The 54,969-nt window shown below is 63.5% G+C and carries 57 protein-coding genes, 1 tRNA gene and 2 pseudogenes (1 of these 60 cut by a window edge); 28 read left to right on the top strand and 32 right to left on the bottom strand.

The genetic code is table 11. The features are described from left to right. Window positions 1-185: 185 nt before the first annotated feature. The 5 genes from AC1DYW_RS28545 (at window position 186) to AC1DYW_RS28565 (ending at window position 5,490) form a co-directional block, all read left to right on the top strand. On the top strand, window positions 186-1,538 hold the full coding sequence (locus AC1DYW_RS28545; protein ID WP_477228404.1) for an extracellular solute-binding protein: 1,353 nt from the start codon (window positions 186-188) through the stop codon (window positions 1,536-1,538). 158 nt (window positions 1,539-1,696) lie between these two features. Next, window positions 1,697-2,581 carry a carbohydrate ABC transporter permease gene (locus tag AC1DYW_RS28550; protein ID WP_095084869.1) on the top strand — a complete coding sequence of 295 codons (885 nt, stop codon included), beginning with the start codon at window positions 1,697-1,699 and terminating at the stop codon, window positions 2,579-2,581. A gap of 7 nt (window positions 2,582-2,588) precedes the next feature. Next, on the top strand, window positions 2,589-3,503 hold the full coding sequence (locus AC1DYW_RS28555; protein ID WP_477228405.1) for an ABC transporter permease subunit: 915 nt from the start codon (window positions 2,589-2,591) through the stop codon (window positions 3,501-3,503). 14 nt (window positions 3,504-3,517) lie between these two features. Then, complete coding sequence (locus AC1DYW_RS28560) at window positions 3,518-4,618, top strand: sn-glycerol-3-phosphate import ATP-binding protein UgpC (protein WP_477228406.1); 1,101 nt, start codon at window positions 3,518-3,520, stop codon at window positions 4,616-4,618. 62 nt (window positions 4,619-4,680) lie between these two features. Continuing rightward, window positions 4,681-5,490, top strand: a complete 810-nt coding sequence (locus AC1DYW_RS28565; protein ID WP_477228407.1) for a phosphodiesterase — start codon at window positions 4,681-4,683, stop codon at window positions 5,488-5,490. A gap of 45 nt (window positions 5,491-5,535) precedes the next feature. On the opposite strand, the gene AC1DYW_RS28570 is transcribed toward AC1DYW_RS28565, so the two are convergent. From AC1DYW_RS28570 to AC1DYW_RS28580, 3 genes are all read right to left on the bottom strand, one after another. Further along, on the bottom strand, window positions 5,536-6,618 hold the full coding sequence (locus tag AC1DYW_RS28570; protein WP_477228408.1) for an ABC transporter ATP-binding protein: 1,083 nt from the start codon (window positions 6,616-6,618) through the stop codon (window positions 5,536-5,538). Beyond that, window positions 6,615-8,195 carry an ABC transporter permease gene (locus AC1DYW_RS28575; protein WP_477228459.1) on the bottom strand — a complete coding sequence of 527 codons (1,581 nt, stop codon included), beginning with the start codon at window positions 8,193-8,195 and terminating at the stop codon, window positions 6,615-6,617. Before AC1DYW_RS28575 ends, AC1DYW_RS28570 begins: the two co-directional genes overlap by 4 nt. 173 nt (window positions 8,196-8,368) lie before the next feature. After that, window positions 8,369-9,376, bottom strand: coding sequence for an iron ABC transporter substrate-binding protein (locus AC1DYW_RS28580; protein WP_477228409.1), 1,008 nt, complete (start codon window positions 9,374-9,376; stop codon window positions 8,369-8,371). Window positions 9,377-9,581: 205 nt separating this feature from the next. On the opposite strand from AC1DYW_RS28580, the gene AC1DYW_RS28585 reads away from it, so the two are divergent. The 3 genes from AC1DYW_RS28585 (at window position 9,582) to AC1DYW_RS28595 (ending at window position 13,009) form a co-directional block, all read left to right on the top strand. After that, on the top strand, window positions 9,582-10,133 hold the full coding sequence (locus AC1DYW_RS28585; protein ID WP_477228410.1) for a sigma-70 family RNA polymerase sigma factor: 552 nt from the start codon (window positions 9,582-9,584) through the stop codon (window positions 10,131-10,133). A 1-nt stretch (window position 10,134) separates the two neighbouring features. Continuing rightward, a complete protein-coding gene (locus AC1DYW_RS28590) occupies window positions 10,135-10,773 on the top strand; it encodes an NrsF family protein (protein ID WP_477228411.1) in 639 nt (212 codons plus the stop codon). 256 nt (window positions 10,774-11,029) lie between these two features. After that, the gene (locus AC1DYW_RS28595; RefSeq protein ID WP_477228460.1) at window positions 11,030-13,009 is read left to right on the top strand and encodes a PAS domain S-box protein; all 1,980 of its coding nucleotides are present in this window, start codon (window positions 11,030-11,032) and stop codon (window positions 13,007-13,009) included. A 27-nt stretch (window positions 13,010-13,036) separates the two neighbouring features. Here the strand turns inward: AC1DYW_RS28595 and AC1DYW_RS28600 are convergent, their stop codons facing one another. The 7 genes from AC1DYW_RS28600 to AC1DYW_RS28630 all read right to left on the bottom strand — a co-directional run bounded on the left by AC1DYW_RS28600 (window position 13,037) and on the right by AC1DYW_RS28630 (window position 18,431). Further along, window positions 13,037-13,915: a 3-hydroxybutyryl-CoA dehydrogenase gene (locus AC1DYW_RS28600; protein WP_095084859.1), complete on the bottom strand. Its 879-nt coding sequence runs from the start codon at window positions 13,913-13,915 to the stop codon at window positions 13,037-13,039. A gap of 117 nt (window positions 13,916-14,032) precedes the next feature. Then, entirely contained in the window at window positions 14,033-14,962 is a 930-nt protein-coding gene (locus tag AC1DYW_RS28605; protein ID WP_477228412.1) for an electron transfer flavoprotein subunit alpha/FixB family protein, read from the bottom strand. A gap of 23 nt (window positions 14,963-14,985) precedes the next feature. Continuing rightward, entirely contained in the window at window positions 14,986-15,735 is a 750-nt protein-coding gene (locus AC1DYW_RS28610; RefSeq protein WP_095084857.1) for an electron transfer flavoprotein subunit beta/FixA family protein, read from the bottom strand. 180 nt (window positions 15,736-15,915) lie between these two features. Further along, complete coding sequence (locus tag AC1DYW_RS28615; protein WP_477228413.1) at window positions 15,916-16,716, bottom strand: rhomboid family intramembrane serine protease; 801 nt, start codon at window positions 16,714-16,716, stop codon at window positions 15,916-15,918. Between the two features lie 33 nt (window positions 16,717-16,749). Beyond that, complete coding sequence (locus AC1DYW_RS28620) at window positions 16,750-17,331, bottom strand: cob(I)yrinic acid a,c-diamide adenosyltransferase (RefSeq protein WP_477228414.1); 582 nt, start codon at window positions 17,329-17,331, stop codon at window positions 16,750-16,752. An 18-nt stretch (window positions 17,332-17,349) separates the two neighbouring features. Beyond that, window positions 17,350-17,541, bottom strand: coding sequence for a twin transmembrane helix small protein (locus tag AC1DYW_RS28625; RefSeq protein ID WP_095084854.1), 192 nt, complete (start codon window positions 17,539-17,541; stop codon window positions 17,350-17,352). Window positions 17,542-17,564: 23 nt separating this feature from the next. Beyond that, complete coding sequence (locus tag AC1DYW_RS28630) at window positions 17,565-18,431, bottom strand: SDR family oxidoreductase (protein WP_477228415.1); 867 nt, start codon at window positions 18,429-18,431, stop codon at window positions 17,565-17,567. A gap of 58 nt (window positions 18,432-18,489) precedes the next feature. Between AC1DYW_RS28630 and AC1DYW_RS28635 the strand changes: the two genes are divergently transcribed. After that, window positions 18,490-19,341, top strand: coding sequence for a YihY/virulence factor BrkB family protein (locus AC1DYW_RS28635; RefSeq protein ID WP_477228416.1), 852 nt, complete (start codon window positions 18,490-18,492; stop codon window positions 19,339-19,341). Here the strand turns inward: AC1DYW_RS28635 and AC1DYW_RS28640 are convergent. The 3 genes from AC1DYW_RS28640 to gluQRS form a co-directional block, all read right to left on the bottom strand. Further along, window positions 19,311-20,225, bottom strand: a complete 915-nt coding sequence (locus AC1DYW_RS28640; protein ID WP_477228417.1) for a DMT family transporter — start codon at window positions 20,223-20,225, stop codon at window positions 19,311-19,313. The genes AC1DYW_RS28635 and AC1DYW_RS28640 overlap by 31 nt on opposite strands. Before the next feature lie 154 nt (window positions 20,226-20,379). Further along, window positions 20,380-20,598: a hypothetical protein gene (locus AC1DYW_RS28645; protein ID WP_095084850.1), complete on the bottom strand. Its 219-nt coding sequence runs from the start codon at window positions 20,596-20,598 to the stop codon at window positions 20,380-20,382. A gap of 139 nt (window positions 20,599-20,737) precedes the next feature. After that, window positions 20,738-21,613, bottom strand: a complete 876-nt coding sequence (gluQRS, locus tag AC1DYW_RS28650) for a tRNA glutamyl-Q(34) synthetase GluQRS (protein WP_477228418.1) — start codon at window positions 21,611-21,613, stop codon at window positions 20,738-20,740. A 72-nt stretch (window positions 21,614-21,685) separates the two neighbouring features. On the opposite strand from gluQRS, the gene AC1DYW_RS28655 reads away from it, so the two are divergent. Both AC1DYW_RS28655 and AC1DYW_RS28660 read left to right on the top strand, forming a co-directional pair. Beyond that, window positions 21,686-22,327, top strand: a complete 642-nt coding sequence (locus AC1DYW_RS28655; protein ID WP_477228419.1) for a DNA-3-methyladenine glycosylase family protein — start codon at window positions 21,686-21,688, stop codon at window positions 22,325-22,327. Window positions 22,328-22,454: 127 nt separating this feature from the next. After that, the gene (locus tag AC1DYW_RS28660) at window positions 22,455-23,012 is read left to right on the top strand and encodes an HNH endonuclease (protein WP_006328497.1); all 558 of its coding nucleotides are present in this window, start codon (window positions 22,455-22,457) and stop codon (window positions 23,010-23,012) included. Between the two features lie 165 nt (window positions 23,013-23,177). Here AC1DYW_RS28660 and AC1DYW_RS28665 read toward each other — a convergent pair whose 3' ends face one another. Continuing rightward, window positions 23,178-23,696: a disulfide bond formation protein B gene (locus AC1DYW_RS28665; RefSeq protein ID WP_477228420.1), complete on the bottom strand. Its 519-nt coding sequence runs from the start codon at window positions 23,694-23,696 to the stop codon at window positions 23,178-23,180. A gap of 81 nt (window positions 23,697-23,777) precedes the next feature. Continuing rightward, window positions 23,778-24,362 carry a YqaA family protein gene (locus AC1DYW_RS28670; RefSeq protein ID WP_477228421.1) on the bottom strand — a complete coding sequence of 195 codons (585 nt, stop codon included), beginning with the start codon at window positions 24,360-24,362 and terminating at the stop codon, window positions 23,778-23,780. A 292-nt stretch (window positions 24,363-24,654) separates the two neighbouring features. On the opposite strand from AC1DYW_RS28670, the gene AC1DYW_RS28675 reads away from it, so the two are divergent. Next, a tRNA-Leu gene (locus tag AC1DYW_RS28675) sits at window positions 24,655-24,739 on the top strand. A 66-nt stretch (window positions 24,740-24,805) separates the two neighbouring features. Then, on the top strand, window positions 24,806-25,123 hold the full coding sequence (locus tag AC1DYW_RS28680) for a helix-turn-helix domain-containing protein (RefSeq protein ID WP_477228422.1): 318 nt from the start codon (window positions 24,806-24,808) through the stop codon (window positions 25,121-25,123). A gap of 32 nt (window positions 25,124-25,155) precedes the next feature. Here the strand turns inward: AC1DYW_RS28680 and AC1DYW_RS28685 are convergent. From AC1DYW_RS28685 to AC1DYW_RS28710, 6 genes and pseudogenes are all read right to left on the bottom strand, one after another. Beyond that, window positions 25,156-26,789: pseudogene (locus tag AC1DYW_RS28685) on the bottom strand (arylsulfatase). 320 nt (window positions 26,790-27,109) lie between these two features. Next, window positions 27,110-28,045: an HlyD family secretion protein gene (locus AC1DYW_RS28690; RefSeq protein ID WP_477228423.1), complete on the bottom strand. Its 936-nt coding sequence runs from the start codon at window positions 28,043-28,045 to the stop codon at window positions 27,110-27,112. Next, on the bottom strand, window positions 28,042-28,281 hold the full coding sequence (locus AC1DYW_RS28695; protein WP_095084844.1) for a DUF3302 domain-containing protein: 240 nt from the start codon (window positions 28,279-28,281) through the stop codon (window positions 28,042-28,044). Before AC1DYW_RS28695 ends, AC1DYW_RS28690 begins: the two co-directional genes overlap by 4 nt. 830 nt (window positions 28,282-29,111) lie before the next feature. Then, window positions 29,112-29,318: a hypothetical protein gene (locus tag AC1DYW_RS28700; protein ID WP_143748743.1), complete on the bottom strand. Its 207-nt coding sequence runs from the start codon at window positions 29,316-29,318 to the stop codon at window positions 29,112-29,114. 246 nt (window positions 29,319-29,564) lie between these two features. After that, on the bottom strand, window positions 29,565-29,933 hold the full coding sequence (locus tag AC1DYW_RS28705) for a cupin domain-containing protein (protein WP_477228424.1): 369 nt from the start codon (window positions 29,931-29,933) through the stop codon (window positions 29,565-29,567). 120 nt (window positions 29,934-30,053) lie between these two features. Next, window positions 30,054-30,138: pseudogene (locus tag AC1DYW_RS28710) on the bottom strand (IS1-like element ISOpb1 family transposase); the annotation flags it as partial. 233 nt (window positions 30,139-30,371) lie between these two features. On the opposite strand from AC1DYW_RS28710, the gene AC1DYW_RS28715 reads away from it, so the two are divergent. Beyond that, window positions 30,372-30,608, top strand: coding sequence for a hypothetical protein (locus tag AC1DYW_RS28715; RefSeq protein ID WP_477228425.1), 237 nt, complete (start codon window positions 30,372-30,374; stop codon window positions 30,606-30,608). 227 nt (window positions 30,609-30,835) lie between these two features. Here AC1DYW_RS28715 and AC1DYW_RS28720 read toward each other — a convergent pair whose 3' ends face one another. The 5 genes from AC1DYW_RS28720 to secA form a co-directional block, all read right to left on the bottom strand. Next, entirely contained in the window at window positions 30,836-31,144 is a 309-nt protein-coding gene (locus AC1DYW_RS28720) for a KOW domain-containing RNA-binding protein (RefSeq protein WP_095084841.1), read from the bottom strand. Between the two features lie 254 nt (window positions 31,145-31,398). Then, on the bottom strand, window positions 31,399-33,054 hold the full coding sequence (locus AC1DYW_RS28725; protein ID WP_477228426.1) for an arylsulfatase: 1,656 nt from the start codon (window positions 33,052-33,054) through the stop codon (window positions 31,399-31,401). Between the two features lie 368 nt (window positions 33,055-33,422). After that, window positions 33,423-34,703 carry a GNAT family N-acetyltransferase gene (locus AC1DYW_RS28730; protein ID WP_477228427.1) on the bottom strand — a complete coding sequence of 427 codons (1,281 nt, stop codon included), beginning with the start codon at window positions 34,701-34,703 and terminating at the stop codon, window positions 33,423-33,425. Continuing rightward, entirely contained in the window at window positions 34,703-36,103 is a 1,401-nt protein-coding gene (locus tag AC1DYW_RS28735; RefSeq protein ID WP_095084838.1) for an oligosaccharide flippase family protein, read from the bottom strand. The genes AC1DYW_RS28730 and AC1DYW_RS28735 overlap by 1 nt, the downstream gene beginning before the upstream one ends. Window positions 36,104-36,472: 369 nt before the next feature. Beyond that, entirely contained in the window at window positions 36,473-39,205 is a 2,733-nt protein-coding gene (secA, locus tag AC1DYW_RS28740) for a preprotein translocase subunit SecA (RefSeq protein WP_477228428.1), read from the bottom strand. Between the two features lie 261 nt (window positions 39,206-39,466). On the opposite strand from secA, the gene AC1DYW_RS28745 reads away from it, so the two are divergent. Next, window positions 39,467-40,396: a peptidylprolyl isomerase gene (locus tag AC1DYW_RS28745; RefSeq protein ID WP_477228429.1), complete on the top strand. Its 930-nt coding sequence runs from the start codon at window positions 39,467-39,469 to the stop codon at window positions 40,394-40,396. A gap of 72 nt (window positions 40,397-40,468) precedes the next feature. On the opposite strand, the gene AC1DYW_RS28750 is transcribed toward AC1DYW_RS28745, so the two are convergent. From AC1DYW_RS28750 to AC1DYW_RS28760, 3 genes are all read right to left on the bottom strand, one after another. Continuing rightward, window positions 40,469-41,068: a TetR/AcrR family transcriptional regulator gene (locus AC1DYW_RS28750; protein WP_477228430.1), complete on the bottom strand. Its 600-nt coding sequence runs from the start codon at window positions 41,066-41,068 to the stop codon at window positions 40,469-40,471. A 298-nt stretch (window positions 41,069-41,366) separates the two neighbouring features. Next, a complete protein-coding gene (locus tag AC1DYW_RS28755; protein ID WP_477228431.1) occupies window positions 41,367-41,633 on the bottom strand; it encodes a hypothetical protein in 267 nt (88 codons plus the stop codon). A 356-nt stretch (window positions 41,634-41,989) separates the two neighbouring features. Then, window positions 41,990-43,219, bottom strand: coding sequence for a caspase family protein (locus tag AC1DYW_RS28760; protein WP_477228432.1), 1,230 nt, complete (start codon window positions 43,217-43,219; stop codon window positions 41,990-41,992). Window positions 43,220-43,385: 166 nt separating this feature from the next. Here AC1DYW_RS28760 and argJ point away from each other — a divergent pair, with 166 nt between their 5' ends. From argJ to AC1DYW_RS28785, 5 genes are all read left to right on the top strand, one after another. Next, window positions 43,386-44,627 (top strand): bifunctional glutamate N-acetyltransferase/amino-acid acetyltransferase ArgJ, encoded by a 1,242-nt coding sequence (argJ, locus tag AC1DYW_RS28765; protein WP_477228433.1) that lies wholly within the window; start codon window positions 43,386-43,388, stop codon window positions 44,625-44,627. 29 nt (window positions 44,628-44,656) lie between these two features. After that, window positions 44,657-45,409, top strand: a complete 753-nt coding sequence (locus AC1DYW_RS28770; protein WP_477228434.1) for a GNAT family N-acetyltransferase — start codon at window positions 44,657-44,659, stop codon at window positions 45,407-45,409. Between the two features lie 8 nt (window positions 45,410-45,417). Further along, window positions 45,418-45,840, top strand: a complete 423-nt coding sequence (locus AC1DYW_RS28775; protein ID WP_378983720.1) for a (deoxy)nucleoside triphosphate pyrophosphohydrolase — start codon at window positions 45,418-45,420, stop codon at window positions 45,838-45,840. Window positions 45,841-45,967: 127 nt separating this feature from the next. Next, window positions 45,968-46,285 carry a hypothetical protein gene (locus AC1DYW_RS28780; RefSeq protein ID WP_477228435.1) on the top strand — a complete coding sequence of 106 codons (318 nt, stop codon included), beginning with the start codon at window positions 45,968-45,970 and terminating at the stop codon, window positions 46,283-46,285. Between the two features lie 109 nt (window positions 46,286-46,394). Continuing rightward, window positions 46,395-46,574 carry a Flp family type IVb pilin gene (locus AC1DYW_RS28785; RefSeq protein ID WP_095084830.1) on the top strand — a complete coding sequence of 60 codons (180 nt, stop codon included), beginning with the start codon at window positions 46,395-46,397 and terminating at the stop codon, window positions 46,572-46,574. 27 nt (window positions 46,575-46,601) lie between these two features. On the opposite strand, the gene AC1DYW_RS28790 is transcribed toward AC1DYW_RS28785, so the two are convergent. Further along, window positions 46,602-47,474: a methyltransferase domain-containing protein gene (locus tag AC1DYW_RS28790; RefSeq protein WP_477228436.1), complete on the bottom strand. Its 873-nt coding sequence runs from the start codon at window positions 47,472-47,474 to the stop codon at window positions 46,602-46,604. 64 nt (window positions 47,475-47,538) lie between these two features. On the opposite strand from AC1DYW_RS28790, the gene AC1DYW_RS28795 reads away from it, so the two are divergent. Genes AC1DYW_RS28795 through AC1DYW_RS28810 form a run of 4 tightly spaced genes read left to right on the top strand, consistent with a single transcriptional unit; the run spans window position 47,539 to window position 49,937 of the window. Next, a complete protein-coding gene (locus AC1DYW_RS28795; protein ID WP_477228437.1) occupies window positions 47,539-48,339 on the top strand; it encodes a ComF family protein in 801 nt (266 codons plus the stop codon). Window positions 48,340-48,366: 27 nt separating this feature from the next. After that, window positions 48,367-48,636, top strand: a complete 270-nt coding sequence (grxC, locus tag AC1DYW_RS28800) for a glutaredoxin 3 (protein ID WP_457150483.1) — start codon at window positions 48,367-48,369, stop codon at window positions 48,634-48,636. Window positions 48,637-48,648: 12 nt separating this feature from the next. After that, the gene (locus AC1DYW_RS28805) at window positions 48,649-49,515 is read left to right on the top strand and encodes a carbon-nitrogen hydrolase family protein (protein WP_477228438.1); all 867 of its coding nucleotides are present in this window, start codon (window positions 48,649-48,651) and stop codon (window positions 49,513-49,515) included. Beyond that, window positions 49,512-49,937, top strand: coding sequence for a DUF1178 family protein (locus tag AC1DYW_RS28810; RefSeq protein WP_477228439.1), 426 nt, complete (start codon window positions 49,512-49,514; stop codon window positions 49,935-49,937). Before AC1DYW_RS28805 ends, AC1DYW_RS28810 begins: the two co-directional genes overlap by 4 nt. A 4-nt stretch (window positions 49,938-49,941) precedes the next feature. Here AC1DYW_RS28810 and AC1DYW_RS28815 read toward each other — a convergent pair whose 3' ends face one another. Next, window positions 49,942-50,427 (bottom strand): MarR family winged helix-turn-helix transcriptional regulator, encoded by a 486-nt coding sequence (locus AC1DYW_RS28815; RefSeq protein ID WP_477228461.1) that lies wholly within the window; start codon window positions 50,425-50,427, stop codon window positions 49,942-49,944. Window positions 50,428-50,524: 97 nt separating this feature from the next. Between AC1DYW_RS28815 and AC1DYW_RS28820 the strand changes: the two genes are divergently transcribed. Both AC1DYW_RS28820 and AC1DYW_RS28825 read left to right on the top strand, forming a co-directional pair. Next, window positions 50,525-51,415: a DMT family transporter gene (locus tag AC1DYW_RS28820; RefSeq protein WP_477228462.1), complete on the top strand. Its 891-nt coding sequence runs from the start codon at window positions 50,525-50,527 to the stop codon at window positions 51,413-51,415. Window positions 51,416-51,567: 152 nt separating this feature from the next. Next, the gene (locus tag AC1DYW_RS28825) at window positions 51,568-52,083 is read left to right on the top strand and encodes a flavin reductase family protein (protein WP_477228440.1); all 516 of its coding nucleotides are present in this window, start codon (window positions 51,568-51,570) and stop codon (window positions 52,081-52,083) included. Between the two features lie 61 nt (window positions 52,084-52,144). Here the strand turns inward: AC1DYW_RS28825 and ubiG are convergent, their stop codons facing one another. Then, window positions 52,145-52,894 carry a bifunctional 2-polyprenyl-6-hydroxyphenol methylase/3-demethylubiquinol 3-O-methyltransferase UbiG gene (ubiG, locus tag AC1DYW_RS28830; RefSeq protein WP_111548894.1) on the bottom strand — a complete coding sequence of 250 codons (750 nt, stop codon included), beginning with the start codon at window positions 52,892-52,894 and terminating at the stop codon, window positions 52,145-52,147. Between the two features lie 182 nt (window positions 52,895-53,076). Between ubiG and AC1DYW_RS28835 the strand changes: the two genes are divergently transcribed. Both AC1DYW_RS28835 and AC1DYW_RS28840 read left to right on the top strand, forming a co-directional pair. Then, window positions 53,077-53,646: a putative glycolipid-binding domain-containing protein gene (locus AC1DYW_RS28835; RefSeq protein ID WP_477228441.1), complete on the top strand. Its 570-nt coding sequence runs from the start codon at window positions 53,077-53,079 to the stop codon at window positions 53,644-53,646. A 145-nt stretch (window positions 53,647-53,791) separates the two neighbouring features. Next, window positions 53,792-54,969, top strand: partial view of a diguanylate cyclase gene (locus AC1DYW_RS28840; RefSeq protein WP_477228442.1) — the 5' portion only. It continues 1,054 nt past the right edge of the window; 1,178 of the gene's 2,232 nt are visible here — the first part of the coding sequence; it begins with the start codon at window positions 53,792-53,794; its stop codon lies off the right edge, out of view.

Here is a 54,969-nt window from a genome sequence, read left to right on the forward strand (position 1 = left end):
CTAGGTACCTGGGGCGCCGATATGACGGTTTCATTTCATGCCGGTGCAAGCCGTCGAGGGAGGAGAGATTGGCTGTCCACAGGCCTGAAAAGGCACAGCAGAACTGTCACATACTTTCTCTATGAGACGGCCCGGGACCTGCGCAACGATCCTTGAAACGAGCCACTCAACAGGGAATGAGATTCATGTCGATGATCAAAAATGGCCTGGCGGCTCTTGCCGCCGGTGCAATCAGCGTTTCCATGGCGCTGCCAGCGGCCGCCGCGCCCACCAAGTTCGATTTCTGGTTCGGCCTTTCGGGCGACCTCGCACGTGTCGTCGACACGCTGTGCAAGAACTTCAACGCCTCGCAGTCCGACTATGAAGTCGTCTGCACCAGCCAGGGCAACTACGACGCCACGCTGCAGAACACCATCGCCGCCTTCCGCGCCGGCAAACAGCCCGCCATCGTCCAGGTCTATGATGTCGGTACCGCTACGATGATGCTTTCGGGCGCCTACAAGCCGGCCGACAAGCTGATGGAAGAAAACGGCTACAAGATCGACTACGCCGATTATTTCCCCGGTATCGCGCGCTACTACGCGACGTCGAAGGGCGAGATGCTGTCGTTCCCGTTCAATTCCTCTACGGCGCTGCTGTACTGGAACAAGGACGCCTTCGCCAAGATCGGCAAGACCGAAGCGCCGAAGACCTGGGAAGATGTCGGCGCCGACCTGCAGGCCATGAAGGACGCCGGCTACGAATGCCCGATGGCGATCAACATCTCGGCCAATGAAAGCTGGCAGTTGATGGAGCAGTTCTCGGCCATCCACAACCAGCCGATCGCCACCAAGAACAACGGCTATGACGGCCTCGACGCCCGCCTGGAAGTCAACAAGACCAAGTTCGTCCAGTACGTCACCGACCTCAAGAAGTGGTATGACGCCGGCCTGATCAAGATCAAGTCGAAGGACCTCGGCCAGGACATGGTCCAGGCTTTCGCGTCGGGCACCTGCCAGGTCATCATGACCTCGGTCGGCGACCACGGCACCGTCGGCAAGACCCAGAAGGAAGGCATGAACTGGGATGTCGCCGAACTGCCGGCCTACGCCGGTACCGAGCGCAAGAATTCGCTGGTCGGCGGCGCTTCGTTGTGGGTACTCTCGGGCAAGTCGGACGCGGAATACAAGGGCGCGGCCGCGTTCCTCAATTTCATCCACGATCCCAAGACCGCACTGTTCTGGTCGACCAACACCGGCTACATCCCGGTGACCAAGTCGGGCTTCGACTACATGAAGTCCAGTGGTTTCTACGACAAGGCGCCCTTCAAGGGCCGTGAAACCGCGATCGCCAGCCTGACCGCGTCCGAGCCGACCGAAATCACCCGCGGTATCCGGTTGGGCAATTTCACCCAGATCCGCGCCGAGTTCGGCACGCAGATGCAGGCGATCTTCGCCAACAAGGTCAGCGTCCAGGAAGGCCTCGACACGCTGGTCAAGAATGGCGATGCCATCCTCGACCGCTTCCAGCAGACCTATCCGGGCAAGACCCTGCCCTGATCTCGGATCTACGCGGCCGCCCGCCGGTCTTGTCCAAGCATGATCTCTTCCGAAAACCGGTTTCCACTTTCGGGATCATGCTTGGGTCGACGGGCGGCCATTTCGTAGATTAGTCTCCCTTTGCTCTAGGCCAGCTGTTAAGCGGCGTCGGCGGACCGATGGAAAAACGCGTTACCTTCAGCAGTTGGACAATCGGCATCCTTTTCGCGGTGCCGCAGCTCCTCTTGATCTTCACGTTCTTCTACTGGCCGGCCGGTCAGGCGGTCTACTGGTCGCTGACGCTGCAACAGCCTTGGGGCGGCGGCAACATCTGGGTCGGGCTCGACAATTTCCGCTCGATCCTGTCCAACGCCGATTACTGGAACTCGATCACCGCCAGCCTGGTCTTTGCCGGGATCAGCACCGGGCTTGCGATGTTCATCGCGCTGGTGCTCGCGGCGCTGACCGACCGGCAGCTTGCCGGCTCGCGCTTCTATCGCGTGGTGCTGATCTGGCCCTACGGCATCGCCGCTCCGGCGCTGGCAATGGCGTTCCGGTTCATCCTGGCGCCGGAAGCGGGCTTCATGGCCGTCGTCAACCAGGTCTGGCCCGGCTTCTGGGACCCTGGCCTTGATGGCGCCGACGCCATGGCCTCGATCATCATCGCCTTCTCCTGGAAATATGTCGGCTATAATTTCATCTTCTTCCTCGCCGCGTTTCAAGCCATTCCGCGTTCGCTGATCGAGGCGGCGGCGATGGACGGCTCGGGCGTCATGAGGCGTTTCCGGGACATCCAGTTCCCGTTGATCACGCCGACGATCTTCTTCCTGCTGGTCATCAACATCACCGAAAGCTTCCAGGATTCCTTCGGCATCGTCGACATCATGACCTCGGGCGGGCCGGCCAACGCCACCAACCTGATGGTCTACAAGATCTATTCCGACGGCTTCAAAGGGCTCGATTACTCGGGTGCCGCCGCGCAGAGCATCATCCTGATGCTGCTCATCATCGTGCTGACCATTTTCCAGTTCCGCTTCATCGAGCGGCGCGTGCACTACAGGTGAGGCCGATATGGTAGAGCGCACCCCTTTCCTCAATTTCTTCACGCATGTGATCTTGTTCGTCGGCTTCGTGCTTTGCATCGCGCCGTTCGTGGTCGTCACCATTGCCGCGTCGCATAATCTCAAGGATGTCAACGATGTGCCGATGTCGCTGCTGCCGGGCAGCGACTTCTGGCTCAACATCAAGACGGCCTGGACGACCGCCGACCTTGGCCCCAAGCTTCTGAACAGCTTGATCATGGCCGCCGGCGTCGCGGCGGGCAAAGTGATGATCTCGGCGCTCACCGCCTTTTCGATCGTCTATTTCCGCTACCCCGGCCGCACCTTCATTTTCTGGCTGATCTTCGTCACGCTGATGCTGCCGCTGGAAGTGCGCATCGTGCCCACCTATGCAGTGGTCGCCAACGTTCTGTCGCCCTATCAGACCATCCTGGATTTGACTGGTCTGAGCTGGCTCATCGAGAAAGTCTCGGGCGTGCAGGTTTCGCTCAGCCTCGGGCTGCTCAACTCCTATTCCGGACTTATCCTGCCGCTGATCGCGACGGCAACCGGCACCTTCCTCTACCGGCAGTTCTTCCTGACGGTTCCCGATGAGCTGACCGAGGCCGCACGCATGGACGGCGCCGGTGCGCTCCGCTTTTTCATCGACATCCTGCTGCCGCTGTCGCGCAACAACATGGCGGCGCTTGGAACCATCATGTTCCTATGGGCATGGAACCAGTATCTGTGGCCGCTGCTCATCACCACCGACCAGTCGCATGCGACAGCGGTCACCGAGTTGAAGCAGCTTATCCCCAATGTCGGCGGCATCCCGGAATGGAACATCGCCATGGCCGGAACGCTTATCGTCATGCTGCCGCCGCTGATTGTCGTGGTCGCCATGCAGCGCTGGTTCGTGCGCGGCCTGATCGCCACCGAAAAGTAACAAGGAGACGGCCAATGGCCTCCATTACCATTCGCGACGTCAAGAAGAGCTACGCCAAGTCGCAGGTCGTGCACGGCGTCGACCTTGATATCGCGTCGGGCGAGTTCGTCGTCATCCTCGGGCCGTCCGGCTGCGGCAAGTCCACTTTGCTTCGCATGATCGCCGGGCTGGAGGATATCTCCGGCGGCACGATCGCGATCGACGGCACCGTCGTCAACAAGCTGGAACCGCGCGAGCGCGGTTGCGCCATGGTGTTCCAGAATTACGCGCTCTATCCGCATATGAGCGTGGCGCAGAACATCGGCTATTCGCTCAAGGTGGCTGGTGTTCCGGCCGCCGAGCGTACGCAGCGCATCCAGGCGGTTGCCCGTACGCTGGAGCTCGAACATCTGCTCGACCGCAAGCCGATGGCGCTTTCCGGCGGCCAGAGGCAGCGCGTCGCCATGGGCCGCGCGATGATCCGCGAACCCAAGGTGTTCCTGTTCGACGAGCCGCTGTCCAACCTCGACGCCAAACTGCGCGTCCAGATGCGCTCGGAGATCCGCAAATTGCATCGCCGCTTGAACGCCACCTCCGTGTTCGTCACGCATGACCAGGTCGAGGCGATGACACTGGCCGACCGGTTGGTGGTGATGAATGGCGGACGTGTCGAACAGGTCGGCACGCCCGGTGAGGTCTACAGCCGTCCGGCCAGCCGTTTCGTCGCCACCTTCGTTGGTGCGCCGGCGATGAACATGCTCGAAGGCACGGTCGAGCTCGACGGGCTTTCGCTGCTGGGCGGCAGCCGGCGCCTTGCCGTTCAACGCGCCGGTCTGGCTGTCGGCACGCAGGTGGCCGTCGGCATCCGGCCGGAAGCCGTCCGTCTGGCGGCGCCCGGCACGGCAGGCGCGCTCGACGCGACGGTCGACCTCGTCGAGGAACTGGGCGCTGGACGGGTCATCTATGTCGATCTCGATGGCGCGTCGTTCTCCGTCATGACATCGGAGGCCGTCCACCCCGAGCCGGGCAGCACTGTCGGTCTGCGGTTTTCGCCGGATGACTTGCATTTCTTCTCGTCGGACACGGGAACCCGTCTCGAGGTCTTCAAGGCCTCGGTGCCGGAGCCAGCACTCTGATTTTTGAAGGCAGTCACTGTCGCCGATGACGGGGCAGGCGGTGCTGGCAAAACGGTCGTGCGATGAAAATAATCCAGGTCACCGATGTCCATCTTGGCCGGCAGGGCGAGCGCCGCTATGGCGTGGACCTGCATCAGCGATTGGCTTCATGCATCGCGCACATCAATGCGCATCACGCCGACGCGGCGCTTTGCGTCTTCACTGGCGACCTGACCGAGACCGGAGCGCCCCAGAGCTATGCCGATCTCAGGACAGCCCTGAATGCGCTGTCGGTGCCCTGGCGATTGCTGCCGGGGAATCACGACCGGCGAGCCAATCTTGCCGCGGCGTTTCCTGAAGTTCCGGTCGATGAGAACGGCTTCGTGCAGTCGGCTCATCAAATGGCTGACGAGGTGCTGCTGTTCCTCGACTGCCTGGCGGAAGGACGCATCGAAGGCGAATTGTGCGAAAGGCGGCTTGCCTGGCTCGACGCCCGGCTCGAGGAGACAGCCGGCAGGCCCGCCTATGTCTTCATGCACCATCCGCCGGTCGCGCTCGGCCTGCCGCAGCTCGATCCGCTGGCGCTCGAGCAGCCCGAACGATTCCTCGGCCTACTGCGGCGCCACGGCAATGTCCGCCACATCTTCTTCGGTCACGTCCATCGCGACATCGCCGGCACGGTCGCCGGCATTCCGTTCTCGGCGCAGCGCGGCCTGCATGCAAGGTTCGCGCTCGCCCTCGACAGATCGAGCGAGATCGTCGAGCAGGCGCCACCCTCCTACGCGGTCATCCTCGTCGACAGCGCCAACGGGCGCGTGGTCGTGCATGGTTGCGATTTTCTCGAACAATGGCCGATCTATTCCGGCGAAACCGGCGAACGCATCATGGCGTGAGCCTGCTCGCCGCGTTGAGGCACTACGTCGCCAGCCTTCGACCGTTCAGGCGAACACGTGCGCCGTTCCCGATACGGTCAGCCGGACGATCTCGCCGACCGCCGGCGCGTCCATGCCCGATTTGCGCAGGATCAGCGGCGTGTTGCCGATCGCGGCGGCGTCGGGCGGATCGGCGCTGTTCAGAAGCCGTACCGCGACCGTGCACATCGAGCCGGCGAATTCGGATTCCGTCACTTCGCCGAACAGCATGTCAGGGGTGCCCGACATGCCCTCGCGCGATGTGCGCTTCAAGGCAATCTGCTCCGGCCGCAGCATGATGCGGACAACATCGCGGCTGTCCGACGTATCGACGGCGATGCGCCCGAGCGGAGAATTGGCGAAGCCGCCCGATATCTTGGCCGGCAGGATGATGGCGTCGCCGAGGAACTCGGCGATCATCCTGTCCTTCGGCTTGAGGTAGAGCTCGCGCGGCGTACCGACCTGCGAGAACTTGCCGTCGCGCATCACCGCCACCTGGCTGGCGAAGGACAGCGCCTCGGCCTGGTCGTGCGTCACCAGGATGGTGGTGATGCCGGCTGCCTCCAGGAGTTCGGCGACGGCCTTGCGCATGGAGGCGCGCAGGCCGGTATCCAGGGCCGAGAACGGCTCGTCGAGAAGCATCAGCCGTGGCTTCATCGCCATGGCGCGGGCCAGCGCCACGCGCTGCTGTTGGCCGCCGGAGAGTTGATGGGGGCGGCGTTTGAGGATCGCCTTGTCGAGGCCGACAATGTAGGCGAGTTCGGCGATGCGCTCGGCGCGCTTGTCCTCGCCGCGACCCATGCCGAAACCAATATTGTCGCCAATGGTCAGGTGGGGGAACAGCGCGCCGTCCTGCGCCACCACGCCGATGCCTCGACGATGCGCCGGCACCGCGCTGCCGTCCTTGGCCAGCACCTCGCCATCGAGCGTGATGCGACCCTGGTCCGGCGCCTCGAAGCCGGCGATCAGCCGCAGCAAGGTCGTCTTGCCGCAACCGGATGGGCCGACGATCGCCGTGCGGCTGCCGCTGACGACGCTCAGGTCGACGCCGGCAAGTGCCGCCACCGGGCCGTAATGCTTGTGCAGGCCGCTGATTTCGAGAAAGCTCATCGTCCGGCCATCCGTTTCGACTGGACATAGAGCAGCCAGGTCAAGGGGAGCGACATCGCCACCATGATGAAGGCGTAAGGGGCGGCCGAGGCATAATCAATCTCGCCGCTGTAGGACCAGAACGCCATCGCCAGCGTGCGGGTGCCGTTCGGCGCCAGCATCTGGGTGGCGGTCAGTTCGTTCATGATGCCCAGCGCCACCAGCGCCATGCCGGCCGCGGCACCTGGCGCCGACAGGCGGATCGTCGTCGACCACAGCGCCTGCAGCGGCGGTCGGCCGAGACTGGAAGCGGCGCGCTCGAGTTCGACCGGCGCCTGCGCGATCGACGCGCGCAGGCTGACCAGCGCGCGCGGCAGGAACATCAGCGCGTAGGCCACCAGGATGGTGAACAGTGTCTGGTAGAGGGGCATGGCGATGCGCACCGTTATGGTGACCAGCGCCAGCGCGATGACGACCCCGGGCAACGAGCCGACGATGTAGTTGCAGCCCTCCAGCAGGCGCTGCAATGGCCCGGGCGCGCGGATCGAGATCCAGGCCATCGGCATGGCGGCGACAGTGGCGAGCAAAGCGCCGGCGAGCGCCAGGAACAGCGTCTGGCCGAGCGCCAGCCCGATCTCGTCGAAGCGCCATACAGCGGTGCCGCCGGCGGCAAGCCAGCCGCCGATGGTGACGAAAGGCACGCCAAGCGCCAGCAGCGTGGTGGCGACAAGCAAGGCCAGGCACGGGATGGTGGCGCGGCCGAGAGGCGCGCGCTGCTGGTGTCGTGCGGCGCCGGCGCCAACACGCGCATAGCGCTCTTCGCCGCGCACCAGCACTTCGAGGCCCAGAAGCACGAAACAGCAGCTCACCAGCACGCCGGCCAGCATGTTGGCCGCCGGTCCGTTGAAGGTCGACTGGAACTGGTCGACGATCGCCGTGGTGAAGGTGTCGAAGCGGATGAAGACATAGAGCCCGTACTCGGCCAGCAGATGCAACCCGACCAGCAGCGAGCCGCCGCAGATGGCAAGCCTGAGTTGCGGCAGCACGACGCGCCAGAATACGCGCCATGGCCCAAGGCCGAGCGCTGCCGCGGCGTCCTCGAGGGCGGGATCGAGACGGCGCAATGCCGCCGACACCGGCAGATAGAGGAACGGGAAATAGGCGATGACGGAAACCAGCACGCCGGCTCCCAGGCCGTGCAGCCTGGGCACCATGGTGATCCAGGCGTAGCTGTGCACAAAAGCCGGAATGGCGAGCGGCGCCACGCACAGCCAGGCCCAGAGCCGGGCGCCAGGCAGGTCGCTGCGCTCGGTCAGCCAGGCCAGCGCCACCGACAACACGACAGCGATCGGCACGGCCAGCAAGACCAGCAGGACCGTGTTGACCAGAAGTTCGCCGACACGCGGCCGGAAGACCAGCGCCGAGACGGTTTCCCAGCCGGTCTGCACCGCGATCCAGATGATGAAGGCCAGCGGCAGCAGCGCCAGCAGCGAAACGAAGAGGGCGGCGATGACCAGCCAGGGTGCCGCGCGTCGCCGAGCCCTACGGCCTGTGCCCGCAGGCAGGCCCGAGCGCGCGAGATCGACCGCAGACTGCATCAGGTCAGACGCCGTGCCGGTGCCGTCCAGCGGCAGCAGTTGAAGGACCGCAATTGCGGTCGGGAACACAGCGTGTCGTCATCGACGAATGCCATCTCGAAAAACAAAATCACTCCCGCGGAAAGTGAATTCCCGCGGGAGCGTGGTCGGTGTCCTTTTAGGAGGAATGGCAACTAAAGCAAGCCGGCTGCCGTCATCAGGTCGGTGACCTTCTTGGAGTTCAGCGTCGTGGCATCGACCTTGGGTGCCTGCAGATCGGCCAGCGGCACCAGCTTCGGGTTGGACTCTGCACCCTTGCCGACAGCGTATTCGAAGGAATCACCAGTCTTCAGGATCTCCTGGCCGCCCTTGCCTGTCACCCACTTCAGGAACGCCTGGGCGTCCTTCGGATGCTTGCTCGAGGCCAGCACGCCGCCGCCGGAGATCGAAACGAAAGCGCCCGGATCCTGGTTCTTGAAATAATGGAGTTCGACATTCTTGCTGTTTTCGCCGGTCTTGGCCTGATCGCCGAAATAGTAATAGTGGTAGATCACGCCGCCTTCGATCTCACCGGCATTGACCGCCTTCATCACCGTGCTGTTGCCCTTGTAGGCGGTGAAATTCGTCTTCATCGCCTTCAGCCAGTCCGCCGTGGCGGCTTCGCCCTTGAGCTGCAGCAGCGCACTGACGATGGCCTGGAAATCGGCGCCCGACGGCGAGGCGGCCCAGCGGCCCTTCCAGCTCGGATCGGCGAGATCAAGCATCGACTTGGGCAGCTGGTCGGCCGTCAGCTTGGTCTTGTTGTAGGCAAAGACGGTGCTGCGTGCCGCGACGCCGACCCATTTGCCGCTGGCCGCCTGATAGTCGTTGGGAACCTGGGCCAGCGTGTCGGCGTCGACCGGCGCGAACAGGCCGGCACTTTCGACCAGCGCCATGGCCGGCGAGTTTTCGGTCAGGAACACGTCGGCCGGCGAGGCCGTGCCTTCGGCGACGATCTGGTTGGAGAAGTCGCTGTCGCCGCCATTGCGGACTGTGACCTTGATGCCGGTTTCCTTTGTGAAGCCTTCGGCCCACGCCTTGGTCAGGTTCTCGTGCTGGGCGTTGTAGACAATGATGCCATCATCTTCCGCCATCGCTGGTCCGGCGATCAGGTTGATTGCCAGCGCGGCGGCGCCGACGAGGGTGGAAAGAGCATACTTCATGGCATTGTCCTCGGATTTCGGAGTCTTGCGTCTGTGACGGCTGCACCTATAAATACCTGACAGGGATAGTCAACATTGACTTGCCGATTTTGATCGAACGCCGAGGCGCAAACTTTCGTGATTTGCCGGTAATTTGGCTTGGACATTATTTCGCCGGCCACGTAACAAATCACCGCCGAGACGCGAAAATCGGGGAGTAACTCTTGTGACCGGCAAGGATGAGGCCGAGCTTTCCCGGCTGATGCGGGCCGCGATCGCGGGAGATGAAAAGGCCTACGCCGACTTTCTGCGCCGGACTGCCGCGCTGGTTCGCGGTTTTGTCAGGCGCAAGATCGTGCAGGGCGGGGTCGATCCCGAGGATGTCGTGCAGGAAACCTTGCTGGCCATTCATGTGAAACGACATACCTGGCGCCAGGATGCGCCGGTGTTGCCGTGGGTCTATGCGATCGCCCGCTTCAAGCTGATCGACGCGTTCCGGCGGCGCGGACGACGCATCGAGATCGATGTCGACGATATCGCCGAGACCTTCGCCGAACCGGAACAGGAGAGCGTCAGCGAACGCGATATCAACCGGGCATTGGACGGCCTGTCGCCGGCACAGCGCTCCGTGGTTTCGGCGGTGTCGGTGGAGGGGCGGTCAATCGGCGAGACGGCGGCCAAGTTCGGCATCAGCGAGACGGCGGTACGCGTGTCGCTGCATCGGGGACTTGCCGCGATAGCCAAGCGATTCGGGCAGGGGCGATTCGGGCGGGAATGACATGAGGACGGACGATCTCATCAAAGCGCTGGACGCCGATGCCCGCAGCAAGGCGATGCCGCTGCAATCGGCCTGGTGGATGGCCGCCGGTGCGGCAGCAGTCATCGCGGCTATCGTTTTCCTCCTGACGATCGGCCCGCGCCCCGACTTCATGGCCGCCGCGCACACCATGCGCTTTCTCTCCAAATTCGTCTTTACAATCGTGCTTGCCGTCAGCGCCTTTGCCCTGATCCGCGCCTTGTCGACACCCGGTGCGCCGACCAGCAGGGCAATGGCCGGGATGATCGCCGCGCCGCTGTTGGTAGCCTTGGCCGTGGTTCTTGAGCTGCTTGCCGTGCCCGAGGCCGACTGGGGCACAAGGATGGTCGGCTCCAACATGATGATCTGCATGGGCTTCATTCCGCTGATCGGCATTGGCCCGCTTGCCATCTTCCTGTGGATGCTGCGCTACGGCGCGCCGACACGGCCGGTGCTTGCCGGTGCAGTCGCGGGCCTGCTTGCGGGCGGGCTGGCGGCAACCTTCTACGCCGCTCACTGCTTCGACGATTCGCCGCTTTTCGTCGCCACCTGGTACACGATAGCGATTGCGTTCCTCGCGCTGCTTGGCGCGCTCGGCGGGCGTTTTTTCGTGCGCTGGTAGTGCGGCGCCGGAGCAGTTCACGGAAACGCCGAACCGCTCCCTCTTTTTGTTTGACGCAATTCCGGACGGAAAAGCGTCTCACACTTTTCCTGGAATTGCTCAGTCGCGCCCCATGCACACCGATCCTTAATCATGCCGGCAATTGTTTGTCGCGTACCGAACGCGCCGGCATGCCGGGCGCAACCATTCCTTAAAATCGATCCGCCAAGGTCGGCGCAACAACATGCGTTTGCGCACGGGGGTGGCACGTATCGTGATGGGGCGAGGATTGACTGGCCGAAGACCTTTTGGGCACGCAGGGTTGGCGGTGCTCGTGGCCGGCCTCTGCGTCGTGGCGGCCTCGATCCTGCTGTCGCGACTGGATCCCGGCACCGAGGCGCTGAAGCTCTGCATGCAGGTTTCGGTGGCGGTGGCGGCGGGTGCGCTTTTCCTTGCCGCCCTGTGCATCCGCCGGATCAGCGAGGATCGCGGGCAGATAGCGGAGAGCGAGCAGCGCTTCCGCCGCGCCATGGAGGATTCGGCGATCGGTATCGCCGTTGTCGGCCTCGACGGGCGCATTCTCCAGACCAATCCGGCCTTCGCCGCCATGCTTGGCTACAGCCGCGCGGAGATCGAGGCGCTGACCTTCTTCCAGATCACGCATCCCGACGATATCCAGATCGGCCGGGACACGATGGCCGGTCTGAAAGCGGGCACGGTCAATTCCTTCCACTTCGAGAAACGCTATCTCAGGAAGGATGGCAAACCTGTCTGGGCGCATCTTGCCGGCTCCGTCATCCGTGACGAAAGGAGCGGCCGTCCGCTCTATCTCGTCTCGCAGATCGAGGACATCGACGCCCGCAAGCAGGCCGAGGCGCGCATTGCCGAAGCCGAAACGCGCTGGAATTTCGCGCTTGCCGGTGCCGGCCAAGGCGTCTGGGATCTCGACATGCGCAAGGGCGGGACGACGTACTCCGAGACCTGGGGCAAGATGCTGGGCTTTGACGAAGGCGAGCTCGACGGTGATCCCAACTGCTGGCTGACGATGATCCATCCCGACGATCGCGAGACCGTCGCCGAGGCGGATCGCGCCCATCTCGACGGCAAGACACCCTACTTCGAAGCCGAATTCAGGATGCGCCACAGGGATGGCCACTGGATATGGATACTCGACCGCGGCAAGGCCATCGAGCGTGACGAGGAGGGGCGGCTGGTCAGGGCCATCGGCAGCCTGACCGACATTACCCAGCGCAAGGAGGCGGAAGCACGCCTCACCGTATCGGCGGCGATGCTGGCCGATGAGAAGGAGCGGCTGAGGGTGACGCTGCAGTCGATCGGCGATGCCGTCATCTGCACCGATGCCGCAAACCGCGTCACCTTCATGAACCCGGTCGCCGAAAAGCTGACCGGGGTTGCCGGTGGCGAGGCCCTCGGCAAGATGCTTGGCCATGTCTACTGGGCGGTCGATGAGGAGACGGGGCACCGGATCGGCGTCACCCGGCCGACCATCGGCGGCCAGGCGCCCGCCGACCAGAACAGCCGCGCCGTCCTGATCCGGCGCGACGATACGCGCTGCAGCATCCGCCAGGTGGTGTCGCCGATCATCAACGAGCGAAACGAATTCTGCGGACTGGTCATCGTCTTCCAGGACTTCACCGACGCGCGCGCGCTGCAGCGCCAGCTCGCCCACGCGGCCGCGCATGATGCCCTGACCGGCCTTGCCAATCGCTCGAGCTTCATCCGCGCCATGGAGGACCTGGTCGATCAGGCGCGCAAGGGCGGCATCTCGGGCACAGGCAGCGGATATCAGTTCATGTTCATTGACCTCGACCACTTCAAACTGGTCAACGACACGGGCGGCCATGCAGCCGGCGATGCCTTGCTCAAGCGGGTTGCCGAGGCGGTTCGCGGTGTGCTTGGTCCCGAAGACATGGTCGCGCGCCTGGGCGGCGACGAATTCGCGGTCGTCCTGAAATCGGGTTCGGCTGCCGGCGCCAAGATCGCGGCGCGATCTATCATCGATGCGATACGCGGCCTGGACTTCGCCTGGGATGGCCGTCCTCACGTGATCGGCGCCAGCATCGGCCTGGCTGCGATCGGCGCCAGTTGCGGCGAAGTCGACGAGATCATCGCCAGGGCCGACGCCGCTTGCTATGCGGCCAAGGCGGCCGGCCGCGGCTGCGTTTGCGTGGCGCCGGACGGCGAGGTCATGGACGACAGGATGGAACCGCCCGAGCCGCTTGCCGCGGCCTCCTGATCTCGGCCTATCAGCCCCCAGACCTGATTAGCGCGTCGGAACGGGATGCTCGCCGCGATAGTCGTAGAAACCGCGTCCGGTCTTGCGGCCGAGCCAGCCGGCCTCGACGTATTTGACCAGCAGCGGGCAGGGGCGGTATTTCGAATCCGACAGGCCGTCGTGCAGCACCTGCATGATCGACAGGCAGGTATCCAGCCCGATGAAATCGGCCAGCTGCAGCGGGCCCATTGGGTGGTTGGCGCCGAGCCGCATGGCGGTGTCGATGGCGTCGACCGAGCCGACACCCTCATAGAGCGTGTAGATCGCCTCGTTGATCATCGGCAGCAGGATGCGGTTGACGATAAAGGCCGGGAAATCCTCCGAGACCGTGATCGTCTTGTCGAGCTGCTTCACATAGGTCTTCGCCGCCTCGAAGGTCTGGTCCTCGGTGGCGATGCCGCGCACCAGTTCGACCAGCTTCATCAGCGGCACCGGGTTCATGAAATGGATGCCGATGAATCGCTCCGGCCGGTCGGTCTGCGCGGCAAGCCGCGTGATCGAGATCGACGAGGTGTTGGTCGCCAGGATGGCTTCGGGATTGAGCTGCGGACAGAGCTGCGCATAGATCTTGCGCTTGACCGTCTCGTCCTCGGTCGCTGCCTCGATCACCAGATCGGCGCCGGCAAGATCGGCCATCGCCGGGGCGGAGGCTATACGCGCCATCGCCTCGTTGCGCACCTTCTCGTCGAGCTTGCCTGACCCTACCTGGCGGGCCATGTTGCCGCTGATGGTGGCGATGCCCTTCTCGATACGGTCGGGCGATATGTCGTAGATCAGCACCTTGTAGCCCGAAAGCGCGGAGACATGGGCGATGCCGCCGCCCATCTGGCCCGCGCCGATGATGCCGATCGTCTCGATCTTGCTCATTACACCGATCCCGTCAAAAGGCCTTTGCGGCCTGCTTTTTGTGCGGTGCAAACTAAAAGGGCGGGGCGACTTCGTCTACCCCACCCTTCACTATTTAATACGCTTTGGCAGAGAGCGTCAAAGCGCCTTTTGCAGTTCCGGCAGGATGACGAAGAGGTCGCCGACGAGGCCGTAGTCGGCGACCTGGAAAATCGGCGCCTCCTCGTCCTTGTTGATGGCGACGATGACCTTCGAATCCTTCATGCCGGCGAGGTGCTGGATGGCGCCGGAAATGCCCACCGCGATGTAGAGATCGGGGGCGACGACCTTGCCGGTCTGGCCGACCTGCCAGTCGTTCGGCGCATAGCCGGCATCCACCGCGGCGCGCGAAGCGCCGACGGCGGCACCAAGCTTGTCGGCGACCGGCAGGATGACTTCCTGGAACTTCTCCGAGGAGCCCAGCGCGCGACCACCCGAGATGATGATCTTGGCCGAAGTCAGTTCCGGGCGGTCGGTCTCCGAGAGCTTGTTCTCGACGAAGGTGGAGAGGCCGGGATTGGCTGCCGCCTTGACGGTCTCGACCGCGGCCGATCCGCCCTCGGGGGCTGCCTGGAAGGAGGCGGTGCGGACAGTGATAACCTTCTTGGCGTCGGTCGACTGCACCGTCTGGATGGCGTTGCCGGCGTAGATCGGCCGCTTGAACGTATCGGGCGAGACGACTTCGATGATCTCGGAAACCTGCGCGACATCGAGCAGGGCCGCCACGCGCGGCGCGACATTCTTGCCCGACGAGGTCGCCGGCGCGATGATGGTGTCGTAACCGCCCGCGAGCGACACAACGAGTGCTGCGGTCGGTTCGGCGAGGCGCTCGGCAAGCTCTTCGGCCTCGGCCAGCAGCACCTTGCTCACGCCCTTCAGCCTAGCTGCGGCGTCGGCTGCACCCTTGGCGCCCTTGCCGGCAACCAGCACATGCACGTCCGAACCGATCTGCAGGGCTGCGGAGAGCGCCTTGGCGGTCTGGTCGGAAAGGGTGGCGTTGTCGTGTTCAGCAATCAGAAGAATAGCCATTTTCGTGTTCCTTTCCCGATCGCTTACAAAACGCCGGCTTCGTTCTTGAGCTTGTCGACCAGTTCGGCGACGCTCTTGACCTTGACGCCTGCCTTGCGGCCGCTCGGCTCCTCGGTCTTGATGACCTTCAGCCGTGGCTTGACGTCGGCGCCGTAGTCGGCCGGGCTCTTCTCGTCGAGCTGCTTCTTCTTGGCCTTCATGATGTTGGGCAGCGAGGCATAGCGCGGCTGGTTGAGGCGAAGGTCGGCGGTCACGATCGCCGGCATCTTCAGCTCCACCGTCTGCAGGCCGCCATCGACCTCGCGCGTCACCTTGGCCTTGTCGCCGTCGATCACCACCTTGGAGGCGAAGGTGCCCTGCGCCCAGCCAAGCAGGGCCGCCAGCATCTGGCCGGTCTGGTTGGAATCGTCGTCGATCGCCTGCTTGCCGAGGATGACGAGGCCGGGCTGCTCGGCGTCGACGACGCCCTTCAGCACCTTGGCGACGCCGAGCGGCTCGGTCTGTTCGTCGGTCTTGACCAGGATGGCGCGGTCGGCACCCATGGCAAGCGCGGTGCGCAAGGTTTCCTGCGCCTGCTGCGGACCGATCGAAACAACGATGATCTCTTCGGCCTTGCCGGCCTCCTTCAGCCGGATCGCCTCTTCAACCGCGATCTCGTCGAACGGGTTCATCGCCATCTTGACGTTGGCGAGTTCCACCGCTGAACCATCAGCCTTCACGCGAACCTTGACGTTCGCATCCACAACCCGCTTTACGGGCACAAGGATCTTCATTGCCTGTCACCTCTTCAAGATAATTAGGCGCGCTATAACAGCCTGCGCCCTTTCTGAGTTGTCGAAAGCCGACATTCCGGATGGAAATTCTGGTCTTTGACCGCCTTAGGCTGCGACGGAGACGTTTCCGTAGTTGCGGTAACCCTGCACGTCAATACGCCGCAAGGCGCTCAAATCGGTTCAATCCGAGCCGGAAGCGTTTCCTCGCCCCCAGCGCGGCGTCGCGGCAGGCGGGTCGGGGGTCACCGGTTCGGCGGCGACGGCAGGCTGGTCGGCGGGAGCGACAGGGACATCCTCGTCGGGGCCGGCAAACAGCGGCACGCCGCGGCTGCGCAAGACAAGCACCAGAATGGCGCCGGCGATGATGCCGCCGATGTGGCAGGCCCATGAAATCCGGTCCTCGCCGCCTGCGGCAAACATCACCACCTGGAACGCCACCCACAGGACCAGCGGGATGAAGGCCGGAATGCGCAGCGGGATGCGGGCAAAGGCCAGCACCCACACCTTCACGCGCGGATAAAGGATCAGATAGGCGACAACCACGCCGGCGATGGCGCCGGACGCACCGATCAGCGGCACCTGCGAATCCCAGGCGATGAGGCCCTGGAAGGCGGCTCCGGCGATCGCGCACAACAGATAGAAGATGAGGTAGCGGACGTGGCCGAGGGCGTCCTCGACATTGTCGCCGAACACCCACAGGAACAACATGTTGCCACCGAGGTGGAAGATGTCGGCATGCAGGAAGGAATAGGTGAGGTAGCTCAGGCTTTCGGGGACGACGACAAAGCGAGGATCGAGCTCAGCGGTGTCATGGACGACGGCCGGGATGAAGCCGAGGCCGAGCACGGCGGCATTGGAGAAATTCTCGCCGCCGAGCGCGGTGGCGAAGTAGACCAGGGCGTTGACCACGATCAACCCGATCGTCACATATTGCAGGCGGATGTGCCGCAGCCTGTTGGTGTCGTAAAGCGGGATGAACATCGGTCCCCTGGCCCCCTCGCGCTTTCGGACAGTTCAGCGGTTCTTGCCGGGAACCCATAGCACGTCGGCATTTCCATTGTCATTGACCGCCCGGGCGGCGACAAACAGGAAATCCGAGACGCGGTTGATGTATTTCAGCCCGTCGGGGTTGACGTGCTCGCGGGGGTCCTGGGCCAGGGCCACCATCAGCCGTTCGGCCCGCCGCGCCACGGTGCGGGCGAGATGCAGGGCGGCGGCGGCCGGCGTGCCGCCGTTCAGCACGAAGGATCTGAGCGGCTGAAGATGCTTGTTGAGCAGGTCGATATCCTTTTCGACCCGGTCGGTCTGCGTGGCAATGATGCGCAGCGGCTCATAGCCGAGCGGCTTGCCGTCATCGGGCACGGCGAGATCGGCGCCGAGGTCGAAGAGATCGTTCTGGATGCGGGAAAGCATGGCGTCGATCACCGGGTGGGTGACTGCCGTGTGGACCCGGGCGATGCCGATGCAGGCATTGGCTTCGTCGACCGTGCCGTAGGCGTCCACCCGCAGGTCCGATTTCAGCCGCCGTTCGCCGGTGCCGAGGCCGGTGGTGCCATCATCGCCGGTGCGGGTGTAGATCTTGTTTAGCTTGACCACATCACCTCCCGAACGGCCTCACTTGCGGGTGAAATACACCGCCAGCAGGATCAGCGCCAGCGCCACGGCCTGCAGCAGAACACGCGCCTGCATCAGCTTGTTCGAGGTGACGCCGGACCCGCCACGCATCATGTTGATGAGACCGCGAACGAGCACGATCACCACGGCGACCATGACCAGAATGGCGAGGATGTTGAAGACGGTTGCCATGGTGTGTTCCCAGTTCGGTTGGTTCAGGCGCGTTTGGCAAGGAAGCGGTAGAGTATCGATGCGGGCAGGATGCGTTTGAGCGCCGCACCGATCTTAGCCGACACAGTTACCACATAGTGCGGGCGCGGGCGCCGCGACAGAAGCGCATGGCGCAGCGCCGCATGTACCACTTCCGGCCCCGGCTTCAATGCCGATTGGCTGCCGCCGGCCCGCAACCTTGCCAGTTGCGCCTCATAGTCGAGGCGGTGGACCGAATTCTCGTGATCGATGTTCTGCAGGAACCATGGCAGTGCATTGCTGGCGATTTTCGACGTTACCGGCCCGGGTTCGATCAGCGAGACATGGATGCCGCTGCCCCTAAGTTCCTGATGCAGGCACAGCATCAGACCCTCCAGCGCGTGCTTCGAAGCCGAATAGGCGCCGCGAAAGCGCACCGGCGCGAGGCCCAGGATCGACGAGCAGTGGACGATGCGGCCATGGCCCTGGCGTCGCATCACCGGCACCAGCCGCCGGGTCAGGTCGTGCCAGCCGAAGAAATTCGCCTCGAATTGCTGCTTGAGCGCCGCCACCGGCAGATCCTCGACAGCGCCGGCTTGCGCGTAGGCGCCGTTGTTGAACAAGGCGTCGAGCCGGCCGCCTGTGCGATCCAGAACCGATGCGACCAGCGCTTCAATGGATGCGGCTTCAGTGTAGTCGAGATAGAAGGCCTCGATGCCGTCCGCTTCGAGTGCGGCGATGTCGTGCGGCTTGCGTGCCGTCGCGAACACCCGCCAGCCTTCCGCCTTCAATGCGCGGGCGCAGTAGGCGCCTATTCCCGAAGAGGCGCCGGTAACGATGATCGAGCGCAACGCTTGCGCCTGACTGTTCGTGGTTTCGCCAAGGGTTGCCATTTGCCGCAATCCCTTCCCATATTCGCGGCGTCGAGACAATCGAAGGGAGCGCGGGTTCTTGCTGCGGAATATTGTCGCCCTGCGCCGCGTGCTCTACGACGCGCTCGGCCATTTCAACACCGATGACGGCTGGGCAATGGCCAGCCATCTGGCCATCACCTCGCTGATGGCGCTGTTTCCGTTCCTGATTTTCGCCACGACTCTGGCAAGCTTCCTCGGCGCGCAGGCGTTCTCGGACACGGCCGTGCATCTGGTCTTCGACACCTGGCCCGAGCAGATCGCCAAGCCGATCGCGCGCGAGGTGCTCAATGTGCTGACCGTCAGACGCACCGACCTGTTGACCTACGGCGTGCTGCTTGCCGCCTACTTTGCCTCGAACGGCATCGAGGCGTTACGCACGTCGCTCAACCGCGCCTATCGCGTCTCGGAAACGCGCGGCATCATCTACCGCCGGGTGCAGAGCATCATCTTCGTTCTGATCGCGACGGCCGGTTTCCTGGCGATCAGCGTGCTCCTGGTGTTCGCGCCACTGCTGGCACGGCTCGCCGAAGCCCATATCGAAGGGATCAAGCCCTATATGGGCACGATCACGCTGTGGCGGTATGTCATCGCCTCGGCGGTCATTGTCGGCGGATTGTTTGCCGTGCATTTCTGGCTGCCGGCGGGCAGGCGCCGCTTGATCTCGATCGTACCCGGCATCATCTTCACGCTGGCGGCATGGCTCGTCGGTTCGACCGTCTTCGCCACCTATCTCGATCACTTCTCGTCTTATGTGACGACCTATGCCGGCCTCGCCTCGATCATGATCGCGGTGGTCTTCCTCTATATGCTCTCGGCAATCTTCATCCTCGGCGGCGAACTCAATGCCGCGATCAGCCGCTATCTGGAGGCGCGCGCCCGAGTCGGTTGATTGAAAGGCTGAGGCTTGGCCTGTCGAGCCGTTGCCAGGCCGACGCCAAATGTCGTGATCGCCATGCCGACAATCTGCAGCGCGTTGAGCTGCTCGTCGAACAGGGCCCAGGCGATGATGGCCGTCACCGCCGGCACCAGGTAGAACAGCGAGGCCACTTTCGACATCTCGCCGTCGCGGATCATCACCATCAACAGGAAGATGGCGCCGAGCGACAGCACCAGCACCAGCCAGGCCATGGCGAAAATCAATTCGCCGTTGATGACGACGGTGCGTGTCTCGAAGGCGAGCGAACCCAGGATCATCAAAGAGGCGCCGCCGACATATTGCCACATGGTCGCCGCGACGAGGTCGCCGCCGGAGGCAAAACGCTTCTGCCAGATCGTACCTGCACTCATGCCGAGCACCGAGACCAGCGAGGCGGTCAGCGTCGCCGCCGTCACGCCGCCGCCGAGCGCGCCGAGCTTCGGCCACAGCACGATGACGATGCCGATGAGGCCGATGCCAAGGCCGGCCCAATGACGCGGCAGGATCGCCTCGCCGAGAAACCTGCCGGCAAGCACGGCCGTGATCAGCGGCTGCAGGCCGACGATGAGGGCCGAAAATCCGGCCGGCATGCCCCGGTGGATGGCCCAGAAGACGGCGCCGAGATAGACGCCATGCATCAGGATGCCAGCGCCGGTGGCGTGCAGCGCTTCAGTGCGGGTGGCTCTCTTCGAACCCAGCACGACCATCAGGACGGCGAGCAGGATCGCAGCCAGCACGAAACGCCCGGCAAGAAAGGTGAACGGCTCGGCCCACGGCATGGCGTAGCGCGCGCCGATGAAGCCGGTCGCCCACAGGACAACGAAGGTGGCGGGGATGAACCGCTTGATGCTGTGCATGTTCGGGAGACCGCCGCACTGGGAGAGTTGATCGTGGCGCTGCTCTAATGCGGTTCAAGCCGGCGCGCAAAACGAAACGATTGATCCATACATCATTGGAATTCAACCGACGGCGAATTCGGCTCGGTTTGAGATTTCGGCGACCGATTTCTTGTTACCAGCTGCACCCCGGCCACTTGATAAGCGGGCTGTGCCCATAGACAGCTTCCCTGTCGTCAAACGACTTGACCACCGACCATACCGGATCGCCGTTGTCGTCGGTCTCGTTGCCCACCATGACCGAAACGATATGGTCTGGGTACTTGGCGCCCTCGATTGCCGTCAGCCTGTCGCAAACGCGCGCCTTTTCTTCGTCAGTCAGATGTCGCTTCATGGAAGCCTCCACCGCTTGGCGCCAAGCATACAGAAGTTTTGACCGGCACGCGACGGGCGGTTGATGGCAATTGACGACGGGGCAAAGTTCAAACCGACATGACCCGAATTCGCCACGCGGTTTCTCTGGCCCGCCAGGCTCAAAGGCCGACCATCCGCCTGATGTCGTCCGGCGATGCGCCGGCATGGCGCAAGGCGGCAAGGCCGGTGTCGCCGAAGCTCTTGGACAGCTTTCGTCCATCCGGCCCGAGGATGAGGCGATGATGGAAATAGGCCGGCTGCGGCAGTCCGAGGAGTTCCTGCAGCAGGCGCTGCACGCCGGTGGCGGAAAACAGGTCCTGTCCGCGCACGACATGGCTGACGCCTTGCAGGGCATCGTCCATGACGACGGCGAGGTGATAGCTGGTCGGGATGTCGCGGCGCGCCACGATTACGTCGCCCCAGTCCTGCGGCCGGGCATTGATCGCGCGTGTCGCGACGAGCGCCTCATCGCTGAATTCGGCCCATGCGAGGTCCTTGCCGACACGCGCCACGGCGGCATCGATATCCAGCCGCCAGGCGAAGGGCGCGTTCTCGGCGATCCGTCGCTTGCGCTCCTTCACCGGCAGCGCCTTGTCGGCGGCGGGGTACAGCGGCACGCCATCTGGATCGCGAGGCCAGTCGCGTCCGCGCTGTTCGCTGTCGGTGATGAATGCCCGGATCTCGCCACGGCTCATGAAGGCGGGATAGACGAGTTCGTCCCGAATCAGCCGGTCAAGCGTCGTCTCGTATTCCGCGAAGTGCTCGGACTGGCGGCGCACCGGCTGTTCCCAGCCAAGCCCCAGCCACTTCAGATCGGCAAGCACGCCGGCCTCGAATTGCGGCGTGCAGCGTGTCGTGTCGATATCCTCGATGCGCAGCAGCAGGCGGCCGCCTGCGGCGTCAGCCAATTTCTGATTGAGCAGCGCCGAATAGGCGTGGCCGAGATGCAAGTCGCCGTTGGGGCTGGGGGCGAAGCGGAATGTCAGGAGTGTCATTTGTCCGGCGGCAATCAGGTTTTGCGGCGCTTCGCCAATTGCTACCCTGTCGAGGGTCAAGGAACAAGAAACATGCAGCGCATTGCCACATCAGACGACATTGCCCGGGGGCTCGATGCGCTTTGCCTGATCGACCCGCGCCTGGAAAAGGTGCGCGGCATGGCCGGCGAGGTGCCGCTGCGGCTTTCCGAGCCCGGGTTCCGAAGCCTGGCCTCGATCATCGTCTCGCAGCAAGTGTCCCGCGCCAGCGCCGATGCGATCTTCGGCCGGCTGACCAAACTCGTCGATCCGCTGACGCCGCAGGCGATACTTGCCGCCGGCGAAGACATGTTTCGCGAGGCGGGCCTGTCGCGGCCGAAGCAGCGCGGGCTGATCGCCATTGCCCAGGCGGTGGCCGATGGGCTCGACCTCCATCACCTCTGTTCGCTCGACGCCCAGGAGGCGATCACGACGATGACGGCGGTGTCCGGGATCGGCCCGTGGACGGCGGAAGTGTATCTTTTGTTTGCGGCCGGCCACCCTGATATTTTTCCGGCGCGCGACGTCGCCTTGCAGAGCGCGGTCGGTCACGCGCTCGGCATCGAGCCGCGTCCGCCGGAGAAAACACTGATCGCACTGGCCGAATCATGGAGCCCGTGGCGAGGTGTCGCATCGCGGCTTTTCTGGTCCTATTATCGCGAAACCAGAGGGCGGGACGCCGCGCCGCCGGCCTAATCCGCAAAAAGGCATGAAAATCACGCATTTTTGGCACTTCAGCGACGCGACAATCCGCTTCACATCCCTGTCATGTCAGGCTTACAGTATCCGCGCCGTTCGGGTCTAGAACCAAGGAGGTAAACACGTGACGGTCGCCGTATCTCCGGATGGGCTTCCAGCACTGGTGCTGAATGCGGATTACCGTCCGCTCAGCTATTACCCTCTGTCGCTCTGGTCCTGGCAGGATGCCATCAAGGCGGTGTTCCTCGACCGGGTGAACATCGTCGCCGAATACGAGCACGCCGTCTCCTCGCCGACCTTCTCGATGAAGCTGCCGAGCGTCGTCAGCCTGAAGGCCTATGTGAAGCCGTCCAGGCACCCGGCCTTCACCCGCTTCAACGTCTTCCTGCGCGACCGCTTCCAGTGCCAGTATTGCGGCACGCCGGAGGACCTGACCTTCGATCACGTCATCCCCCGCCACCGCGGTGGCGCCACGACGTGGGAGAATGTCGTTGCCGCCTGTTCGCCCTGCAATCTCAGGAAGGGCGGCATGATGCCGGCGCATGCCAAGATGTGGCCGCTGCAGAAACCCTTCCAGCCGACGGTGCATGATTTGCACAACAACGGCCGCCTGTTCCCGCCCAACCATCTGCATGAAAGCTGGATGGATTATCTGTACTGGGATGTCGAACTCGAACCGTAGAGTTCGGCACAAATCCGCCATGCTGGCCGCCTGACGCGGCTTTCTGCGCTTCCGGTTCTCACGTACCTGAGTACGCTCCGCCCCGGTTCTCGAAAGCCGTGCCATCCGACTCAGCCTCCCGAATTTTTGCGCGAACTCTGCGTCGCGCCGGCCAAACGAATTTGCTCAATCGCGGGTGAGGGCGCCGCGGAAGGCGACGGCGGCCAGGACGAGGCTGGCGATGGCGTTCCAGCCGGCCAGCGACAGGCCGAGGATGCGCAGCGCCGCCTTGTCGCAGGAGGGCGGCACGAATTTGTCGAGTGCGTCGAGCACGCCCTTGCCGCCGGTGTCGACCGGCCCGGCGCCGGCGGTGCAATCGGTCGGGCCGGCCCACCACTGCCATTCGACGCCGGAGTGATAGACACCGAGATAGAGGCCGTAGAGCATGAGCAGGCCGCCTATGGCCAGCAGGCCGCGCGTCAGCCATGCCGGCGCGTGCAGCATGGATGCAAGCATCGCCAGCAGCATCAGCGGCGCGCCGACGTAGTAGGGCGTGCGCTGTTCAAGGCAGAGGTGGCAGGGGATGTAGCCGCCGAGATACTGGAAGCCCAGCGCCGAGCCCACGGTAGCGGCCATGGCGACGGCGAGAAACAAGGCGGTGCGCGTCCGCTGGCGTAAGGTGTCGGCATTCATGGTCGCTGTCATCGTGTTCTTCGTCCGTTGAGTTCGCCGCGCTCTTTGTCCCTGTCCTTGTCCGACTGCGCCGGGCACTTTTGGGCGACAGGACTAGAACGCGTATTTGACGAGGATATAGAGCAAAATCAGGGCAGCCGCGCCGGCGCCGGCGATCAGTCCGAGACGCTTTTCAATGAATTCGCGGATCGGCTCGCCATAGCGGCGCAGCAGCCAGGCCAGCAGCAGGAAGCGGGCGCCGCGTGCGACGATGGCCGAGATGATGAAGATCAGCAAATTGACGTGCAGGGCGCCGGCAAGGATGGTGACGACCTTGATAGGCGGCAGGTGCGCGAGACCGGACGTAACGAGAAGCACCAGCATCAGGCCGGTGCCAGAATTCTGCCAGCGCTCGAAGGTCGACAGGCCGCCGAAATGCTCCAGGATCGGACGCGCGATGGCGTCGAAGGCGAAATAGCCGATCATCCAGCCGGCGATGCCGCCCAGCACCGAGGCGGCCGTGGCGGTCAGCGCATAGCGGTAGGCGCGGTCGGGGCGTGCCAACGCCATCGGCAGATAGAGCACATCGGCCGGTACGAAGAAGAACGAGCTCTCAATGAAGGCGATGATGGCAAGCCACCATTCCGCGGATTTCCTTGCCGCCAGCGACAAGGTCCAGTCGTAAAGTCCGCGAAGCATCGGCACTCCTAATGCGTGTCGCCCAAAAATGCGCAGCGGTTTCGGGACATCGGCATGCACAACCAACGGGCATGCACAAAACAAAGACCCAAAGCACGCGCCATCTGTCCTGTCAGACGCGCCGCACTTTGATGCGCCGCCTGTCTAGAAAGATTTTCCGCGCTGCACAATGGCAGCGCCGCCACGAAATCGAAAGGTGAAGTTTGGTCGCATCCGGGCCATCGACAATTGGCCAGTTGACGAACAGGCCTCCAACCGTATAGTCCGCGCCCATCCAGGCCGCCCGGCCTGAGCCCCTATGGCGGAATTGGTAGACGCGCTCGACTCAAAATCGAGTTCCGCAAGGAGTGCTGGTTCGATCCCGGCTAGGGGCACCACTGACAACCCGTCAGATCAAGGACCGAGAGGTCAAGGTCGTGGCGCTGGACTTGCCGACTTCGCACATGATGCTGAAGACCGAGGACGCCTTCACCGGGCGGATGTTCGATGCGCTCAACGGGATGCTGCTCGACATGCTCGCCGCCATCGCCCGCAAGGACTATGACGACCGACGCCGCAGGCAGGCTCAGGGGATCGCCAAGGCAAAGGCTGAAGGGCGCATGAAGGGTCGCCCAGAGGAAGCCGGCCGTAACGAGGCGATCATGGACATGCTGCGGAAGGGGCAGAGCTGGAACACCATCGTGAAGGCGACAGGAGCCTCTCGCTCGACCCTGTCGAGGTTGGCGAAGCGGCTCCAGGTACCTCGTGTACAGCGAGCGTGACGTGGTCGGCACCACGCTACGGTCTCATTGTGTCAGCCTCCTTGCGGCGCCTGCAACTGCTCCATGATCTGGTCGACGCTGAAGCTCGCAGGCCGCTGGCGTGGCGGAAACGCTTTGAACGTCCCGATGAATTGCGCGACCGCGACCTGTGTCGGCACAACAAGGAAGGCGCGCTTCAGCATCCAGTCGTTCCAGGTGTTCGATGTGATACTCGCCCGCTCGTACGGGTCCATACGCAGGTTGTACATCGTCGGTCCCCTCATGCAGACAAACGGTTCGCGCCAGACGGCCAGCCCCCCTCGGCGCGCTGCTCGCAGAACTGCATCTTCCAGCTCTCCACGCGGACCGCCACCAACTGGCCGTCGTCGTTGAAGTAGAAGAACTCCTTTCGCGCCGACTTCTCCTGTTGCCCGGTGAGATATGCAAGCTGGTTGTAGCCGTCGAGATGCACCTTGTAGGTCTTCCCGCCGATGTCCCAGCCGTTGAGCAGCCTATCCCTCACGTCGGTATCGCCGACCGCTGCGAGTAGCGTCGGGAACCAGTCCAGCCCCGATATGATGTCGGTCGACACGCTTCCGGCCTGGATGTGACCTGGCCAGCGTACAAAGGCGGGCACGCGGTAGGCGCCCTCCCAGTTCGAGGCCTTCTCGTTGCGGAACGGTGTCATGCCCGCGTCCGGCCATCCGTTCAAATGCGGACCATTATCAGTGGTGTAGATTAGGATGGTGTCGTTCGCGATACCGAGATCGTCGAGCGCCTTGAGCAGCTTGCCAACGTCGCCATCATGCTCGATCATGCCGTCGGCATATTCATTGTCCGGCATGCCGCTCTGGCCTCGCATTGACGCCCGCACGTGAGTGATGAAATGCATGCGGGTTGAGTTGAACCAGCAGAAGAACGGCTTACCCGCTTGCTTCTGACGCTGGATGAAGTCGATTGCCGCCGCGCTTGTTTCGTCGTCGATCGTCTCCATGCGCTTCTTGGTCAGCGGTCCGGTGTCCTCGATAGTCTGCTTGCCGATCTTCCCGAAGCGTGGGTCCTCGGTCGGATCGTCAGTGTCCGAGGCCTTACACTTCAGAACGCCGCGCGGTCCGAACTTTGCTCTAAAGGCCGGGTCCTTCGGGTAGTCGGGGTTCTCCGGCTCCTCCTCGGCATTGAGATGATAGAGGTTGCCGAAGAACTCATCGAAGCCATGCACCGTCGGCAGGAACTCGTTGCGGTCGCCGAGATGGTTCTTGCCAAACTGGCCGGTGGCGTAGCCGAGCGGCTTCAGCGCCTCGGCGATTGTGATGTCCTGCGGCTGCAGGCCGAGCGTTGACCCCGGAAGGCCGACCTTGGACAGGCCGGTTCTGGGCGTCGCCTGCCCGGTGATGAATGTCGAACGCCCTGCCGTGCAGCTCTGCTCGGCATAGTAGTCGGTGAACATCATGCCTTCGCGGGCGAGGCGGTCGATGTTCGGCGTGCGATAGCCCATCACGCCGAATGTATAGGCGCTTATGTTTGATTGCCCGATGTCGTCGCCGAAGATGACCAGGATGTTCGGCTTGCCGTCGGCCGCCGCCGTGGGTTGGTCCTGGGCCTGGGCAACCCGTGTCTCACCCATGAGAGTTGAGGCAGCCGCAAGTGCGCTGCCGCCAAGCAGGATGCTGCGTCGGCTGACAGACATGGTCGGCGGCGCTGCGGACTGATCTCGCTTTCGTTCATTGAGCATAGCGCGCTCTCCTCCAAGCTCGCGCCCCCTGCCAAATGGAGTTTCTGCCGTTGTGCGATTGTTGCCAAGGACCTTCATGCGGTTCCGGACGCCGAGCGCAACGAGGCGATCATGGCCATGCTGCGCAAGGGGCAGAGCTGGAACACCATCGTGAAGGCCACCAACTACTCACGGTCGACGCTCGCGAAGCTGGCGAAGCGCCTCGAACCAATCGGGGGCAGGTAGGCAAGTGCCTTGACCTGTTCTTGCCGCCGCCTCTGGCTGGCGCGGCCGGTTCAGAACGGGTTGACGTAGTTCAGGATGGCACTTTGTCTAAGCACAACTTGCCGTATCACATGCGCTGCCTTGACATGATCGGTGTAAATGGCGGCAACGCCAGTGCTTCCCGCTGGGAGCCGTTGCCCGACCGTCTGATCGTCGAGTTTGAAGCGCACTACAAAGGGAGACGCCTGCACTTCCGACGGCGCCACGGCGAGGCCTCCGGGCTGCGACTGCCCGGTGGCAATCGCCTGAATTACCGTCTCAACCTTGCCTTCAAAGACCTCGCCGGGAAGCGTCTTGAACGTGACCTCGACCGGCTGACCAGCCTTGATGTAGCGCGCATTGTTCTGCGCTATCTCGGCGCCAAAGATGGTGTCGGATGTGTCGATGAAGGCCATGACGGGTGATTGGCCGTTGACACGCGCTCCCTTGCGAAGGGCGAGGTTCGTCACATAGCCGTCGGTTGGCGCACGAACAGTCGTCTTGTCGAGGTTCCATTTCGCCCCGTCGAGTTCCGCCTGAAGCTGGTCACGCTCGGCCTGGCGCTGCTCGACATCGAAGGCGCGTCCGACATCGTTCTTCTGAAGTTGTGAGAACTGACCAAGCCGCAGCTCCGCCAGCTTGAGCTGCGCCTCGATGCCGCGAACCTGTGCCTCGTAGATCGTCGGGTCGATGCGGAAAAGAACATCGCCTGCCTTGAGCGGCGTGTTAGCAAGCACAGGGACGTCAATGACTTCGCCCGCCACGGACGGAACGATCTGTACCGAGTTGCGCTGCACTGCGGCTGGCCCGGACGGCGCTCCCCACCCCATCGGGATGAATAGGCCGATGAGAAGAGCCAGCAGCACGATGACCGGGGACAGCTTCCAAAACAGGTTGAATGGGATAAACCTCAGCCAGACGAAGAGGGCGAGAAGCGCGATGTAACCATTGAGAAGGACGACGATCATTTGGTCGCGTCCCTCTTTTCCGGGAAGTCGACATAGGCCCAGATCAGCACCAGCGGCCAGAAAACGAAGCCGAAGATCAAGGTTGCCCAGCTACCAACTGCCACCGCTTGCGCCCAGGGATGGCCCCGCTTGCGTGCAATACGGCCCGGCATTGCTCCCAGCGCTACGACGACCGCAACAAGTGTCGCTATGACGACGAGGAGGACGATCCAGGCGAAGATGTCGATGAAGGTCATGTCGCCGCTCCACGCTGTCAATCGCCGGTTCCAGCTTTTCCGACACTCTTTCCACGTTCGCGTCAGGCCGAACCGGGGCGCTGGTTTACCTCAGTCAGATCGCAAGTTGACCGTTACCCGAAGTCCCCATTGGCCAGAACTCACATCAATCTCCTCACTAAGGGCGGCGTCCAACTACCGTCGAGGACTTCACTCTTCGGCGAATAGAGACGCATCAGCAGCGTCACACACAAGTACGTAACGGTAACGCCGCGTAACCATGGCGCGGCCTTTTGCCGGTGTCGTTCGCTCTCCCTGCTGTTAGACGCTTGCCTGCCCGATGATACGGGGTGGCCATCTTGAGGGATACCGGATTGACGTATTGGGCGGCGAGGCGCGAACGCAAGACTGAGGTGAAGAGGCGGGCTTAGGAGCCGCGCAGCATGTTTAGCCGCAGTCGCGTGGTTGGATGCAGCAAGCCGGCCAGAGCGGGCACGGAGGACGGGCTGGACACTCGGTTCTGTCGGTCCCACGCGGATCACTACGCGCGCCACGGGAGCGCGTACAGATTGACGACCGCGTGACCATCCTCCTCGACGGCTTGGTTCTGGACCCTGCGACACAGATCAGGCACGAGACCAGCGCCGCGACTGTGAGGGAATACCGGGCCGGTATGCGCGCCGACAAAAGAGGCTGGAACATTAGCGGGCTTTAATTGTTGAGTTCATGCTTCGGACGCCGCTGCTTGGCTCCGTCGCAGGCTGGTGGGCACATCGGCCGGCCCGCGCCAGCGGTCCCTCCGTGGCGCGGGCTTTGAGGCCAGACAGTGGCTGCGGCGCCTCGGACGGGGTTCAAATAAATGGTGGACAATACCACCAGAAAGCCTTGGCTTCCTCTTCAGGCGTCATCGGACGGACCTCCCATGAGTCCGTTTTCGCGATGTAACGTGTCCAAATGGGCGTGCCTTCTTCGCTGACGCTTTCGTGCCAGGCGGTAAACCCCATCATTGGCAATAAAGCTTCTCGGAGCGATCGAAGCTGCAGTGCTGCCGTGTGCATGCGAATGACCTCCCTTGGCTGGGCGCCGCCATCGATTCGTGCCTGCCTCACCCCGGCACAACGTCGTAGCGTTGCCGACCGTCTTCAGCGGTCCGGCGGCCATAGCGGTGGCTCGGGGTTTGACCGCCGGGCCTTACCGGCAAAGAGGGGTGGGTTTGCCGGCTGGCAAATTATAGGCCGTTTATTCGAATATTCAATTTCTCTAAAATGACGGTAGTGGGTCAGTCCGAAATTTGTTGATGTGAATCAATCTGCGATGCCAACCAGAAGCAGGCCAACCGCCTCTTGACCTTGGACTAGCGACCGGTGGCCCTTGCTGTCTTTGTCATTGAGCAAGAGAACATCGCCCCGCCGGAAGTCGGCTGAAGTTCCGTCGGTGGTCGTGATTTTGAGGTGACCTTGGAGCAACACCACCAATTGCCTGCGCGGCGTCGCATGGTATTGCGGGTCCCATCCGGGCGGCAATTCAAGAAATACACCGGTCGTCATCGGCGTTTCGGGAGACGCGCCAATGGGGGCAGATGGAGGGGCAAAGTCGCGTGCCGCAAGATTCACCGCAACATTGCGCAAGTGCGTCTCGCTAACTTCGTCAGCATATATTTCCGTGATTTGCATTGGCTTCCCCCGAATGTTTAGGCGACAACGTGCTTGTTGTAACACGCTTGCGGTCAATATTCGCCTGTTCCGCTTCCACCAGCGCAACAAAAGTGCAAACCACCGCGTTTGCATCAGCTTCAACCTTCTTGGAAAAGCCGTTTGTTAGACGCGTGAAGCGGCGCATGTGCATCCGCATTGTCAGGTTCTGACGTTCCGCGAATGACATGCTTGAATGCATGTTGCATCCGGTCAAATTTCAAACTGACCCACTACCAAAATGATCGGTCCGCAACCAACCGCGCAGCCGCTCGTTGACCCAATGCTGGTTTTGATCCCCAGCATCCATGACTGGCCCGCTGCCGCTCCGAGCACGACACCAGCCAGCTCGGTTTGGTTGGAACTTGGATTGGGTTCGAGAGTTTATGGCGCGCGACCTTTGCATGGAGGTGGCTAGCCATGAGGATCAAAGTTGCACCAGAGCTCTGTAACGTTGCGGCGGCGGCCGACGAAATTGTGAGCGAGGCGAAGGGGAAGCCTCCCCTTTCTGTCACACTGGCGGTTTCCCGACTCCGACAGAAAACCGGATCGATGCGATCGGATGCCGATCTAGAGGCTCTTGTCGCAAAGATAGCTGCGGCTCGCGGTGTAGCCCTGGTTATGGACAGGAAGGCTGATCAGTTCGCACCTGGGTGAACAGCAGTGGCAGCGTTGGCGTTTGAGACGGTCTATCTTTTCGGCCTGACAGGGGACGACCTGTTAGGCGGGCTCGTATCGCTGGTGGCGTGCACGTTGCTTTTCAACGCTTTGGCGAAGGATAGCTCAAACCCATAACCGTGCGAGGTCGAAGCAGAATCGGGTCCGTCGTACATCACGATGCTGGCGTTGCGGATCGATTGAGGAATTCTTAGAAAGAAAGGGCCTCAGAGTGGCGTCCTGCGCTGCTTTGGCCGGTATCTCTCGATCAGCCTGACCATATCGATTTCGACCGTCACCAGCGGCCCCAGGTCGATTGTCACCGTCTCGCCATCGATCCGGGTGACCTCGCCAACAAGCTCGATCTGATCCCCCCGCTGCACCTCGGTGCGGATCGAATGCGCAAAATCATAGCTTCGGATCGATTGCGGGCAATCATAGTTCGGGACCGACACGCTGACGCGCTCATCGTCAATCCGCCTGCGCACAGTGGCCGTGACCCCCACCAGATCTCCAATGCCAATTGCCAAAGTCATGCAGCGTACCGGCCACTCCGGTGGGTTTGTTACTGCCGCACAGACTAATTTATGGGTATATTAGCAACTGCGCAATTACGCCTATTGGCGGTAGAAAGCCATTGGCGACCACACGTTGCCTTACCTCCGAAGCGGGACGTGGCGCGGAATATGCGACGGCAGGGAGAGGAGTCAAAAATGATGCGTCAAGTCGCGAACGGAGCCTACGCCGGTTGAACCGGCGCGGCCCCGCTGAAAGGTTTCGTCAGCTGGCTTCAGTTCTTGCCAGCGCCGCCGGCTTCCTGGAGTTTTGCCAGCACCTGGTCGAGCGAGAAGCTGCCCGGCTTCTGCCGCGGCGGGAACGCGACAAAGCTTTGAATGTACTGGCCTACGAAGGCCTGCGCCGGCATGAGCAGATACGTCCGATCGAAGCGCCACCTGATATATTCGGCCCCTTCATGCTGGGCGCGTTCAAACGGATCGGCTCGCAGGTCGAAGATCTTGGGCACCCGCAAGGCTACGAACGGTTCCTGCCACACGTCGAAGCCCTCCGCCCGCTGCTCCAGGAAAAGGATCTTCCAACGGTCATAGCGCAAGGCGGCGAGGTTTCCGTCGTCGGTCCAGTAGAAGAACTCCTTGCGAGGGTCGGGGCCGGTACCGGCCAGCAGATCGTGCTGGTCGTAACCGTCGAGGTGGACCTTGAAGGTCTTGCCCGCAGCCTCGTAACCGGTCAGGAGCTTCTCCTTGACGTCCGGCTCGCCGGCTGCCGCCACCAGCGTCGGAACCCAATCCTCGTGCGAGACGATGTCGTTGATCTCTGTGCCAGGCTTGACGACTCCCGGCCAGCGGATCATGCCGGGAACGCGGTAGCCGCCCTCCCAACTGGTGTTTTTCTCGCCATGGAACGGCGTCGTGCCGCCATCGGGCCATGAAAAAACTTCGGCGCCGTTGTCGGTGGTCCACAGCACGATGGTGTTGTCGGCAATACCTAGATCGTCCAGCTGCTTGAGAATCTGGCCGATATAGCCGTCGAGTTCGACCATGCCGTCAGCCTCCAGTCCCAAGCCGGTCTTGCCTTCCGAGTCGGGCTTGAGATGGGTGTTAATATGCATGCGGGTCGTGTTGAACCAGCAGAAGAATGGCTTACCGGCCTTGTGCTGCCGATCGATGAAGTCCTTGGCCGCGCCCAGGAATTCCTCATCGACCGTTTCCATGCGCTTTTTGGTGAGCGGGCCTGTGTCCTCGATTTTCTGCTTGCCGACCCGGCCGAAGCGGGGATCTTCGGTGGGATCATCCGTGTCGGTGGCGGTGCATTTGAGCACGCCGCGCGGGCCGAATTTCGCGCGGAACTCTGGCGATTTAGGATAGTCCACATTCTCCGGCTCTTCCTCTGCATTGAGGTGGTAGAGATTGCCGAAGAACTCGTCGAAGCCGTGGACGGTGGGCAAGAACTCGTTGCGGTCGCCGACGTGGTTCTTGCCGAACTGGCCGGTGGCATAGCCTTGCGGCTTGAGCAACTCGGCGAGCGTCGGGTCCTTCCCGGACAGTCCTTCAGGGGCGGCCGGCAGACCGACTTTGAGCAAGCCGGTGCGAAAGCAACTCTGCCCGGTGATGAACGCCGCGCGTCCCGCGGTGCAGGACTGCTGGGCGTAGAGGTCGGTAAAGATTGCGCCCTCATTGGCGATGCGGTCGATGTTGGGCGTGCGGTAGCCCATCATGCCTCTGTTGTAGGCGCTGATGTTCCAAAAGCCGATATCGTCGCCAAAGATGACGAGGATGTTCGGCTTGCCACCCGCCGCCTGCGCGGGCTGGATCGACGGCCGCGATGTGAGGGTGGCGGCTGCCGCCGCTAGCGCGGTGCCTCCAAGCAGGACGCTGCGTCGGCTGAGGGTACTGCTATCGATTTCGTGTTCTTGCTGCTGTTTGGCCATTGCTCGCTCCCTTGGGCACGCCTACCCAAGCCAGTCTTTAGCGGCCCGACATCATGTCACCCTGCGACCGGCGATGACGCAAGGTAAGTACGTTACTGTTACATCTCGCGGCGTAAGCAAGGTACGCCCTTGATTGGCGTGGCTCTTCGGCCAACCCCGGCCGTGCCGATGCCCGAATATGCCCGGCGCGACGCGATGAAGGCCAGAAACCGGGTGATCCCTCGGCGACCGCACGGGCGATCCCGGCGGTCGTGGATGAGCCGGAGCGGCCGCTGCGCCTGTTCCCAGGGGGACCGTTGCCGAACAGGCCTATTCCAGGCGCCTGGCCACGTGGGAAGCCTGGGCATCGGTTACCACCAAGCTCTGGTCTACCGCCGTCCCAGCAGGCTCTTCATGCGGATACGCAGCAGGCGGGCCATGTTGCGGGTCTCGCGGTAGAGATGCAGTTGCGAGGCGGCCTGGCGGGTGAGGCGATCGGCATCCGGCGTCAGGCCGATCACCAGCGTTCCCATCGGCTTGCGCTCGGTCCATAGCCGGCTCATCACCGGATGGTCGGGCATGGCGCAGGAGTCGGTCATCATGATGTTGGGATCGTCGAGATGCTGCCTGGTCACCTCGATCATCAGCAATGTGCCGGGCGAATAGGCGGCCAGCGTCTCGTCATAAGCCGTCTTCCAGGTGTAGGCGACGCCGGCTTCGACGTACACGATCAGGCAAGCAATCGTGCGGCCGTCGAGCGTCAGCGAATGGATGCGGCACATGTCCTGTTCGGCCAGCCGGTGCACGGCTTCGCGGGCGAAGGCGGCGCGGTAGCGGTCGATCGCCATGGCGGTGCGTTCGCGGCCTTTCCAGCCGGCCGCTTCCAGCGTCAGGAAGCTTTCGATGGCGTGGCGGATCTCATCGGGGCCGCGCGCCACGACATGCTCCAGTTTGCCGAGGTCGCCGAGGCGCCGCTTCAGCCGGCGAAACTCGCGAAAATGGTGCGCGCGCAGCGAGGCCTTCAGATACTCGTCTCCGTCGGCTTGGCTCTCCAGCGCGGGGCGTTGGGTCTGGCCGGTGGTGACCAGCATCAGGCCGCGCGTCTCGGCCACGGTCGCGAACAGGCTCGCCACCGGACCGTCGAGCCGGATATCGGGCAGGACGAAGACTTTAGGCAGCTTCAGGTGCGGGCGCGACAGCATCGAGAAAAAATCCTCGACGACGCCGACCGGGTCGTCACGGTCGACCAGCGGCGTGCCGAGCGGACCGAACGGGCTCGACCATGTGCGCATGACCGGAACGCCGAGCGGCATCCCCGGTCGCTCCACCGAGAACGGCACCAGAAGGCGCAACCGGTTGCGGTATTCGTCGCCGTCGCGGATCACCGCCAGCCGCACCTCGCGATCCTCCAGCCGGGGCATGGCCGGCGCCAGGAAGCGCGGGTTGAAGAAGACGTTCGGCTCGACCGTGCGGGTGCAGAGATAATCCAGTTCCTCGACCAGGTCGAAGCCGGCCGATGCCGGGTAGATGGCGAGTTTGCGCTCCGGCCGGTTGTTGGCGAGGATCTCGATATGGGCGGGGTCAGGATCGCGGGTCAGCCCGGCGAGGCCGGACACCATGGCGCCGGCCGTGCCGCCGCTGGTTTCCTCAAGCAACGGGATGGCGGCCATCACGCGGCTCCTTTCGCAGGCACGAAGATAAGCATGACGATGCCGAGCTTGCGCCATACGGTGAAGGACAGCGCGCAGGCTTCGAAGATCATGGCAAAGGCGGTGGCCATCGCCGCGCCCCACAGGCCGAAATGCGGGATCAGCATCACGTTGAGGCCGATGTTGAAGGCCAGCGTCATGGCATAGACGGCGGCGCAGATGTTCTGGTTGCCGCTCATTGTCAGCAGGCTTTCGCAGGGACCGACGGCGGCCCGCGCCACGACGCCGAAAACGAGCAGGAACAGCAGCGGATAGCCACTGCTGAATTCAGGGCCGAACAGCACCAGCATCGGCTCACCCAGCGCCAGCACCAGCATCGCCATCAGTAGCGAGGGCCAGAACGTCCACGATACGGTCTCGCGGGCGAAGGCGGCGAGCTTTTGCGGCTCGCCATGGGTGAATTGCGCGTAGCGCTGGGCAACGCCGGCCTTGACGGCGAAATAGACGAAATGCACCAGCGCCAGCGTCTTGACGGTGGCGAAATAGACGGCGACGTCGTTGGGATCCATATAGGCGCCGACCATCAGCACGTCGGCGTTGGTGAGCAGGAAAAAGAAGCTTTCAACCAGGAAGATCGGCAGCGACACGAGGAACCATTGCGCGAAATGGACCTTCATCGGCCCGGCCGGGATCCGCCTTTCCATGCGCTGGGTAACGCCGATGAGCTGACCGAGCGTGGTGACGTAGGTGGCGGCGATCGAAGCAAAGATGGCGGTCCTGGCGTCGGGCGCATAGCCGGCGGCCAGCATCAGCGCCATGAACAGCAGGATCAGCACCGGGCGTACCAGATAGGTCGGCGACAGCGCGAACAGCGCCCATGAATTGGCGCGCGCCAGCCCTTGCAGCAAATCGGACATGGCGATCATCGGCAGGCAGATGACGCCGAGGATGAACGGCACCACGTAGTAGTTTTCGATCCATGGCGCGGCCAGCCAGACGCCGAGCGCGCCGAGCCCGGCGATGAGCGTGGAGGCGATCAGCACGAACAGCCGGCTGGCCAGCACGATGCCGCGCAGTTCGGCCAGCATGCCGCGCTCGCGGTATTCGGGAATGAAGCGGATGACCGAGGTGTGGAAGCCGAGGCAGGCGAGGTTGCCGACGATAACCATCGTCACCCAGACGAGGACGAAGATGCCGTATTCGAACGAGCCCATCCAGCGCGCCATCAGCACCTGGCTGACAAAGGCGATGACGGCGCTGATGATGCGGATGGAGAAAGCGATGACCGACATGCGGCCGGCCTCGCCGCGCTCGTCGGCGGTGAACAGCACGGCGTCGATGCGGCCAAGCAACGGCCCGATGCGCAGCGCCAAACGCTGCGGCAAAAACCGCCCGGCTGTCGTGGCCGCGGAAAAGCGCACCCCGATTACTCTCCGTTTTCCGCCTCTTTTTCAGGCCGTGGTGTAGCAAGGACACATTAAGAAACGGTTGGGTGAGGAGTGGTCCGCGCAGCGGACGAAAAGCCAACGATTTGGCTTTTCGAGCGACGAACGCCCGAAGCCATAGCGAAGGGCCGGGAGGCGCAGGCGGTGCGCAGCACGCGCATTCTTCACGCCGGTGGCATGGCGAGTGCGGGTCGCCAGCGAAAGATCGAAGAGTATATGTGTTGGCCTGCCGGCCATCCCTCTCTCAGGTGGGGATATTGGCTATTCGCGACGGACCAGCGCCGCCCCTCATCCGCCTGCCGGCACCTTCTCCCCGTATAGTGACGGGGAGAAGGAAGCATTCCCTTACGCGAATGCGCCGTGGCAGTGCTTGTACTTCTTGCCGGAGCCGCAGGGGCAGGCTTCGTTGCGGCCGACCTTGCCCCAGGTCGCCTGGTTGTTCGGGTCGCGGTTTTCCGGGGCGACAATCGCGGTCGTCTCCGGGCGGACCAGGAGGGCGGTCTCGCCGCCGTCGAAATCATTCTCCCCGGTGGTGCCGTCGATATGCATGCCGAACATGTCGGGCGCCTCGGGCGGCGGTGCTTCGGCGGCCTGGCGCACCAGTTCGACGCGCATCAGCTGCGCGGTGACGGCCTGGCGCAGATTGCCCAGCATCGCCTGGAACAGCTCGAATGCCTCGCCCTTGTACTCCTGCAGCGGATCGCGCTGGGCGTAGCCACGGAAGCCGACGACCGAACGCAGATGGTCGAGATTGACGATGTGCTCGCGCCACAGATGGTCGAGCGTCTGCAGCACCACCGAGCGCTCGACATAGTTCATCACCTCGGGGCCGAAGCGCTCGGAGCGCTCCTTGGCGGCGGCGTCAGCGGCCTGCGCGATGCGCTCGCGGATATCGTCCTCGGCGATGCCCTCTTCCTTGGCCCAGTCCTCGACCGGCAGGTCGAGATTGAGGAATTCGGCGACCTCGGCCTTCAGCCCGGCAACGTCCCACTGCTCGGCATAGGCGTTTTCGGGAATGGCCTTGGCGACGATCTCGTCGATGACGCCCTCGCGCATCTCGGCAATGGTTTCCGAGAGGCCTTCGCCGTCCATCAGTTCGATGCGCTGCTCGAACACCACCTTGCGCTGGTCGTTGGAGACGTCGTCGTATTTCAGCAGGTTCTTGCGGATGTCGAAGTTGCGCGCCTCGACCTTCTTCTGCGCCTTTTCCAGCGCCTTGTTGATCCACGGATGGATGATCGCCTCGTCTTCCTTGAGGCCGAGCTTCTGCAGCATGCCGTCCATTCGCTCGGAACCGAAGATGCGCATCAGGTCATCCTGCAGCGACAGGAAGAATTTCGAGCGGCCGGGATCGCCCTGGCGGCCGGAGCGGCCTCTGAGCTGGTTGTCGATGCGGCGCGATTCGTGGCGTTCGGTGGCCAGCACGTAGAGGCCGCCGGCGGCCAGCGCCTTTTCCTTCAGGCGCTCGACGTCGTCATTGATTTCCTTTTCCCGCGCCTCGCGCTCGGGTCCGGCCGGCATGTCGCCCAGCTCATCGGCGATGCGCATCTCGGCATTGCCGCCGAGCTTGATGTCGGTGCCGCGGCCGGCCATGTTGGTGGCGATGGTGATGGCGCCCGGCTTGCCGGCCTGGGCGACGATCGCCGCCTCGCGCTCGTGGTGGCGGGCGTTCAGCACCTCGAAATCCTTGAAGCCCTCCTTGCGCAAGCGCTCGGCCAGCTGCTCGGATTTTTCAATGGAGGTGGTGCCGACCAGCGTCGGCTGGCCCTTGGCGCTGGCTTCGCGGATCTCCTTGACGATCGCCTTGTACTTCTCTTCGACCGTCCGGTAGACCTCGTCGTCCTCGTCCTTACGGACGACCGGCAGGTTGGTCGGGATCTCGGTGACGTCGAGATTGTAGATGTTGCCGAACTCCTCGGCCTCGGTCAGCGCCGTACCGGTCATGCCGGAAAGCTTCTTGTAGAGGCGGAAGTAGTTCTGGAAGGTGACGGAGGCCAGCGTCTGGTTCTCCGGCTGGATCGTCACATGCTCCTTGGCTTCGAGCGCCTGGTGCAGCCCTTCCGAATAGCGGCGGCCCGGCATCATGCGGCCGGTGAACTCGTCGATGATGACGATCTCGTCGTTGCGGACGATATAGTCCTTGTCCTTCTGGAACAGCCGGTGCGCCTTCAGCGCATTGTTGACATGGTGGACGATGGCGACGTTCTCGACGTCGTAGAGCGACTCGCCCTTGAGCAGGCCGGCATCGCGCAGCAGGTTTTCCAGCTTCTCGGTGCCTTCCTCGGTGAAGATCGAGGTCTTCTGCTTCTCGTCGATCTCATAATCCTGCGGCTGCAGCTGGATGATGAAGGTGTCGATGGTGTTGTACATTTCCGAGCGGTCCTCAAGCGGACCGGAAATGATCAGCGGCGTGCGCGCCTCGTCGACCAGGATCGAGTCGACCTCGTCGACGATCGCGTAATTGTGACCGCGCTGCACCATCTGGGCACGCTCGTATTTCATGTTGTCGCGCAGATAGTCGAAGCCGAGTTCGTTGTTGGTGGCGTAGGTGACGTCGGCGGCATAGGCGACGCGGCGCTCCTCGTCGGACAGGCCGTGGACGATGACGCCGACCGAGAGGCCGAGGAACTTGTAGACGCGACCCATCCATTCGGAGTCGCGGCTGGCGAGATAGTCGTTGACGGTGACGACGTGGACGCCGTTGCCGGCGAGCGCGTTGAGGTAGACCGGCAGCGTCGCGACCAGGGTCTTGCCCTCGCCGGTGCGCATCTCGGCAATGCCGCCATTGTGCAGCACCATGCCGCCGATCAGCTGGACGTCGAAGGGGCGCATGCCGAGCACGCGGCGCGCCGCCTCGCGGGCGGTGGCAAAGGCGGGAACCAAAAGGTCATCGAGCGTGGCGCCGTTGGCGATGTCCTGGCGGAATTTCGCGGTGCGGCCAACCAACTCCTCGTCGGAGAGTGCCCGCATCTCGTTTTCCATGGCGTTGATCGCCTCGACACGGGGCCGGGTCGATTTGACCCGACGGTCGTTGGAGGAACCGAAAACCTTACGGGCGAGACCGCCGAGACTGACCATCCAATGGTCCTTTCGATAGAATTCTCAATCTTGAGACGGACGCCGGCTGGCCCCATCAAATCCACGTGAACGCACCGCTTGAACACGGGCAAACACAAAAAGCGCCCGGAAAACGGTTCTGGACGCAAAGTCGTTGGACAGATAAGAGGGGGCTCAACTGATGTCAACGCCGCGCTGGCCCTGCCGGTCGCGCCAAATTCCGCCACAATCCGGCTGATCTGGAAACCTTCCGCCCTCATAATCCCTTACCGGAGTCATCTTATGTCCTTGTTGTTCCGCCGCGCGTCGCTTGCCAGCCTTGGCCTGGCCTTCGGCTTGTCGGCCCTTTCGTTGTCGCCGCTGATGGCGCAGACCGCTCCCGCTCCGGCGGATGCAGCAGCACCTGCCCCGGCAGCACCTGCCGCGGCACCGGTCGATCCGAACACAGTGATCGCCACGATCAACGGCCAGCCCTTGACCGAAGCCGACCTGGTGCTTGCCGAAGGCGAGCTGTCGCAGCAGTTCGCCCAGCTGCCGCCCGAGCAGCGCCGCGCCGCGGCCCTTTCGGCGGCCATCGAAATCCGCGTCATGGCCGCCCAGGCGGTCACCACCGGCCTCGACAAGGATCCCGACTTCCAGCGCCGCATGGCCTTCCTGCAGCAGCGCGCGCTGCATGGCGAGATGGTCGAGAAGGGCGTCGTCGACAAGGTCACCGACGCCGAGGTTCGCGCCCGCTACGACCAGGAGATCGCCAACACACCGCCCACAAACGAGGTGCATGCCCGTCATATCCTCGTGAAGACGAAGGAAGAGGCCGAGGCCATCATCAAGCAGCTCGACGGCGGCGCCGACTTCCAGAAGCTCGCCAACGAGCACACCAGCGATCCGTCGGGCAAGACGAGCGGTGGCGATCTTGGCTGGTTCGGACCTGGCCAGATGGTGCCGGAGTTCGACAAGGCGGCTTTCGCGCTCCAGGTCGGCAAATACACCGAGCAGCCGGTGCAGTCGCAGTTCGGCTGGCATGTCATCAAGCTCGAGGACAAGCGCACCAAGCAGCCGCCGGCATTCGACGACGTCAAGGACCAGGCCAGGCAGGCGGTCATCCGCGACAAGTATTTTGCGCTGGTCAAGTCGCTGCGCGGCGGCGCCAAGGTCGAGATCCCCGACGAGAAGCTGAAGAAGGCGGTCGATACGCTGGAAAGCGCCAAGTAAGCCTGAATTTTGAAAGGGCCGCGGCAGCCAAGGGTTGCCGCGGCCCTTTTTGTCGACTGCGCCGGCCGTTTTTCACTTTCCAGGCGCTGCTATGCCTCGCATCACGTAGCTGACCGTCTTGCGGATCGTGGCTTCGTCCTCGTCGAGCCGGTTGGTCAACAGATGCTTCCAGGCGAAAGAGGCGATCAGGTCGGCGACCAGCGCCGAATCGATGTCGACGCCGATTTCGCCCCTTGCCTTGGCGCGTTCGATTATCTGGCCGGTATGGGACGTTCGGCCCAGTGCGTAGCCGGCAAGTGCCGCGGACGCCGCGTCATCCGACTGCGCCTCGGCGATCAGCGACCGGAACACGCTGCCGGACGATGTCTCGCGCCAGTGGGCGAACAGGTTTTTCAGGAAGCCGACGAGATCCTCCTCCAGCAGCCCGGTATCGGGAACATCGACGCGTTTCTGGCGCTGGTAGACTTCGAGCAGCAATGCGGCCTTGCTCGGCCACCAGCGGTAGATGGTGGGCTTGCCGGCGCGAGCCCGCCGCGCCACCGCCTCGATCGAGAAACCGGCATAACCGGCCTCGACCAGCACGGCCTCGGCGGCTTCGAGAATGGCATCGGCGCTGTCTGGGTTGCGCCGCGCGCCGATCGATTTGCGCGCCGGATCGACGTCTACGCCCATTTCTGTCGTCCTCGCAATAATTTCGCCGGCAATATACGCGACCCGGCGATCAAACGAAACGGCCCGTTTTCAGTCTACTGGAGGCAGTGGCGGCGGCAGGGGCAACGATCCCGGGTTAACGGGTTTCATAAAAACCTTCGCCGGCGTGTTGGTTGACGGAGCATCAAAAAGCAAAAAGCCCGCCTGGGCGGCGGGTCACTGGCGCAAATCAGCACCATCCACAAATACGTAGCATAGTTGCCCTCACTGGTCAAGGATAAAATTCCTATCGACATGAAACGCGACCGGCGGTTGTGCCTCAATTTGAAATAATCGAACGCGCGGCATCGGCGGCACGGTCCAGCAGGATTCTTGCTCGCCCCTGTCCTATCTCGCGTTGATATTCCGCTAGGAACCAGAGTTTTGCTCCCTCTGGAGAAGCTCTAGCCCCCCGATTCATTTCAAACTGGACCACGATTTTTGCATCGACAAGAACGACATATTCGTCATCGAATTGGTCCGGCACTTCTTTGATCAGATGGAAAACAGCGCCCTGCACTCCCAGAGAGGAGACGGCTTCGATCAAGGCTAAGTCGCGAGTGGAATCCTCGGGCCTTAGCCTCAGCGGTTCAACCTCGTAGCGATCTCGGAGGTATTTGGCCGACATCCGTTAGCCTTGGCCTTTAGGTCCGGTTTGCATGTTACTCCCCTGCGCCTTCCAAAGTGATAAACACTAGCGGCACTTCCTCGGCGCTTGCTGTGGCTGGCTGCGGTACATGCGTTATCTCGGTTACCGCGTAGATGGCCAGACTCTCGCCGGATGGCATGTGCACCCAGTCGCCGACCACAGGCATTGACGCGAAGGTCCACATCGAGGCTTCGTTTTCAATTTTGACAAGGCAACGGATTGCCACACAACTGCTCCATGCTTTGCGCCGATCTCTACTGCATCGCTTGCGATGTCTCGGACTCGATGCGCCAGCCGCCGTCTGCCTTGACTAGGCCAAGCGTGACGCGTGCCTTGCCGGTCAGGCGCGCCGCCGACTTGTCCTTCGGCAGATAGTCGTAGCGCATCGCAAAGACGGCCTCGGCGCGATCCTCGCCATGCGGGGTGACCTCCAGGCTGCCGGGCTCCAGGCCGAGCGACCAGGAGGCCCATTGCGCGAACCAGGCGGCCTTGACCCTGGCGATGGCGTCGGCGTCGTAGCGCGTGCCGAAAATGGTGGCGGAGGGGCCGTAGAGCCGCTTGACGGTCTCGCTCATCGCCTTGGTGTCCGGCGTCAGATAATCACGGCGCAGGAATTTCTCGATCGAGCCCTTTTCGTCACCGACGGATCGTTCAAGTGCTGCAACTTCCGTCGAGGGGGCCGGAGCCGCGGCCGGTTTCTGCGGCTGGGCGGGCTGTCCGTCCGGGACGAATTCGAAGCGCTCGAGCAGCGATCCCTGCTCCCAGGGGCGCTGCGCCTCGCGCGTTTGCGACACCACGTCGCGGCGCACCGCGATCATCATGTCGTTGATGCTCTGGCCGGGCTCGGCGATGTGCCGCAGCAAGGCCTCGGCGAACGGCGAGTTGCGCCCGCTTCCGTCCATGGCGACCGCACCAGGTGCTGTCGAGAAGGCAATGAACGAGCCGCGCGTCGAATCGAACTGCGCCAGCCCGGCCAGCGCCGTCGCCGAGCGGGTGGTGGCGGTGCGGCTCAGGCTGCGGGCAAACGGGTTGTTGCGGCAGGCATCGAGAAACACCAGGCTGACCTTGGTCTGCTGTTCCATGATGTCGAGGACCTCGTCGATCGGCACGGCCTCGAGCTGCAGCTTGACCGGCATGTCGAGCCTGGCGTCGACCGGCACGATGTAATTGCGCCCCTCGACCTGCAAGCCGTGGCCGGCATAGTAGAAAAGCCCGACACCGGCGCCTTCGAGCGCATCGGAGAACGCGCCGATGCTGCGTTCCAGCTCGCGCTTGCCGAGATCATTGCCTTCAATGACCTCGAAGCCGATGGAGCGCAGCTTGTCGGCGATGTCGAGCGCGTCGTTGACCGGATTGGCCAGCGTACCGGCTTCGGCATAGGTGCCGTTGCCGATGACAAGCGCCACGCGCCGCTGCGGCTGGGCATCGGCGCTCAGCAGCAAAAGTCCCAGAAACGCCCATGCGAGGATCGCAAGCCTGCCCATTGGGGAGATCATAACGTCATCGGCCCGCGCGATGCCAACGGATTTGAAATGCAGGCTTAATTCCGATTGGGTTTCCGCCCCTGGCGACAAGCGAAAACGCCCTTGCGCCCGCGCGTCGTATCGGGCAAACCGGCCTTCCCTTGCGATTTTCCCGCCCGAGGTCCCCATGTCAACGACGATTTCGCCGCTTGCGCCGAAGAAATACCCCAAGATGCCGGCCATCGAGGGGGTGCGCATCGCCACCGCCGAGGCCGGGATAAAATACAAGAACCGCACCGACCTGCTGACCATGGTGTTCGATGAAGGCACCGCGGTCGCCGGCGTGTTCACGAAATCGAAGTGCCCCTCGGCGCCGGTCGATTTCTGCCGGCAGAATCTCGGCGCCGGCAAAGCGCGGGTGCTGGTCGTCAATTCCGGCAACGCCAACGCCTTCACCGGCAAGAAGGGTCGCGAGTCCACCGCGCTGACGGGCGAAGCCGCGGCCAAGGCCGCCGGCTGCAGGCCCAGCGAGGTTTTCCTGGCATCGACCGGCGTCATCGGCGAGCCGCTCGACACCGGCAAGTTCAGCCATCTGCTGGCCGGGCTGGTCAGCAACGGCAAACCTGATTTGTGGACCGAAGCGGCAAAGGCGATCATGACCACGGATACCTATCCGAAAGTCGCGACCGCAACCGTCAAGCTCGGCGACACCGACGTCACCATCAACGGCATCTCGAAGGGCGCCGGCATGATCGCGCCCGACATGGCGACGATGCTGTCCTTCATCGCCACCGACGCGCCGATCGCCGCCCCCGTCCTGCAGGACCTGCTGTCGCGCGGCACGGCCAAGACCTTCAACGCGGTCACCGTCGACAGCGACACCTCAACCAGCGACACGCTGCTGATCTTCGCCACCGGCAAGGCCGCAAAGCGCGGTGCGCCAGAGATAACCGACGCCAAGGATGCGCGCCTCGGCGCGTTCCGCCGGGCGCTCGGCAAGGTGCTGAAATCGCTGGCGCTGCAAGTCGTGCGCGACGGCGAGGGCGCCCGCAAGCAGGTCGAAGTCACGGTCACCGGCGCAAAATCGGCACGGTCGGCCAAGCGCATCGCGCTGTCGATCGCCAATTCGCCGCTGGTCAAGACGGCGGTCGCCGGCGAGGACGCCAATTGGGGCCGTGTCGTCATGGCGGTCGGCAAGGCCGGCGAGCCCGCCGACCGCGACCGGCTGTCGATCTGGTTCGGCGACAACCGGCTGGCGCATGAGGGCGAGCGCGACCCCGGCTATTCGGAGGAAGCGACGTCGGCCTATATGAGGCGCGACGACATCCGCATCCGCGCCGACATCGGCATCGGCCGCGGCAAGGCGACGGTGTGGACCTGCGATCTCACCAAGGAATATGTCGCCATCAATGGCGACTATCGGAGCTGATGGCTTTGGCTTCCAGGCATCCGGCAAGCATGCTCGCGATCGTCCGCCGCTACGAGGCGGCCGGCTTTCGCGCCTGGCCAGCAGCGGCCGTCCACTATGACGGCACCTGGGTGGTGCGGCTGACCGCCGGCCATCCGGCCAAGCGGTTGAATTCGGTCAATCCTCTCGATCCGGGCGACACCCAGCATATCGCTGACCGCATCGGCCGTGCCAGCCGCCGTTTCGATGCCTATGGCAGGCCGCTGACATTCCGCATGTCGCCGCTGTCGGGTCCCAGTCTCGCCAGTCATCTCGACCGCGAGGGCTGGAGCCGATTCGACGAGTCGCTGGTGATGCGGCTGCCGCTGGCCGACGCGCAACTCGATGCCGCCATGGACCAGATCCCGCTGAAGGACATCAGCCGCTTCATCGGCGCGTCGCTCAAGGTCAGCGGTTCGGACGTATCGCTGCGACCCGGCCTATCGGAGATCATCGGCGCCATCCAGCCCGAGGCCGGGCTGTTCGCGCTCGAAGACGGAGCCGAGCCGCTGGCGACGCTGATCTGCGTGCACGATGGCGATCTTGCCGGCCTGTTCGAGATCGCCACCGACAAGTCGGCGCGCAACAAGGGCCACGGCCGCAACCTGATCCTGTCGGCGCTGAAATGGGCGCGGCTGCGTGGCGCTCGCGAAGCCTGGCTGCAGGTCGAGGCCGGCAATGTGCCCGCGCTGGCACTCTATCGATCGCTCGGCTTCGACGAGGTCTATCGCTACCACTATCGCCGGCCGCCTGTTCAGGAGTGAAATTGGGCATGAGTGATGTGACGATCGCCGGCAAGCGCCTGCTGCTGGTCGCCGCCTGCGCACTGGTCGATGCCGATGGCCGGGTGCTGCTGGCACAGCGCCCCGAGGGCAAGCAACTTGCCGGCCTGTGGGAATTTCCCGGCGGCAAGGTCGAGCCCGGCGAGACGCCCGAACAATGCATCATCCGCGAACTGCACGAGGAAATCGGCATCGAGACCGACATTCCCTGCCTGGCGCCGCTCACCTTCGCCAGTCATTCCTATGATGATTTCCACCTGCTAATGCCGCTGTTCATCTGCCGCCGCTTTCGCGGCATCGCCCAGCCCAGGGAGGGGCAGGCGCTGAAATGGGTGCGGCCAAAGCAGATGCGCGACTATCCCATGCCGCCGGCGGATGCGCCGCTGATCCCGTTCCTCATCGATCTCCTCTAGGGACGCCTTCCGCCTGCCGGGTCGAAGCGCTGTATCAGTCAGCGTTAATGGAAGATTTATCTCGCCGTGAAAAAGTGAAGCATGGTCGTTTCGTGGCCGTGCCGCCGATTCGCTGGGGAGCGATAGAATGAACCTGGACAGGGATTGGGACTCGATCCGGTCGGATCGCGCCTTTCGCGCCGCCGACGCAGGCATGGGCATTTTGCGCATCACGCTTCTGTTCGGTTCGGCCGCGGTGGCGCTGGCGCTGATCGCCGCGCCTTTCCTCGACAGCCAGACACGCTCGCTGTCGGCCCGCGACGATTTTGCCAGCGGGCTCGACATGACGGCCACCGGCTCGGTCAGCCATCGCGAAACCTATACGGTGCGCCGCAGCGTGCTGCAGCCGGAGCCCAGTTCGGTCTGCATCATCAGGTCCAATGGCAGAAGCAGCGGCGACTGCTGACATGGTTAAGAGATTCGACAAGGGCGGCGGTTTCACCGCCTGTTAAGCCTTTGCCGTTAACCTTTCTTAACAGATCGGCGGTAAGGTTCTGGCCAGAGGGGTTTAGGTCATGAATGCAGTGCTGCTTCGTTTTCTGAAGGACGAGACCGGCGCAACGGCTGTCGAATATGCCCTGATCATCGGTGTGCTGTCGTTGACCATCATTGGCGGCATCGGCCAGGTTTTCAACGCAATCACCTGGCTGTTCAGCGACAATACCAGCAGGCTTGTCAACGCCCTCGGGCCCTGAGGTAGCCGTCCGCGCCTGCGGGCCGGTTCACTGCCCGTCGGGAGCCTCCAGTATTGTCTTCAGCGAGACCTTGGCCGACCCGGGCTTCAGTGGTTTTTGCTGCGATGCGTCGGGCGCCCAGCCGGACATCCAGACGATCGAGAAACTTGCCCTCACGCGGCCATCGGCGTCGGAAAAGCGTTCGGCGTAGATTTCCGCCGCGCGGGCAAACAGCTTGCGCGAGCCCGGCCGCCGGCTGCGCTCGGTGAGCGCACTGGTTTCGCCCATGGCCCGCAGATCCGCAATCAGGCCGAACAGGCTGGCATAGCGCACCGTCACCGTCTCGACATCGGCGACCGGCAGGGCGAGACCGGCGCGCTGCAGAAGCGCACCGGCATCGCGCACGTCGGTGAACGGGATGACACGCGGGCTGGCGCCGCCATAGAGCTCGGTCTCGGCCGCAAGCAGGCTTTCGCGCAGCTCGAAAAGCGTGCCGGCGCCGGCAAAGGCGCCGAGGAAAAGCCCGTCTGGCCGCAGCGCGCGGCGGATCTGGATCAGCATGCCCGGGATGTCGTTCATTGCCTGCAGCGACAGAAGGGAGACCGCCAGATCGAGGCTTTCCGGTTCGAATGGCACGGTTTCGAGTGGTGCAATCAAGCCGGCGCCGCCATTCAGGAAAGCCGCGTCCGTCTCGACGCGGACAATGTCGGCGACCTTGCCGCTCTCGGCGAGCATTTCGGCTGCCGCCGCCGTCTGGCAAAACAGCACCGCGGCATTGCCGAACCGGCGCTCGACGGCAGCCAGTCGATCGGCAAGGTCCTCGGCTGTGCGGCGCATGAGGAAATCGGCACCGTCAACGGGATGGGCGAGCGCGCGCCGCTTGTGCGCCAGCCAAAGCGAAATATCCATTATCGGCTGCAACGGGCAAATCCTTGTTTGTCCACACTCTGAGATTGTTCATATAGTGGCGCGCAGGACCAACCACGTGGCCGATCCGATGCCCAAGATCAAGCCCATCGAGATCAAGAGCCTGGCCCGATCGGCCCTCGGCTGGCCGGCGCGCATCCTGTTTCCGCCGGTCTGCGCCGGCTGCCGCCGGCATGTCTCGCAACCCGGCGTCCTGTGTGGCGGCTGCTGGCCGAAGTTGCGGCTCCTGGAACGGCCATGGTGCCCGGTGATGGGCACGCCGTTCACGCACCATATGGGCGAGGGCTTTCTATCCGCCGAGGCGATCGCCGATCCGCCGCCCTTCGAGCGGGCGCGGGCCGCCGTCGCCTATTCCGGCGTCGCCCGCCAGATGGTGCAAGGACTGAAATACCAGGATCGCACGGATCTCGCGCCATGGATGGCGCGCTGGATGGTGCGCGCCGGCGCCGATCTCATCGCCGAGGTTGATGTGGTGGTGCCGGTGCCGCTGCACTGGCGGCGCTTTTTCAGGCGGCGCTTCAACCAGTCGGCGGAACTGGCAAGGGCGGTCTCCGGGCTCAGCCAATTGCCCTTCGCGCCTTCGGCGGTGCGGCGCGTCAAACTCACCCGCCAGCAGGTAGGGCTGGAGAGGCAGGAACGTGAGGAAAATGTGCGGGCGGCCTTTCGGGTGCCCGCCGAGGCGGAAATCGAGATTGCCGGCCGCAGGGTGCTGTTGATCGACGACGTCTACACCACGGGCGCTACCGTTCGTGCGGTAACCAAGGCGCTGAAAAGAGGTGGCGCCGGTGCCGTCGACGTGTTGACCTTCGCGCGTGTGTTGCCGGGGGACTTTCGGGCGGACGAGTCCGCGACTATATAAGTCGGCAACGAACAGCGGAAATTCGTCATGGCCGATGTCACCATCTACACCCGCATGATGTGCGGCTATTGCACGGCAGCCAAGCGGCTGCTCGAGCGCAAGGGCGTTGCCTTTACCGAGCACGACGCCTCCTTCTCGCCCGAACTGCGCCAGGAAATGATTTCCCGTGCTCACGGCCGCGCGACCTTTCCGCAGATTTTCATCGGCGATACGCATGTCGGCGGCTGCGACGACCTGCACGAGCTGGAGGCCGAAGGCCGGCTCGATAAGATGCTCGCCAACGGCGCAACGATTTGAGGGGATATGACGATGGGTGTTTTCAAGGCCGCTGCGATCCAGATGCGTTCAGGCGAGAGCCCCGAGCGCAATGCTGTCGATCTCGAACGGCTGGTGCGTGAAGCCGCCGGCCAAGGTGCGACCTACATCCAGACGCCGGAAATGACAGGGGCGCTGATCCGCGACAAGGAGGCGCGTGCCGCCTCCTTCACCTCGGAGGACAAGGATATCGTCGTGGCGACCGCGCGCAAACTGGCGAGCGAGCTTGGCGTCTTCCTGCATATCGGCTCGACCGCCATCCTGCGCGCCGACGGCAAGCTCGCCAACAGGGCGCTGCTGTTCGGCCCGGACGGCGCCACGCTCGCCACCTATGACAAGATCCACATGTTCGACGTCGATCTCGACAATGGCGAGAGCTGGCGCGAATCCGCCGCCTACGAGCCGGGCACCGAGGCTGTCGTGACCGAGATCGCAGGCGCGAAACTGGGGTTCGCCGTTTGCTACGATCTGCGCTTTCCGCAATTGTTCCGCGCCGAGGCGCTGGCCGGCGCCGACCTGCTTTCCGTGCCCGCCGCCTTCACCCGCCAGACGGGCGAGGCGCACTGGCATGTGCTGCTCAGGGCACGCGCCATCGAGAACGGCGCCTATGTCGTCGCCGCGGCGCAAGGCGGCCTGCACGAGGACGGCCGCGAGACCTATGGCCATTCGCTGATCGTCGACCCGTGGGGCCGCATCATCGCCGAAGCCGCGCATGACGAGCCGGCAGTGATCGTTGCCGAGATCGATCCGGCGCAGTCGGCCGCGGCGCGCAAGAAGATCCCCAATCTCAAGAATGCGCGGGATTTCGCCGTCAATGCCGGCGTGGGCGAGGCGCCGCGTCTCAGGGGTGCGGCCTCTTGATCCGATTTGCCCTGATTTGCGAGCACGACCACGAATTCGAGGGCTGGTTTCGGAGCAACGAGGATTTCGACACCCAGAAGAAGCGCGGCTTCGTCGATTGCCCGACCTGCGGTTCGCACAAGGTGCAGAAGGCCCTGATGGCGCCGGCCGTCTCCACGGCGCGCAAGCAGGAAACGATTGCGCTCGCCATGGGCGAGGCGCAGAAGCAGGCCTTGGCGCAGCTCAAGGCGATGGCCGAGAAGGTGCGCGAGAATGCCGACTATGTCGGCGACAAGTTTGCCGAGGAAGCACGCAAGATCCATTTCGGCGAAAGCGACGCACGCGGCATCTATGGCGAGGCGACGCTGGACGAGGCCAAGAGCCTTGCCGAGGACGGCGTCGAGTTCATGCCGATTCCGGTTTTTCCGGACGACCGCCACTGAGCTTCTAGCTCACGCTCCCGATCAATTTCTCAAGCAGCCGTGACAGCGTTTCCCGTTCCGACGGCGTCAGGCTCGCGAGGATCTGATGCTCGTTGGCAACGTGGGCGCTGACAGCCTCGTCGATCAGCGCGAGACCCTTTTCGGTCAGCCGCACGACAATGCCGCGCCGATCGTTGGGGTGCGGCCCGCGCAGGATCAATCCGGACGTTTCGAGCCGGTCGAGCCGGTTGGTCATGGCGCCCGACGTCACCATCGTCGCTTCATAGAGAGCGGTCGGCGTCAACGCGTAGGGTGATCCCGCGCGGCGCAGCGTCGCCAGCACGTCGAACTCCCCGGACTGCAGCCCGTACCGGGCAAAGAGCGGAGCGAGGCGCTCGCGGGCGATCAGCGAGGCGGCCTCGTTCAGCCGCCCGAGCACCGCCATCGGCGAGACATCCAGATCCGGCCGCTCTCGCTTCCATTGCTCGATCGCTCTTGCTGCCCTGTCCAATTGTCTCACCATCATATATCTTGACATTAAGAATCTTTCCATTATCTTACCTCAAGATGCAATGCCGGCCAAGAGCCGCGCACGACGGGGCTCGATGATGAAGTTTCTCTGGGATTCGGCGCCCGGCCTGCTGGTGATCACCGGTGGCCTGCTCGGCCTGACGCTGCCGTTCGGCAAGCTCGCCACGGCTGCCGGTGTGCCGGCCATGGTCTGGGCCTTCGTCATCTCGCTCGGCGCAGGCGGCGTGCTGCTGTTCGCCCTGCTGCTGCGCGGCCAGCGCATCCGGCTCACCGCGCACAAATTGCGCTATTTCTTCGTCACCGCGGCGGTGTCCTATGCCGTCCCCAACCTCATGATGTTCTCGGCCATCCCGCATCTCGGCGCCGGCTACACCGGCATCATGTTCACGCTCTCGCCTGTCCTCACGCTGGTGTTCTCGATCCTGTTGCGTGTCCGGCGTCCCAACATGCTGGGCATTGTCGGCATCGCCGTCGGCTTCGTCGGCGCGGTCATGGTGGCGGTGACGCGCGGCGAGGCCGGCCAGCCGGCCGATTTGTTGTGGGTGGTGATGGGCCTGCTCATTCCGGTCAGCCTTGCCGCCGGCAACATCTACCGCACGGTGGACTGGCCGGAAGGCACCGGCCCGATCGAGCTTGCCGTTGGCAGCCACATGGCGTCGGCGGCGATGCTGTTTGTTGGCATTCTCGCTCTGTTCGGCGCCAAGGCCTTCGCCCCGCTCGGCGGCGTGCCGCTGGTCGTCGTCGCGCAGGCTGCGTCGGCGTCGGCGATGTTCGCGTTCTTCTTCCGCCTGCAGTCGGTCGGCGGCCCCGTCTATCTCAGCCAGATCGGCTATGTGGCGGCGGCGGTCGGGCTGTTTGCCGGCACGGTCTTCCTCGGCGAACATTATCGGCTGCTGACCTGGGCTGGCGCGGTCATCATCACGGCCGGCGTCTTCATCACCACCAAGGCACAAAGCCAGAAAGCGTAAGCGGCCTCGGCTGAGTGGCATGGGTCATGCCGGCCGCCATGGCCGCCGGCGCGGGTTCACCTGAATTTGTCTCTGGATTCGCTTTATCTTCTTGTTTGAGCGTGGTCTTTTCCGAAAGCCGTTTCCGCTTCCGGGACATCGAGGAGCCAGCCATGACTGAACCAAAGGTTCCGGAGGGAACTCCTGTCGGCGTTGCGGATTTTCGAGCCGCGATGCGGCTGATCGTCGGCAATGTCAGCGTCATCACTGCAGGTGTCGGCGAGGATCGCTCCGGCCTGGTGGTCATTTCGGTCGTCTCGCTGTCGGCCGAGCCTCCCAAGGTGATCGCTTGCGTCAACCGGTCGTCGTCGACCTGGCCGTTGATCGAACGCTATCGGCATTTCGGCGTCAATTCGCTCGGGCCCCAGCATCAGCGCGTCGCCGAGCGGTTCTCCGGCTTTGGCGGCATCAAGGGCAAGGACCGCTACGAGGGTGCCGAATGGATGACGCTGAAGACCGGAGCTTCAATGCTCTCGGACGCGGTGGCTGCCTTCGACTGCAGCCTCGACGAGATGATCGATCGCGGCACGCATTCCATCGTCATCGGCACGGTCGAGGCAGTGCGCACCCGCGATGCCGGGCAGGCGCTGATCTACTGGCGGGGCGGTTACAGGCCGCTCGACGCCTAGGATGTGCTGATATTCAGGTGATGCCGGCCTGCAAACGGTGGCTTCCCGCGCGTCCGGTGGATCAGACCGAGCCTTTTTCCGCCAACACCATGTAGTTGACGTCCATGTCCTTGGAGCGCGCCCAGCGGTCGGCGAGCGGATTGTAGGTGACGCCGGTGCGGTCGATGATGCTCAAGCCGGCGCCGCCAAGCGCCTTTTCGAGTTCTTCCGGGCGCACCAGCTTGCCGAACTGGTGGGTGCCGCGCGGCAGCCAGCGCAGCACATATTCGGCGCCGATGATGGCCAGTCCGAGCGCCTTCAGGGTGCGGTTGATGGTGGCCACGAACATGATGCCACCGGGCCGAACCATTTCGCCGCATTTGGCGACGAACAGGTCGATGTCGGCGACGTGCTCGACCACTTCCATGTTGAGGATGACGTCGAATTTCTCACCGGCATCGGCCAGGTCCTCGGCCGTCGTGGCGCGGTAGTCGACGCTCACATTGCCCTCGGCCGCGTGCAGCTTCGCCACTTCGATGTTCGTTTCGGAGGCATCCGCTCCGACCACCTCGGCACCAAGCCGCGCCATCGGCTCGCACAAAAGCCCGCCGCCGCAGCCGATGTCGAGGATGCGCAGGCCCTCGAAGGGCCGTGCCGCGCGCGGGTCGCGGCCGAAGCGTGTCGCTATCTGGTCGCGGATATAGGAGAGCCGGACCGGATTGAACTTGTGCAGCGGGCGAAACTTGCCGTTCGGATTCCACCATTCGGCGGCAAGAGCGGAAAAGCGTTCCACTTCTCCGGCATCGATCGTCGATCGTCGGGGCTCTGGCATCGGTTGTCTCCTCAAGTGCTAGGAAGTCGGGCGTGGGGCGGCGAATGTCAAGGCAACAATTTTCCCCTGCCGCCAGGCGATGCATTCTGTCAGGGCATGTCAATTGCCGGGTATCGCAGGTGAAACACAATTGGCCGGGCAGGCGAAGGAGAGGCATCGTTTTGACGTCGAGGGAGTGGACGATGACACCGATGACGGCTTCCATCCTTTGGCGCCGGCTGGACGTGGAAGGCCACGACGCCTGCCTGCTTTCGCCGATCGACGGCGGGCTCTGCCTCAAGGGACAGGCCATCTTCGTCCAGGACGGCCAGCCATGCTGCCTTGCCTATGAGTTGATTTGCGATGCCGGCTGGCGCACACGATCGGCGCGGGTCGACGGCTTTTCCGGTACGGCCAGGCTGCATTACGCAATCGATCGAGGGTCCAGCGGCCAGTGGATGCTGAACGGCGAAGCCCAACAAGGCGTCGCGGGGCTTGTCGACGTCGATCTTGGCTTCACGCCGGCATCGAACCTGCTGGCGATCCGTCGGTTCGACCTCGGCATCGGGGAGGCGACGCCCGCCCCGGCCGCCTACCTGACCTTCCCCGAACTCAGGCTGGTGCGCCTCGATCAGACCTACTGGCGTCTCGACACGGTCCGCTATGCCTATGCCGCGCCCATGTTCGGCTATGACGAGGTCCTCGACGTGTCGCCGCACGGTTTCGTTGTCGATTATCCCGGCCTGTGGAGAGCCGTCGCACAGCCAGGCTGACCCAGCATCCCTGGGTGCAGGGTGTCTGTCCCAGCGACGGTGGTTGATAGGGCTTCCTTAACATGAAATTTACGAGGTTGGCGGTTTCCTGAAGCACGAGCGGGATTCGGCATATAGATTGCCTTTCCTAGAATGGGATGGCTTGGTGCGGATCAAGACCCAGATTATCGCTACTTTGCTGAGCGCAGCGGCCTTGATCGGCCTGGTGGGCGGCATTGCAATAGTCTCCCAGATGTCGCTGACCAGATCCTCCGCACTGGCTGAGGCGACGAGCGTTGCACGGCAACTGGCGGCGGCGATCGCCTTCAAGGCTGCCGATACGCCACGTCCGCTGTTCGAGAGACCCGAGGCGCTGCGTGAATTCGTAACCTCGCAGCACATCGGCTCGAAACGCGACCTCGTGGTCGTCGATCGCGGCAAGATCATTCTGGCCGACGTTCCGGGTGAAGAACAAAATATCGGAACCGCGTTCGATCATGATCGCGGCAACGAAGTCGGCCGCACGCTCGATGACGGCGAGCCGCGCGACTTCGTCGAAAGCAGCGCCGACGTGTCAGAGGCGATCAACCTGGTCGCCGTACCGATCAAGGATGCTCCGGGCAAGATCGTCGGCGCAGTCCTGTTTGAGTACACGCCGCTGCTGCGCGCCGCCCATCTGCGCACCAACAACATGCTCTGGCTTGTCGGTCTCAGCACCGCGGCCGCCGTGCTGATATCGGCGCTCTCGGCTTTCCTTTTGCTGCGCGGCTTTGGCGCTGGCCTTTCCGGCCTCAACCGCGGCATCGAATCGCTGGCGCGCGGCGACGCCGGGGCACGGATCGGCCGTAGCTCCAATGACGAGTTCGGCCTGTTGGCGCAAGGGTTCGACCGCATGGCATCCGAGCTCGAAGCCTCGCGTGGGCAACTCGTCGAGCAGAAGGCCTATATCGAGGATATCGTCCGTACCGTCGCCGAGGGCATTGCCGTTATCGACGGCAACGGCCAGATCGTCTCGGTCAATCCCGCAGCGGCCGAAATCATCGGCTTGCGCAACGACAAGATCGAGGGCCAGGACTGGCCGTCGGTCCTCCATATGCGAGGATTGTCGGGAGACAGGCTGGCGCAGGGCACATCCCCGATCGAACTGGCGCTGACCACGGGTCGCCAGCATCAGGCCGAGGTGCGGTTGGTAAGGCCTGATGGATCGTATTTGCCGGTGATTGCGAGCTGCAATCCGCTCAATCGCTCGGATGGCGGCATCGTGCTGACGTTGAGCGACATCGGCGAGTTGCGCAGCGCCGAGCGCGCGGTCAGCGATCGCGCCGAGGAACTGTCGACGCTGAA

It is taken from the genome of Mesorhizobium sp. P2_D5, from assembly GCF_056404355.1.

Coding starts and splice junctions, on each gene's coding strand:
- AC1DYW_RS28770 (WP_477228434.1), top strand. CDS start 44,657: ATGCTCGCGATCGTCCGCCGCTACGAGGCGGCCGGCTTTCGCGCCTGG.
- AC1DYW_RS28745 (WP_477228429.1), top strand. CDS start 39,467: ATGTCCTTGTTGTTCCGCCGCGCGTCGCTTGCCAGCCTTGGCCTGGCC.
- AC1DYW_RS28560 (WP_477228406.1), top strand. CDS start 3,518: ATGGCCTCCATTACCATTCGCGACGTCAAGAAGAGCTACGCCAAGTCG.
- AC1DYW_RS28670 (WP_477228421.1), bottom strand. CDS start 24,362: ATGCTTCGCGGACTTTACGACTGGACCTTGTCGCTGGCGGCAAGGAAA.
- argJ (WP_477228433.1), top strand. CDS start 43,386: ATGTCAACGACGATTTCGCCGCTTGCGCCGAAGAAATACCCCAAGATG.
- AC1DYW_RS28550 (WP_095084869.1), top strand. CDS start 1,697: ATGGAAAAACGCGTTACCTTCAGCAGTTGGACAATCGGCATCCTTTTC.
- AC1DYW_RS28570 (WP_477228408.1), bottom strand. CDS start 6,618: ATGAGCTTTCTCGAAATCAGCGGCCTGCACAAGCATTACGGCCCGGTG.
- AC1DYW_RS28750 (WP_477228430.1), bottom strand. CDS start 41,068: ATGGGCGTAGACGTCGATCCGGCGCGCAAATCGATCGGCGCGCGGCGC.
- AC1DYW_RS28785 (WP_095084830.1), top strand. CDS start 46,395: ATGAATGCAGTGCTGCTTCGTTTTCTGAAGGACGAGACCGGCGCAACG.
- gluQRS (WP_477228418.1), bottom strand. CDS start 21,613: ATGACACTCCTGACATTCCGCTTCGCCCCCAGCCCCAACGGCGACTTG.
- AC1DYW_RS28820 (WP_477228462.1), top strand. CDS start 50,525: ATGAAGTTTCTCTGGGATTCGGCGCCCGGCCTGCTGGTGATCACCGGT.
- AC1DYW_RS28640 (WP_477228417.1), bottom strand. CDS start 20,225: ATGCACAGCATCAAGCGGTTCATCCCCGCCACCTTCGTTGTCCTGTGG.
- AC1DYW_RS28720 (WP_095084841.1), bottom strand. CDS start 31,144: ATGACTTTGGCAATTGGCATTGGAGATCTGGTGGGGGTCACGGCCACT.
- secA (WP_477228428.1), bottom strand. CDS start 39,205: ATGGTCAGTCTCGGCGGTCTCGCCCGTAAGGTTTTCGGTTCCTCCAAC.
- AC1DYW_RS28605 (WP_477228412.1), bottom strand. CDS start 14,962: ATGGCTATTCTTCTGATTGCTGAACACGACAACGCCACCCTTTCCGAC.
- AC1DYW_RS28760 (WP_477228432.1), bottom strand. CDS start 43,219: ATGGGCAGGCTTGCGATCCTCGCATGGGCGTTTCTGGGACTTTTGCTG.
- AC1DYW_RS28625 (WP_095084854.1), bottom strand. CDS start 17,541: ATGGCAACCGTCTTCAACATCCTCGCCATTCTGGTCATGGTCGCCGTG.
- AC1DYW_RS28705 (WP_477228424.1), bottom strand. CDS start 29,933: ATGCAAATCACGGAAATATATGCTGACGAAGTTAGCGAGACGCACTTG.
- ubiG (WP_111548894.1), bottom strand. CDS start 52,894: ATGCCAGAGCCCCGACGATCGACGATCGATGCCGGAGAAGTGGAACGC.
- AC1DYW_RS28580 (WP_477228409.1), bottom strand. CDS start 9,376: ATGAAGTATGCTCTTTCCACCCTCGTCGGCGCCGCCGCGCTGGCAATC.
- AC1DYW_RS28595 (WP_477228460.1), top strand. CDS start 11,030: ATGGGGCGAGGATTGACTGGCCGAAGACCTTTTGGGCACGCAGGGTTG.
- AC1DYW_RS28780 (WP_477228435.1), top strand. CDS start 45,968: ATGAACCTGGACAGGGATTGGGACTCGATCCGGTCGGATCGCGCCTTT.
- AC1DYW_RS28700 (WP_143748743.1), bottom strand. CDS start 29,318: ATGCACACGGCAGCACTGCAGCTTCGATCGCTCCGAGAAGCTTTATTG.
- grxC (WP_457150483.1), top strand. CDS start 48,367: ATGGCCGATGTCACCATCTACACCCGCATGATGTGCGGCTATTGCACG.
- AC1DYW_RS28690 (WP_477228423.1), bottom strand. CDS start 28,045: ATGATCGTCGTCCTTCTCAATGGTTACATCGCGCTTCTCGCCCTCTTC.
- AC1DYW_RS28600 (WP_095084859.1), bottom strand. CDS start 13,915: ATGAGCAAGATCGAGACGATCGGCATCATCGGCGCGGGCCAGATGGGC.
- AC1DYW_RS28565 (WP_477228407.1), top strand. CDS start 4,681: ATGAAAATAATCCAGGTCACCGATGTCCATCTTGGCCGGCAGGGCGAG.
- AC1DYW_RS28610 (WP_095084857.1), bottom strand. CDS start 15,735: ATGAAGATCCTTGTGCCCGTAAAGCGGGTTGTGGATGCGAACGTCAAG.
- AC1DYW_RS28695 (WP_095084844.1), bottom strand. CDS start 28,281: ATGACCTTCATCGACATCTTCGCCTGGATCGTCCTCCTCGTCGTCATA.
- AC1DYW_RS28730 (WP_477228427.1), bottom strand. CDS start 34,703: ATGGCCGCCATCCCGTTGCTTGAGGAAACCAGCGGCGGCACGGCCGGC.
- AC1DYW_RS28655 (WP_477228419.1), top strand. CDS start 21,686: ATGCAGCGCATTGCCACATCAGACGACATTGCCCGGGGGCTCGATGCG.
- AC1DYW_RS28645 (WP_095084850.1), bottom strand. CDS start 20,598: ATGAAGCGACATCTGACTGACGAAGAAAAGGCGCGCGTTTGCGACAGG.
- AC1DYW_RS28805 (WP_477228438.1), top strand. CDS start 48,649: ATGGGTGTTTTCAAGGCCGCTGCGATCCAGATGCGTTCAGGCGAGAGC.
- AC1DYW_RS28590 (WP_477228411.1), top strand. CDS start 10,135: ATGAGGACGGACGATCTCATCAAAGCGCTGGACGCCGATGCCCGCAGC.
- AC1DYW_RS28715 (WP_477228425.1), top strand. CDS start 30,372: ATGAGGATCAAAGTTGCACCAGAGCTCTGTAACGTTGCGGCGGCGGCC.
- AC1DYW_RS28775 (WP_378983720.1), top strand. CDS start 45,418: ATGAGTGATGTGACGATCGCCGGCAAGCGCCTGCTGCTGGTCGCCGCC.
- AC1DYW_RS28575 (WP_477228459.1), bottom strand. CDS start 8,195: ATGCAGTCTGCGGTCGATCTCGCGCGCTCGGGCCTGCCTGCGGGCACA.
- AC1DYW_RS28630 (WP_477228415.1), bottom strand. CDS start 18,431: ATGGCAACCCTTGGCGAAACCACGAACAGTCAGGCGCAAGCGTTGCGC.
- AC1DYW_RS28835 (WP_477228441.1), top strand. CDS start 53,077: ATGACACCGATGACGGCTTCCATCCTTTGGCGCCGGCTGGACGTGGAA.
- AC1DYW_RS28825 (WP_477228440.1), top strand. CDS start 51,568: ATGACTGAACCAAAGGTTCCGGAGGGAACTCCTGTCGGCGTTGCGGAT.
- AC1DYW_RS28615 (WP_477228413.1), bottom strand. CDS start 16,716: ATGTTCATCCCGCTTTACGACACCAACAGGCTGCGGCACATCCGCCTG.
- AC1DYW_RS28725 (WP_477228426.1), bottom strand. CDS start 33,054: ATGGCCAAACAGCAGCAAGAACACGAAATCGATAGCAGTACCCTCAGC.
- AC1DYW_RS28680 (WP_477228422.1), top strand. CDS start 24,806: ATGATGCTGAAGACCGAGGACGCCTTCACCGGGCGGATGTTCGATGCG.
- AC1DYW_RS28555 (WP_477228405.1), top strand. CDS start 2,589: ATGGTAGAGCGCACCCCTTTCCTCAATTTCTTCACGCATGTGATCTTG.
- AC1DYW_RS28545 (WP_477228404.1), top strand. CDS start 186: ATGTCGATGATCAAAAATGGCCTGGCGGCTCTTGCCGCCGGTGCAATC.
- AC1DYW_RS28665 (WP_477228420.1), bottom strand. CDS start 23,696: ATGACAGCGACCATGAATGCCGACACCTTACGCCAGCGGACGCGCACC.